This window comes from Streptomyces sp. NPDC002676 (assembly GCF_053592455.1).
The window spans coordinates 456,347-510,444 of the sequence record NZ_JBSFVT010000004.1 but is presented as its reverse complement, the minus strand read 5'-3'; the positions used below and the strand labels follow the sequence as shown (position 1 = coordinate 510,444).

Here is a 54,098-nt window from a genome sequence, read left to right as displayed (position 1 = left end):
CGGGCAACGACGGCATCGGCGACATCCTCACCCTCAACTCCTCGGGCACCCTCACCATCCAGCGCGGCACCGGTACGGGCACGCTGAGCGGCAAGGTCTCCGGAGCCAGCTGGCTGACGAGCGTGACTTTCGTGCCGTACGGCGATCTCGACGGCGACCGGTGCAACGACGTCCTGGTTCGGCCGGCCAGCGGCGCCCTGCGCGCCTACCACCCGGCCTGCGGGAAAGCAGTGACGCCCACGACGACGTCCACCACGCTCGGCACCTCCGGCTGGAACCAGTACGACGTGCTCACCTCGCCGGGCGACGTGAGTGGTGACGGCCGCCCGGACCTGATCGCCCGCAACGCCACCACCGGCACCGTCTACCTCTACAAAGGCACCAGCACAGGCAAGCTGTCGGCGTGCGTGAAGCTGTACGACAACTGGAAGACGTACAAGAAGGTCGTCGGGGCCGGTGACCTGAACGGCGACGGCATCGGCGACCTCCTCGCCCAGGACAAGTCGAACAACCTGTACCGCTACTACGGCACCGGCAAGGGCACGTTCGGCGCCCGCGCGCTGGTGTTCGCCGGCTGGGGCGCGTCGTACAACGCGATCGTCGGGGCCGGAGACATCACCGGCGACGGGAGGTCGGACCTCGTCGTGCGCGACACGAGCGGCAACCTCTACCGCAACAACGGTGACGGCAAGGGCTCGTTCGGCAGCCGTACGAAGATCGCGACAGGCTGGCAGGTGTACAAGGCCGTCGTATGACGGCGGCCTTCTAGCTAGCGGGCCAGGCCCCCGCCCTTGACTCCGTCCACGAAGGCAGCCCAGGCGCTCGCCTCGAAAAGGAGGGAGCCGAGGGCGGGGGCCTTGCTGTCGCGGACGGGGACGGCGGGGAGGTTGTCGGCGACCTCCAGGCATTGGCCGCCGTCCTGGTTGCTGTAGGAACTCTTGCGCCATTCGGCAGCGCTCAGGAGGTCGTCGGAGACTTCGACACAGGCGCCGCCGTCCTGGTTGCTGTAGCTGCTCTTGCGCCACGTGATGTTGCTCAGGTCAATGGGTCGCATGGCGCTTCCTCCAACATCCGACGAATGAACTCCCGCGATTCGTCCGGAGATAGGGCCAAATCGCGTACCCGATCGTATCGGAGCTGGAGCTGCTCAACGGCGGTAGTTTCCTGGACCAGTTCGCCCGAGTACCCGGTCTCGACCCAGGCGACGACTCGGCCGGCACCCTGCAGGAACATGGTGTCGGTATTCGACAGCCCATGTAGCCCCTTCGCCAATGGCAGCACCTGGATAGTGATGTTGGGGCGCTCCGCCATCGCGAGAAGATGGCGCAATTGCGCGCGCCACGCGGTCGGGTCGCGGAGCGGGCTGCGCAGCACAGCTTCAGAGAGGATCGTGCGGAACTGCGGTCCGTTGTCCGCAAGTAGCAGTTCACGACGCCCCATACGGGCCGCTACCTGCTTGTCCAGCTCCTCCCCGGTCAGCCCGCCCTGCGCGAGCAACTCCGCCGCGTACTCGGGAGTCTGGAGCACACCAGGGAGGTTCGAGGTGGCGTAGTGCCACATACTCACCGCCTCGGCCTCCAGCAACATGTACTGCCGATACCGCTCCTTGAACTGCGTCGGGTCGGCCATGGCCAGCTCCCACAGCGTGAGCAGCAGCTCGCCCGTGCCGTAGTACTGGTCCAGCGCCTCGACCACCTCCGGGCCGCCCAGCGTCTGGCCCTTCTCCAACTTCCCGAACAGGGACGCGTCCCAGCCCACCGCGTCCGCCAGCGCCCGCAGGGACACGCCCCGCTCGGCCCGTCGTAGCCGCAGCTCTTCGGCAAAGCGCGCCCTCGGCTCCTGGCTCCGTCCCGTGATCGCCCTCCGCTGCGGCACGGCACCCCTCCCTGGCTGTGGAATTTGTGGAATTTAGGCCGCCAGGTGTGGAACTACCAGCGGTTCTGGGTGTGTTGGCCTCCGCGCTGGGCCATCCTCGTATCACCCAGGAATACGCAGAGTATGGCAACTGCCACATTCCGTATAGATGGTGAGCAAAGGAGCAAAGCCCATGCGAACGGAATCGGCCACCTACGACGAGCTGAGCCGGCCGCCCCAGCCCGTCCCCGGCTGTGCCGCGTGCGCGGAGCTGGTGGCGCGGCGGGAGAAGGCGCACGCCGAGTACGACCGCAGCGCGGAGACCGACGCGAACGTCCTGATGCGGCAGCACCTGCGGCGGGAGCACCGCGCATGACGCGCGGCGGCGGTCTGCCGTACGAGGAGTGCGCGCGGGAGCAGGAACGGCGGGAGGATCAGGGGGTGCCGCGCGACCGGGAGCCCCTGTGTCCCGCCTACGCGCTGCCGCCCTTCCACCCCGGCCCCCGCCCCCGGCACCGGCGGAAGCGGAAGGTGGACGGTGACCTCGTGAGCGGCGTGCTCACGGTGCTGTCTGTCGCCACGCTCCTCGTGACCGTCGTCCTCGCGGCTACGCTTCCAGCATGACCAAGAAGCTCGTGATCAAGGTGACGGCCGGGGCGGACGCCCCCGAGCGCTGCTCGCAGGCGTTCACGGTCGCGGCGGTGGCCGTGGCCAGCGGGGTCGAGGTGTCGCTGTGGCTGACCGGGGAGTCGTCCTGGTTCGCGCTGCCGGGACGGGCCGCCGAGTTCGAGCTGCCGCATGCCGCGCCGCTGCCGGACCTGATCGAGTCCATCCTCGCGGGCGGCGGGATCACCCTGTGCACGCAGTGCGCCGCCCGTAGGGAGATCACGGAGAAGGACGTCATCGAGGGCGTACGGATCGCGGGCGCGCAGGTCTTCGTACAGGAAGCCCTCGGGGACGGCACCCAGGCGCTCGTGTACTGAGCGCCCCCGCCTCACCCGCACCGCTTACACCTTGGGCGGCTTCTTTCCGTCCAGCTCGTCCCACCACTCGTCGGACTGCGGGTCGCCGGAGGGGTCGTCCCACCAGCGGTCCTCCGGCCCCCGCCGGTTCGCGATCACCGCGGCGACCGGCGGGATGATCATGGCGACGACGCACATGCCGACGGCCACGGGGATCGACCAGAAACGCACGAATCCCCAGGCCATGACGAAGAGCACGATGCACGTGCCCATCATGGCGAAGTAGATGTGGCGCCGCCGCGCGTACATGCTTCCAGGGTAGATCCGGCGACGCCTGTCACAACTGATCCATAAACGCCCGGCCGCCGACGTTCGCAGGGTTACCGTGGCGTAGCGCAACGACCACCGACCCGGGGGAACACCACATGCCTCGCGCCCTGCGAATAACACTGATCGTCGTCGTGATCCTGGGCGGGCTCTTCGTGGCCGCGGACCGGCTCGCCGTGCACTTCGCCGAGGGCGAGGCCGCCGACAAGCTGAAGTCGACGGAGAACCTGGCCTCGACCCCGGACGTGAGCATCAAGGGCTTCCCGTTCCTCACCCAGGCCGCCTCCGGCTCCCTGGACGACGTCGAGGTCGGCATCAAGGACTACGAGGCGGCGACCGGCACCCCCGGCAAGACCATCAGGGTCGACAACCTGAAGGCCGACATGAAGGACGTCGAGTTCTCCGGCGACTACAGCTCGGCCACCGCGGCCACGGCCACCGGTACCGCGACGATCTCGTACGACGAACTCCTCAAGACCGCCAAGTCCGAGCCGACCGAGGTCGCCCCGGGCATCCTGGCCCGCGTCGTCGGCCTCTCCGACGGCGGCAACGGCAAGATCAAGGTCGCGGTGGAGGGGACGGTCTCGTCCCTCGGGATCAAGCAGACGGTGTACGTCCTGTCCTCGGTGACCGTCGAGGACAACCATGTGCGGGTGCACGCGGACAGCCTGCCCAAGCTGGGCGCCGCCGCGGTCGCCGAGGGCCGTATCCGGCAGATCACCGACTTCCAGCAGGCCGTCGACCGGCTGCCGGGCGGCATCAAGCTGGACAAGGTGCAGGCTGCTCCGGACGGTGTGGAGATCAGCGTGAAGGGTGCGGACGTCAAGCTGGCGGGGTAGCCGTGAAGCATCGACGGGACAGCGGCGGGCAAAAGCGGAGGAAACACCTCGAATGAACGCGGGGTGTCCGACTGGCGAGACGACCGTGTCCGTACCGCAGATGCGCTGACCCATACGAGCGTCCGGGGATCGGGTCAAGACCCCCGGGCGCTTTTTCGGTCCCGCGATGCGGACGATCGTGTCTCGCCATATGACACACCGGTGACACGCCCGCCCGGACGTCCCTACGATCGAGCGCATGAAGCGACAGGCGGATCTCACAAAGCGGCGGGCAGTGGACCTGTGCCGCGTTGCCGCCATGCTCTGTCGCACCTTCTGAGCGGAACCGTCCCCCGGCCTCCGCGTTCCCCAGCCGCCCTGCTCGAAGGGCACCCGTGCACTTCCTCCGGACCGAACCGGAGCCCGCACTCGTACGCATTCGCACCCCCCCGCCGTAACTGCCCCGGAGGAGAAACAGCATGAGCCGCAGCGACGTCCTCGTAGACGCCGACTGGGTCCAGGAGCACCTGGACGACCCGTCCATCGCCCTGGTCGAGGTGGACGAGGACACGTCCGCCTACGAGAAGAACCACATCCGGAACGCGATCCGCATCGACTGGACCAAGGACCTCCAGGACCCGGTCCGCCGTGACTTCGTCGACCAGGAGGGCTTCGAGAAGCTCCTGTCGGACAAGGGCATCGCCAACGACCACACGGTGATCCTCTACGGCGGCAACAACAACTGGTTCGCCTCGTACGCCTACTGGTACTTCAAGCTGTACGGCCACGAGAACGTCAAGCTCCTCGACGGCGGCCGTAAGAAGTGGGAGCTGGACGCCCGCGAGCTGGTCGCCGGCGACGAGGTCCCGGAGCGCCCGAAGACGGACTACAAGGCCAAGGCGCAGGACACCTCCATCCGTGCCTTCCGCGACGACGTCGTGGCCGCCATCGGCTCGCAGAACCTGGTCGACGTCCGCTCGCCCGACGAGTTCTCCGGCAAGCTGCTCGCCCCGGCCCACCTGCCGCAGGAGCAGTCGCAGCGTCCGGGCCACGTGCCGACCGCCCGCAACATCCCGTGGTCGAAGAACGCCAACGACGACGGCACGTTCAAGTCGGACGAGGAGCTGCAGGCCCTCTACGCCGACGAGAAGGTCGACCTGGCCAAGGACACGATCGCCTACTGCCGCATCGGTGAGCGCTCGGCCCTGACCTGGTTCGTGCTGCACGAGCTGCTGGGCGTGGAGAACGTCAGGAACTACGACGGCTCCTGGACCGAGTACGGCTCCCTCGTCGGCGTGCCGATCGAGCTCGGCGCCAACAAGTAAGACCTTCGACCTTTACCCCTCAAGGAGTTCAACATGTGCGGAGCGAAGGCCGGCGGCCCCGACGCCTCGACGATCAAGCCCGGTGAGACCACGATCCAGGGCCAGGTGACCCGCGGCGGCGAGCCGGTGACCGGGTACGTCCGTCTGCTCGACTCGACCGGTGAGTTCACCGCGGAGGTCCCCACCTCCGCCACGGGCCAGTTCCGCTTCTACGCGGCCGAGGGCACGTGGACCGTGCGCGCGCTGGTGCCCGGCGGCACCGCCGACCGCACCGTGGTCGCCCAGAAGGGCGGCCTGGCGGAGGTCGCCATCGCGGTCTGAGTAGCTTCTCGGGCTCACTGTGACGGCTGAAGGGCCGCATCCCCTGGGTTGGACGCCGGCGGGGGTGCGGCCCTTCGGCATGCGCTTCCTGGGTCTTGTCGGGTCTTGATCGACTCGTAACCGGTTTCTTTACAACTCCATGCCCATGTCATGAGTCTCCTGTGAAGCACGGATCACGGAATCCGTGCTTCCCGTTCATGGGGGGACTTCATGGAAGTACCAGAAAGACCTGTGCCGGAGAACCCTGCGGCGCCGGTGCGGCGGCGGGGGCGTACCGCCTGGCTGGTGGCCGGGGCCGCCGTGCTCGGGCTGGTCGCCGGCACCTGCGCCGGCTACCTCGTCCAGGCCGACCGCGAGCCCACCAAGCTGCCACCGCTCTCCCAGCCGACGCTCCCGCAGGCCAAGGGCAAGGGCCCCGCACCCCTGGCCGCCGCACAGGACCGCAAGGTCAAGATGGACGGCGACCTGCGGAAACTGCTGCTGAAGAAGCCGAGTGGCGCCCGTGCGGGCAATTTCAGCGAGGGCGAGGACGGCTGGATGAGCATGTCCGGCTACGCCGAACGATTCAGCAGGTCGGGCGAGGTCTTCAGGGGCCTCATCGCCTCGGAGTTCCGTCGTGGGGCCGTCGCCGACTGGCGCGAGAGCGGCACTCGAATAGTCGAGATCCGCCTGATGCAGTACCGCCAGGATGAGAAGCGGGCCGCCGCCGACGCGGCCGAGGCCAACAACAACTGGGCCACCGAGGACGAGTTCGACACCCAGAGCTGGCCGATCCCGGGCACGGGCGACGGCATGGCGTACCTCCACAAGCGGCCCACGACTGTCTTCGGGGTGAGTTTCCACACCGCGGAGGCACACGCCTGGCGCGGGGACGTCTACATGGAGATCTTGATCTACGACAGGAAGCCGATCCCGTCCGGGAGGATCCGGGACCTGGCGAAGCGGCAGATGGAGCGGCTGTGACCAGCGAGAACACGGAGAACCCCGTGAACACCGAGGTGGCCGACCCCGCTCCCGAGGTGCCCGCACCCCGGCGCCGCCTTCGGCCCCGTCGGCTCGCCGCCGTCGCCGGGGGTGCCGCGCTGGTCCTCGTCACCGTCGCGGGTGTCGGCTACACCGCCGTCACCGTGAACGGTGCCGACCGGTCCCCGGGCGCGCCCGGCTGGCGGCTGCCCAAGGCCGCGAAGGGCAAGCCGGTGGCGGAGAAGGCCACCGGTCTGCGCGCGATGCTGCTGCCCTACGGTGAGGACCAGTACGGCCGCGGCCCGGACATCGCCGAGTTCGGCTCGGACGCCGAGCTTTCCGGTCGGCAGGCCACCGACCTGCGCAAGCAGTCGCTGCGGAACCTGCCCCGGTCCCAGCGGCGCCTCATGGAGAGGGAGATCGACAAGAACCCGGTCAGGGGCTTGGCGATGCGCAGTTACGTGAGCACCGCCCATGCGGCCGGCTCCATCCTCTATGCCGAGGAAGCGTTCACCGTGGAGATCGCGCTGTCGCAGATGGCGAACGAGCGGACCCTGCACTCGTCGGTCGCCGCCCAGCATCGGCTCTTCGACGCCATGAAGGGCGTCCGCAAGGGGCCGGAGATCGAGGGCCACAAGAACGCCGCGTGCTTCCTGCCGCCGGCCGAGTCGGGCCAGAGCCTCGACACGATGACGTGCTCCGGGTACGTCGGTGACGTCCTGGTCGTGGCCACGGTTGCCGCGGCCAAGCCGCTCGACAAGAAGGGCGCGGCGGAGATGATCCGCGCCCAGTTCGACCGCATCAAGGACCCGGGGAAGGCCGTATGACCGACCACCAGACCCACATCGAGCCTCCGGCGGTCACGGAGCCCCCGGCCGCCGTGGAGCCCCCGGCGGTCACCGAGCCGCCCACTGCGGTCACCGAGCCGCTCGCGGCGGCACCCCGCCCCAAGAAGGACCGCCGTACTCTCCGCGCGGCCCTGCGCTGGACCGCTGCCGTCGCCGTCTTCGCGGTGGTCGGGGCCGGGACGGCGTACGGGATCACCCGGATGGACCGCACGGACGTGCCGGGGCTCGCCACCGCCTCCGACGGGCGCTGGGACTACCCGGAGCTGGTGAAGCCGCCGTTGCCGGCGGGCAGCCCGGGGCCCTTCGCCGCCGGGAACAAGGCCGGCGCGCACTACGCCGACCTGCGCGCCCTGCTGTTGCCCGCACCCAAGGGCGCCGCGGAGGACCGGACGCTGCGCGGCGCCGACGGCTGGCTGGCGACGAAGGACTTCCTGGCGCAGTACCGCAAGGAGGACCGCCGGGAACTGGGACAGAAGCTCACCGACAACGGCCTGCGGCACATCGCGGCCCGCGGCTGGACCACCCAGGACGGCACCCGCACCCGGATCTACCTGCTCCAGTTCGACACGGCCACCGTGGCCGAGAACCTGATGAACGCCGACCTCACCAACTACTCGGCCCCCACCTATCTGGTGCGCGGCGCCGACCTGTACGAACGTGACGAGAAGTTCCCGGACGCGGCCCGGATCGCCGACGTCTCGCTCGCGCCGTACGCCGAGACCGAGCCGTACGGCCGCGAGCAGATCCGGCAGGCGTACCTGACCGCCGGGGACACCCTGGCGGTGATCACGCAGTCCCGCGAGGGCTCCGCGAAGGCCGTGCCGTTCCGGCAGACCGTGACCCTGCAGAGCGAACTGCTCGGCTGAGGCCCACCTCGCCAAGAGGGCGGGGCCCAGGCCGCGTAAGCTGGGCCCCAGCTCTGCCGTACGCCCGCCCCCGCTCAAGGAGCACCCGTGGAGACCTTCTTCGAAATCCTGCTGTCCCTGGCCGTCGTCGGCGTGCTCGCCTTCACCGGGCTGGCCGTGAAGAAGCTGTACCAGGGCCAGCGCTGACCCCCACCCTAGGAAATACTGCCGCTCATGATCGAGATCCCGTCCGACCTGCACAAGGACCTCGTCCCGCTCGTCTTCCTGCTCGGTGACTGGGCCGGTGCGGGCGTATTCGACTTCCCCGGCGCGGAGAAGTGCAACTTCGGGCAGGAAGTCAGCTTCAGCCACGACGGCCGGGACTTCCTGGAGTACCACTCGCACACCTGGGTCCTGGACAAGGACGGCAACAAGGTGCGCCCGCTGGAGTCGGAGTCCGGCTTCTGGCGGATCGACGCCAACCGCAAGGTCGAGGTCACGATGACCCGCGACGACGGCACGGTGGAGATCTGGTACGGCGAGCTGGCCGACAAGAAGCCGCAGATCGACCTGGTGACGGACGCCGTCGCCCGGACGGCGGCCTCCCAGCCCTACACCGGCGGCAAGCGCCTGTACGGCTACGTCAAGAGCGACCTCATGTGGGTCGGCGAGAAGCAGACCCCCGAGGTCGAGCTGCGCCCCTACATGTCGGCCCACCTGAAGAAGGTCGTCACCCCGGAGGACGTCGAGCGCTGGGCCAAGGCCCTCCCGGACGACCTGCCGGACGGCATCTCGTTCTTCAAGTAGGCCCAAGCAGACGAGCGGGGCAGCAAGGAGGGCGCCGGATCCACGGAGACCGGCGCCCTACACCGCGTCGCCGGTGATGGCGAGGGCGAGCCGCCACATGCGTGTCGAGGGATTGCTGTCGGGCAGGTGCTCCGTTCCCTCCTCCGCGAGTGCGCGGGCCCGCCGCACCGCGTCCTTCCACAGCTCCCCGCCGTAGTCGCGTACGAAGTCGACGGACTTGCCGGCGGGCACGTCGGCGAACTTGCGTAAGAGTGCCTTGAGCGCGTCGTAGTCGCGGATCCACCCGCGGTGCTCGGTGTGGTGCAGTAACAGCCACAGTTCGAAGCACGGATTGGACACGGCGAGTTCGATGCGCTCCCGCCGGGCGCACCGCACGGCCTGCTCCAGGTCCTGGAAGTCGTCGACGTCGACGACGCACCAGACCTGGTCGAACTCCTCCCCGGCGCCGCCCCAGCACTCGGCCGCGTGCTGCACCACCTGGAGCGGTGAGCCGGGCTTCCGGGTGACCTTGACGGACAGGTTCCGGCGCTTGAAGTGCGCCTTGAAGCCGTTGAGGTAGTCGTACTCCGTCGTCTCGGCGCCGCAGACGACCATGAGCTGGTCGGCGCTGTCCCTGACGTTCGTGTGGCGCGTCAGGTCAGTGTCGCGACTCGGCCGCTTCGGGGAGCATGTCGGCTTGGGCCTGCCGCTGGGTTTCGGTGTCCTGGCCAGTGGTCCCCCCACCCCTCCTCAGCAGTGCATCGGCGAAGCTCTCGTCGATGAACGGGATGCCACCGTAACTGCCCCCCAGATAGCGGCGCTCCCGGTTCTCGTCCTTGCGCGGCTTGAAGTCCGCGAGTGAGTAGAGGGAGGTCTCACCGAAGGAGTCCTTCTCCACGAACCAGACCTGGTCACGCTTGAGGATGTCCTCGCCGTCGCGTCGGCCGAGCAGGCTCGGGTCATGGCTGGTGAACAGCAGCTGGGCGCCGTGCGGATTCGTGTCCTGGTTCTGGAAGAGTCCGATGAGGCGGGCGGTGAGCAGGGAGTGCAGGCTGGCGTCGATCTCGTCCACGACGAAGGTGCCACCCCTGCGCAGTACGGAGAGAAAGCGCGGAGCCTGCTCCAACAAGGCCTGCGTACCGGCCGACTCCTCGTAGAGGTCCATCTGGACGACGCCGTTGCGACCGCGGTGCCCGACCCAGGGCCGGACCATCTCCCGTGGGCCCTCGTCCTCCAGTTCGCGCAGCAGCCGGGAGGGGATCCGCCTCCCGTACTGCCGGCGCAGGCTCTCCTCGTCCATCAGGACCCGTTCCATGCCGCATCCCTCGATGCCCAGGTCCGCGGCCTGGAGGAGGTGCATGATCTCCGGGTACCGGTCGGCGTTCTCCAGCGCGCGCACGGCGGACAGACCGTACGGCCGCGTCTCGTTCGCGCGGCGGAACTGGAGCTCTCGCGCGAACCAGTCGTACACCGGCCGGAAGTCCCGCTGGCGTGAGCGCGCGGCCAGGGAGAGGAAGAGGACGTTGGGCTCCGTGATGCTCTCGACCAGCTCCAGTTCCCGGGCCTCCTGAGAGGCTCCGGGCTTGACGCTGTCGCCTTCGCGGGAGAAGAGCTGGCGTTTCTTGCCCAGGGGGTAGCTGTCCAGCCACTCCTCGGTGACCCGGTCGTCGTCCACGGCGAAGCCGTACGTGTAGCGCACCCCGTCCAGCAGGAGGTCGGCGACGTACCAGGAGGGTTCGTCCTTGGCCTCGTCGTCGAGGAGGAACGGGTGGCGGAGGATGCCGCCGTCCGGTTCGGCGTCCCGGTGCGAGGACACCACCATGCGGGCCATGTACTGGAGGGCGTCCAGCAGGTTCGTCTTGCCGGACGCGTTGGCACCGAAGACGCCCGCGACCGGTACAGCCTGCCATTCAGTGCCGGCGGGGCGGTCGTCCTCGTAGACCGGATGAAGGTTGAGCTGTTGCTCCTGCCGGATGGAACGGTGGTTCGCCACACGGAAGCTGAGCAGCACGATCACACACCTCCGGCTTCGCTCTCATAGCTGTACTCTTTCCATTACCTGCCAGTAAATCTCGCAGATGCCTATCTGGCAACGCGGATGGCGGCCACTCCAGCCCTTTCGTGTGAAAAGTTCACGCCGGGTTGCCGTGCTGTTGGCGCCCGTAGACTTGGGTCCGTGGTGAGCACCGACTGGAAGAGCGACCTCAGGCAGCGTGGCTACCGGCTGACGCCGCAGCGGCAGCTTGTCCTCGAAGCCGTCGACACCCTTGAGCACGCGACCCCCGACGACATCCTCGTGGAAGTGAGGAAGACGGCGTCGGGGGTCAACATCTCCACCGTCTACCGCACGCTGGAGCTGCTGGAGGAGCTGGGCCTGGTCAGCCACGCCCACCTCGGGCACGGCGCGCCCACCTACCACCTCGCCGACCGCCACCGGCATCTGCACCTGGTGTGCCGGGACTGCGAGAACGTCATCGAGGCCGATGTGGCGGTGGCCGCGGAGTTCACGGCCAAGCTGCGCGAACAGTTCGGCTTCGAGACCGACATGAAGCACTTCGCGATCTTCGGCCGCTGCAAGGACTGTTCGCTGAAGGGCTCAAGTAGCACGTCGTAGGCTTGCCCGTATGAAGAGCCCCCTGCTGTCCCTGCCTGGCGCCGTCCCCGCCGAGGGCGTGGACGAAGGCGTCGCCGCCCACTACGGCGACCTGTTCCGCGAGCAGCGCGCCCTCGCCGAGGGCACCGGTTTCGTCGACCTCTCCCACCGCGGCGTCGTCGCCGTCACCGGCGAGGACCGGCTGAGCTGGCTGCACCTGCTGCTCACCCAGCACGTCAGCGAACTGCCCGTCGGCGAAGCCACCGAGGCGCTGATCCTCTCCGCCCACGGACACATCGAACACGCCCTGTACCTGGTGGACGACGGTACGACCGTCTGGGCGCACATCGAGCCCGGCACCCAGGACGCGCTGATCGCGTACCTGGAGTCGATGAAGTTCTTCTACCGGGTCGAGGTCGCCGACCGGACCGCCGATTTCGCCGTGGTGCACCTGCCCGCCGGTTCCATCGTCGAGGTGCCGGACGGCGTCGTCGTACGCGAGACGGCCTACGGCCGTGATCTGTTCCTGCCGCGCGCGGACCTGGAGGACTTCGCCGCCGCGCACGGCCCGGCCGCCGGTCTCCTCGCCCACGAGGCGCTGCGCGTCGAGCAGCACCGGCCCCGCCTCGGCTTCGAGACCGACCACCGGACCATCCCGCACGAGCTGGGCTGGATCGGCACCGCCGTCCATCTCCAGAAGGGCTGCTACCGGGGGCAGGAGACCGTCGCCCGCGTGCAGAACCTGGGCAAGCCGCCCCGGCGGCTCGTCTTCCTGCACCTCGACGGCAGCGAGGTGCACCTGCCGGTGCACGGCACCGAGATCCGGCTCGCGGACGAGGGCCCCGACGGCCGCAAGATCGGCTTCGTGACGACGTCCGTGCGCCACCACGAGCTGGGCCCGATCGCCCTCGCCCTGGTGAAGCGGAACGTTCCCGTCGACGCCCGGCTGATCGCCGGGGACACGGCCGCAGCCCAGGAGACGATCGTCGAGCCCTGAGGCACCTTGGAGTGCCTAGATCTCCAACAGCACCGTGAACGGGCCGTCGTTCGTCAGCGACACCCGCATCTGCGCGCCGAACCGGCCGGTCGCCACCGTCGCGCCCAGCGCCCGCAGCTGTGCGACCACCTCGTCCACCAGCGGCTCGGCGACTTCGCCGGGCGCGGCGGCGTTCCAGGTGGGGCGGCGGCCCTTGCGCGCGTCGCCGTACAGGGTGAACTGGCTGATGACGAGCAGCGGGGCGTCGATGTCGCTGCACGACCTCTCGTCGTGCAGCATCCGGATCGACCAGAGTTTGCGGGCCAGTTGGGCCGCCTTCTCCTTGGTGTCCTCATGGGTCACGCCGACGAGGACGCAGAGCCCCTCGCCCTCGATCGCGCCCACCGTCTCGCCGTCCACGACGACGCTCGCGCCGTCCACTCTCTGCACCACCGCACGCATGCGGACCATCATGCCGGGTGCTCCGGGCGCGGCCGGCGGGGGCCCACTATTGATCCTTAACACCCTATCTGGGGCCGTTCGGGGGCACTCGGTCACATAGTGGCCAGTTGGGGTGGCACGATGCTGTCACACGCCGGGTCGAGGGGACGTCACACGCACATGAGCACACCGAGTACCGGGCAGCCGTTGCATGGGATCTACCGGACGCCCGCGCAGCGCGGCGACAGCCTGCCGGCTCCGTCGGCTCCGCCGGCGCCGGCGCTGCCCGCCGAGTCTCCCGAGCCCCAGCTGGCCCCGCTGAGCCTGCCCGAGCTGCGCGCCCTGCGCCGTGACGCCCAGCGCGACGAGGCCGACCTCAGCTATGTGCGGCGGCTGCTGCAGGGCCGGATCGACATCCTGCGCGCGGAGCTGGCCCGGCGCGGCCGGGCGTCCGTGCCGGCCCCGGCGGACGGCTCGGTCGTGGACCGGCTCCCGGAGATCCTCAAGGACGCCCCGGCCCGGCACCGCTCCTCGGCCCGCCATGTCACCCTCGGCACCCCGCACAACGAGGAGTACCGGCAGCTGGCCGCCGAGATGCTCGCCGAGGTCGAGCTGTCCGACCTCCAGGCGCGCACCGATCTCGAACTCACCACCGCCATGGGCCGGCTCGTCCGCTACGAGCAGGAGGTCTCCCAGCGCCGCCAGCGCCTGCAGCGCACGACCGACGACTGCAGCGGGGAGATCGCACGCCGGTACCGGGTGGGCGAGGCGCAGGTGGACGATCTGCTGGAGTGAGGCCTGCCGGACGGGTGCGAAGTGCGCCGGGTGAAATTGAGGCGACACCCGGCGTCCCGCGTGCCTACGGTGTGCCCATGATCGAAGTCCGAGCCGTGAATCCCGCCGACGAGGCCGATTTCGCGAACTGGCGGCGCGCCATGAGTACCGGTTTCACGCGCTCCGCGGGGCTGACCCCGGAGCAGGCGGAGGCCCGGCGGCGGCAGTGCCTCGGTGACCGGCTGCTCGGCGCCTTCGACGGCGACCGCTGTGTGGCGACGTATCGTTCCTTCGCCCAGGAACTGACCGCGGTGGGCGGCGGGCTCGTCCCCTCGAACGCGATCTCGCACGTCAGTGTCAGCCCCACCCACCGCCGGCAGGGCCTGCTGACCCGGATGATGAGCCGGGACCTGGCGGCGGCGCGGGAGCGTGGCGACGTCGTCGCCGGCCTTGTTGCGGCGGAGTACCCGATCTACGGCCGGTTCGGCTTCGGCCCGGCGGTCTCGGCGGCCGAGTGGACCGTCGACGTCCTGCGGTCCGGGCTCGATCCGCGCTCGTCGGGCCCGGCGGACGGCGCCCGGATCGACCTGGTGGACGGCGCGGAGGTCCGCAAGCTGGGCCCCGGGCTGTTCGAGCGCTTCCGCCGCGCGCAGCACGGCGTGGTCAGCCGTGACGAGCTGTGGTGGCAGGCGTACACCGGCACCTTCGACCTGGGGTACCAGCCGTGGACCGAGCCGTTCCACGCGGTGTACCGGTCGGCCGCCGGGACGGTCGAGGGCCTGGTGACGTACGAGATCGACGGCAACTGGAACGGCCGGCAGCCGGACCAGGCCGCCGAGGTCAGGGGGCTGATCGCCACGACTCCGGCGGCCGAGCGCGCCTTGTGGCAGTTCGTGTGCTCGATCGACTGGGTCACCAAGGTCAAGAGCGGCCGGCGCGGCCCGGACGACCTGCTTCCCCTCTACCTGCCCGACCCGCGCGCCGCCCGGATCACCGGCCACGGCGACTGGCTGTGGCTGCGCGTCCTGGACGTCGTACGGGCCCTGGAGGCGCGGACGTACGAGGGGACGGGCGCGCTGGTGCTGGAGGTCGTGGACCCCGGCGGGCTCACGGGCGGGCGGTTCCGGCTGGAGGTGTCCCCGGAGGGGGCGTCCTGCACGCCCACGTCCACCGAGGGTGCCGATCTCACGCTGGGGGTGGGCGAGTTGGCGCGGGTGTGGCTGGGGGACGAGTCCCTGGTCCGGCTCGCGGCGCTGGGGCGGGTGCAGGAAGAACGAGAGGGCGCCGCCCGGAAGGCCGACGCCCTGTTGCGCGTGTCCGGGCGGCCGTACTGCCCGGACATGTTCTGACGCTCTGGCGCTCTTGCCGGCGCTCCTCTCCTGCGACGACGGGTGCCTGATCACTCGTTTTCATCCGTAGCGAGCTGTTCAGTTGTGGCTGTGCTCCGTGCTGCGCGTCTGCGCTGCACGTGTTCAGTTGTGGCTGTGCGCGCTGGTGTTCAGTTGTGACTGTGCGTTCCGGTGGCCGTCCCCTGTCCGGGCTCCCGGCTCCCCTCCGGAAGGGAGCCCGGTCGGCCAACCACTGGGAAGTTCAACCATGTTGTGCGAGTTGGCTACCAACTCACTGTGCTTATCTCCGCTTGAGAGCGGCTCATAACCACCTTTCACTGAACTGCCGCAAGATGGCGGGAAGTTGTACCGTGGAACCGTGGAGCCGGAACACGCTTCCGCCAGTGGACCGACGAGGTCCCAGCCGCCCCGCACGTCACATCACGAGGTGGCCGACGAACTGCGCGCCCGGATCCGGTCCGGTGAGCTGCGCCCGGGCCAGCGCATGCCGACGCAGGCCAAGCTGGCCGACGAGTTCGGGGTCGAGCGCGGGGCCGTACGGCTGGCGCTGCGCATACTGCAGTCGGAGCGGCTGCTGACCAACAACTCCAAGGGTGCCCCGGCCACGGTGGCCGACGCTCCTGTGCTGGTCGGGCCCGCGGCCGGGCCCGCCGTGCCGCCGCAGCCGACCATGGTGGCCCTCGCGCCGCGCATCGCGAGCGCCTTCGCGGTCCCGCAGGTCGAGATCGACGCGCTCTGTCTGACCTCGGTCTCGCTCACGATGGCGATCGGCGAGCCGCTGCAGCAGATCCACGCGGGGCGGCTGAAACCGGCCAAGATCGACGTCCGGGTACTGCTGCCCAGCCGGGACATCGACCTCGCCTTCCCGGCGCCGGTGGACCCCGCCGACGGCGAGCTGCTGCACCGGCGCTGGCTGGCCCAGCGCAACGCGCAGGGCCTCGTGCTGCGGCAGAACCTGCTGGCGCTGCGCACCACCCACGGCATCGACGTGCACGTCTCGTTCCGCGCGCTGCCGTTCACCCCGCCGGTCAAGCTGTACCTGCTCAACGCGGCCGAGGCGCTGTTCGCGTACTACACGCTCCGGCGTCGCGAGCGGGAGATCGAGCACGAGCACGTGCAGACGTACGACACGGACGGCACGCGCTCGATGCTGTTCTCCTTCGCGCAGGGGGCCGACCAGCGGGACACCACGTTCGTGGAGCAGTCCCACCTGTGGTTCAACGCGCTGTGGGAGACGATCAGTTCGGAACTGGTGCTGACGTCGTAGAGAGCGCCGGCGTCATGGCGCGGGGCCCGCGAGGGCGGGCATGGTGGTTCCCTCTTTCAGCCTGCCAACCGGAGGAAGTTGGCAACCAACTCCCGCTAGATGGAGCAGAGTTGTAGCGTTTGGTCGTGACCCAGGAAAGCGTGGCGGTGAACGTGTCGGAGAACATGACAGTGAACGGGGGCAGAAGACTCACGCCCCAGGAGATCGCCGACACCCTGCGCGCGCGCATCCGTACCGGCGACCTCAAGGCGGGCGACCGGCTGCCCACCCAGGCCGAGCTGGCCGGGGAGTTCGGCGTGGAGCGCGGTGCCGTACGCCAGGCCCTGCGGGTCCTGCAGGCGGACGGTCTGCTCGCCGGCGTCAGCAAGGGCAGCCCGCCGCGCGTCGCCGGACCGCGGCCGGTCCGGGACGAGCCGCAGCCGACCATGGTGGGCCTCGCCCCCCGGCTGACCCAGGCGTTCTCCGCGCCGCACGTGCGCATCGACGCGGTCTGCCTGACCGCGCAGAGCCTGCTGCCCGCCCTCGGCGAACCGCTGCGCCTGATCCACGAGGGCCGCATCCGCCCCGAACGCATCGACGCCCGCATCCTGCTGCCGTCCCAGGACATCAACCTCGCCTTCCCGGTGCCGGTCGACCGGCACGGCGACGACGAGGCCGTCCACGAGCGCTGGCTGGGCATGCGCAACGCACAGGGCCAGGTACTCCAGTACAACCTGTGGGCCCTGCGCGGCACCCATGACATCGACGTGCACGTCACCTTCCGCGCCCTGCCCTTCACCCCGCCGGCCAAGCTGTACCTGCTCAACGGCGCGGAGGCGCTGTACGCGTACTACATGGTCGCGCGCCGCGAGGAGCCGACGGACAGCGGAACGCTGGAGATGTACGACACCCTCGGTTCGGAATCCCTCCTGTTCTGCTTCGAGAAGCGGGCCGGTCAGCGGGACGCGGCGTTTGTGGAGCAATCGCAGAAGTGGTTCGACGCCCTCTGGGAAACCATCTCGACGGACCTGACACTCTCCTAGTGACTTCTGAGACGACGACACAGACCGATTCGCTGCTGGAACTGATCACTTCCGCCCGGGTCGTCCTGTGGGACTTCGACGGGCCGATCTGCCGCCTGTTCGCCGGGCACACGGCGGAACGGGTGGCGACCGAGCTGGTGGAGTGGCTGGCCGGACGCGGCCTGCACGGCCTGCTGACCGACTCCGAGCGCGACTCCCTGGACCCGCACGTGGTGCTCCGCGCGGTGGACCGCCGGCACCCCGGCAGCGACCTGGTCGCGGAACTGGAGGAACGCCTCACCCAGGAGGAGCTGCGGGCCGCGTACTCCGCGCTGCCCACCGAATACGCCGACCCCCTGATACGCACCTGGACCGCCGTCGGCTCCCGCCTGGCCATCACCACCAACAACTCCCCCCGGGTGGTCCGCGCCTACCTCGACGACCGCGGCCTCACCCCCTGCTTCGCCCCCCACATCTACGGCCGCACCCCCGACCTGCACCTCCTCAAGCCCGACCCGCACTGCCTCAACCGCGCCCTGAACGCGATGGGCGCCGCCCCCTCGGCCGCCCTGATGATCGGCGACTCCCCCTCGGACCTCGCCGCCGCACAACGCGCCGGCGTCCCGTTCCTCGGCTACGCGCGTAACGAAGAGAAGGCAGAGCTTTTGCGGGAGGCCGGAGCCGGGGTCGTGGTCGCGTCGTTGGAGCCGTTGCTGAAGACGCTGCGCGGCTGACCGAAGTGGGTCGCGCTGCGCGGGTGCAGGGCGTGGCGTGCGGTAGCATCCGCCCAACCGGCTGAGCGACCGCTCGGATCCGTGCGTGAGGGATGGCGAACCAGCCGGTCCCGGCCGACCGTCACATGAGTGGCCGACCACCTGTTGGGCGACTCCACTGGCCTCGGGTCCTCCCTTCCGTTCCACCCTTTCCCCTTTTCCATTTCCCCTTCCATGCGAGAACCCCGGAGCGGCCAGTGGGCGCACCACCCGTCCCCCGCCGCGCGGCCGGACCGCACGCCGTTCTCCAGGCGTTCGTGGGACATGCCGTCAGGGCCGGGCAGGCGAGCCGGGGTTACCACAACCAGAACCACGTGCTCCCGCTGTCCGAACCGGTGGCCCGGCTGCTCGGCCGTGAGCCCGGTACCGCCGTGATCGTGCGGGTGCCGCGCCGGGGCGCGCTGCCCGTGGTGATCCGTACCTGGCCGAACGAGGCCGAGATCCTGCGGGCCCTCAAGGGCGTCCTCGGCAACGTGCCCGAGTGCCTTGCCGAGGGGGACGGCTTCGCCATCCACAGCTATGTGGAAGGTGTTCCGCTCTCCAGCGTCTGCGGCAACGGCAAACCGGTGGACGCCCTGCTGATAACGGCACTGGCAGGCCAGCTCGCCGAGAGCGCCCAGGTGCGCAGCAGCGCCGCGCTGCCGCCCCTGCCCGCCCTGTGGCCCCGGAACTTCACCGACAGCCAGGGCTTCCTCCAGGCCCTGGCCCGCATGGCCGACGTACAGATCAGACAGCCCAACTGGGCTTGTTTCGGAGGCCTGTTCACCGCGCTCGGCGTGCCCGAGGACGCTCTCGTGCGGCTGGCCGAACGGGTCCCGGCGATGTCCCGCCGGCCCTACAGCCTGCTCCACGCCGACCTGCACCGCGACAACCTGATCATGTCGTACGGCGGTGACCCGCCCCTGGTCTGCGTCGACTGGGAGCTGGCCAGTTACGGCGACCCGCTGCACGACCTGGCCACCCACCTGGTCCGGATGCACTACCCCGACCACCAGTGGGACGAGGTCGTCGAGGCGTGGGTGCGCGCCATGCGCGAGGTCCGGCCGGAGGCCGTGAACGGTGTGGCGCGGGACCTGCGGCACTACGTCTCCTTCGAGCGAGCCCAGTCGGTGTATCCCGACGTGATGCGGGCGGCGAAGTCCCTGGAGGAGTCCTTCGACCAGAGCAGCCTGGACGAGGCGACGGCCCGGGTGCGCCGCGCCCTGGAGGCGGCGGCGGAGCCCTTGCGGCTGCCCCAGGTGCCGGGGGAGCGGGAGATCGGGCGGATCCTCTTCCGCTGGGCGACCGCCCGGCCGGGCGGCCCGGTGTGGCGCGGCGGCGGAGCGCGGCGCGGCCCGCAGTCCCGGGCGATCGACTGGAAGCCGGACCGGCGCGTCCCGGAACGACGCGACTTCCCGCACGCCGCCGTCCATGACGCCCTGATCCTGGAGGGGGCGGCCCCCGCCGACCGGGTGTTCAAGGGCACCGCGCACCTCAACTCGGTGCTGTGGGTGCCCGGTACCCCCTTCCCGGTGGTGGTCCGCCGCAAGGTCGCGGGTGTCACCCGGCGCGAGCGCAGCTTCCTCAGCGAGCACGCCGTGCTCGGGGCGATCGAGCGGTCCGGGGTGCCGGTGGCCGCGCCCCGCGTGCTGGCACTGGGCGAGAGCCACGCCAGGGATGTCGGCCACACGTACTCCGGCGACCGCTTCGCCATCCACACCTACGAGGGCCCGCGAGACCCCGGCAGCAGGCCCGACCACCCGGTGGGCGGCCTGCTCCCGCACGAGGCGGACGGCCTGGTCGACCAGCTGGCCGCGCTCACCGGGGTCGACTACATCGAGGTCGATCCGGTCGCCGGCCGGCTCGGCTTCTACGGCTGGCTCAGCGAACAGCTGGTGACGCTGGTGGCCGAACTGCCGAAGGAGTCCCAGCAGCTGGCCCGCTTCCTCGGCCTGCCCGACGCCCACCGGCTGCGCGAGATCCTCGCCCGGCACCAGGTCACCCACCGCACCCTCACCCTGCTCCACGGCGACCTCAACCCCTGGAACCTGGTGCGCCGGGACGACCGCCGGGCGCTGACCCTGATCGACTGGGAGATGGCCCTGGTCGGCGACCCGCTCTACGACCTGGTCCGGCACATGCACCTCACGCCGACCCGGCCGGAGATCCGGGACCGCATGTTCCGCCGCTGGGAGGGCCGCCTGCCCGTGGAGTACACCCGGGACTGGCGGCAGGACTGGCGCGTGTACCGGAGCGTCGAGCTCGTGCGCTCCGCCTACGTCGACCTCGACCGCCTGGTCACCGGGGCGAGCCTGGACGCCCCCAATGTGCGCCGGGCCCTGGACTCGTACGCGATGACCCTGGCGGCGGCCACCGGTTCGCTGGGCCTGACGGCGCCGCGCCGGGCGAACCCGTACCTGGCCCGGGCCCTGGCCTGGCTCATCCGTTCCGGTGGCGCTGCGTAGGCTCGCCCCATGGGAGAGATGGGCCTGCGTGAGCGCAAGAAGCTGCGGATGTACCAGGAGGTGTCGGACACCGCCGTGCGGCTGTTCCTGGAGCGGGGGTTCGACGCGGTGTCCGTGGCGGAGATCGCCGCCGCGGCCGGGATCTCCAAGCCGACGCTCTTCCGGTACTTCCCGGCCAAGGAGGACCTGGTCCTGCACCGGATCGCCGACCACGAGACGGAGGCCGCGCGCATCGTCGCCGGGGCCGCTGATCCGGTGGACGCGCTGCGGCGGCACTTCCTCGACGGGCTGGAGCGGCGCGATCCGGTCACCGGGCTGAACGACCATCCCCAGGTGCTCGCCTTCCACACCCTGCTCTACGGAACCCCGTCCCTGGTGGCGCGGGCGTACGCCCATCAGGAGCGGTCGGAGGCGGCGCTCGCCGAGGCGCTCGGGGGCGGCCTGGACGCGCGGCTGGCCGCCGGGCAGATCATCGCCGTCCAGCGGATCCTCGCGCTGGAGAACTGGCGGCGGATCGCGGCCGGGGAGCCGGTCGAGGAGGTCGCGCCGGACGCCGTCCGGGCGGCCGAGCGGGCGTTTGGGCGGCTGGCGGAGGCGCTGCCGGAGCTGAAGTCCGGCGGGTGAGGGCCGGGCGGGACCCCGGCGAGACCTTCATGAGATGCAGTTAAAAACTTAACTCGGTAACGCTTTGCGGGTACGCTGTGCGTCATGACGCCACTCGACTCCGCCCTCACGGACACCCTCCACATCGAGCGCGCCTACCACGACACCTGCCGTGCCGCCCTCACCGCGATGGTCGAAGGCGCCGCCGAACAGGTCGTCATCGGCGAGGACGTCTCCGCCTCCGGAGCCGACGCCGAGGTGCTCGGCCACCTGCTGCGCAGCCAGGCCAAGGCGCTGCGCGAACTGCCGCCGGGGCCGCTGTTCTTCGGCCGCCTCGACTTCGCCCGCAGTGATCCCGAGCACGGCGGGCAGAACTACCACGTCGGCCGGATGCGGATCACCGAGGACCCGGCCGCCCCGCCCCTCGTGGTCGACTGGCGGGCCCCCGTCTCCCGCGCCTTCTACCAGGCGAGCGCCCGCGATCCACAGGGTGTGGACGTACGGCGCCGGTTCGGCTGGGCGCCGGGCAGCACCGGCGGCTCCGCCGACCTGACCGGCCTGGAGGACGAGCGGCTGGGCCGGGGCGAGTCGCGGACCAGCGACATCGTGGCCCGCGAGATCGAACGGCCCCGCGTCGGCCCCATGCGGGACATCGCCGCCACCATCCAGCCCGAGCAGGACGACCTGGTCCGCGCCGCCCTCACCGACTCGGTGTGCGTGCAGGGCGCGCCCGGCACCGGCAAGACCGCCGTCGGCCTGCACCGCGCCGCGTACCTGCTCTACACCCACCCCAGGCGGCTCCAGCGCTCCGGCCTGCTCATCCTCGGCCCCAACCGCACCTTCCTCCACTACATCGCCGAGGTGCTGCCCGCGCTCGGCGAGACCGGCGTACGCCAGGCCACCCTCCAGGACGAGATCGCCCAGGGCCGCCCGGTCACCGGCACCGACCCCACCCCCGCGGCCGGCGTCAAGCACGACGCCCGGATGGCCGAGGTGCTGCGCCGGGCGCTGTACGGGCGCGTGAGCGCTGCCGGGGTGACCGACCTCGCCGTACCGGACGGCTCCTACCGGTGGCGGGTGCCCGCCGCCGAACTCGCCGCGATCGTGGCGGAGGTGCGTGCCGAGGAACCGCCGTACGCCGTCGGCCGGGAGCGGGTGCGCGCCCGGGTGGTGCGGCGGCTGCACGAGCTGGCCGAACGGCGCGCGGGAGTACTGCCCGCCTCCTGGGTGCGCCGCATCGAACGGGCCCGGCCGCTCACCGCGCACCTCGACGCGGTCTGGCCCAAGGTCCGCCCCGAGGAGATCCTCGCCGAACTCCTCACCGACGGCGCGGCGCTGGCCCGGGCCGCCGACGGCCTGCTGGACCCCGACGAGCAGGCGGCGCTGCTGTGGCCCCGCCCGCCGCGCTCGTACAAGTCCGCCCGTTGGTCGGCCGCCGACCTCGTCCTCCTGGACGAACTCTCCGGGCTGATCGAACACCCCGAGGGGCACGGCCACATCGTCGTGGACGAGGCGCAGGACCTGTCGCCCATGGAGTGCCGGGCGATCGCCCGCCGGGCCGTCTTCGGCTCGCTGACCGTCCTCGGCGACCTGGCCCAGGGCACCACCCCGTGGGCCGCCCGCGACTGGTCCGTCCAACTGCGCCACCTCGGCAAGCCGGACGCGGCGGTGGTGGCGCTCACCACCGGGTTCCGGGTGCCGGCGGCGGTCCTGGAGCTGGCCAACCGCCTCCTGGACCGCCTCGCGGTGACCGTGCCCCCCGCCACCTCCCTCCGCTCCGACGGCGAACTGACCCTGCGGCCGACCGGTGACGTCCTCGGCACGACCGTGACGGCCGTACGGGAGGCGCTCGCCCGGGAGGGCTCGGTCGGGGTCGTCGCCGCGGACGCGGACACGGACTCGGTACGGCAGGCCCTCACCGCCGCCGGCCTTGAGCCGTCCGGCCCCGACGAACTCGGCGCCCGCCTCTCCGTCGTCCCCGCGAGCCGGGTCAAGGGCCTGGAGTACGACCACGTCGTCGCCGTCGAACCCGCCGCCGTCACGGAGGCGGAGCCCCGCGGCGCGAACCGCCTGTACGTGGTCCTGACCCGGGCGGTCTCCCGCCTGGACGTCGTACACGGCCGGCCACTGCCGTTCTAGTACTGGCCGCGCGGGGCCCGGATGCCCGACCCTGGACGGTGATGCTGCTCTTCCTCGACGTCGACGGCCCGATCATCCCTTTCGGAGCATCGGGCCACGCGTACCCGGTATATGAGGGCTCGCCGCTGAGCACCGCCGACCACCCGCTGCTCAGCCGGGTCGACCCGGCCCTCGGCCCGCGCCTCACGGCGCTGGGCTGCGAGCTGGTGTGGGCCACGACCTGGATGGACGACGCCAACGCCTGCCTGGCGCCCTGGCTGGGCCTGTCCGAGCGGCCGGTCGTGCGGTGGCCTGACGAGGACGAGCCGTCGGACCTGCTGCACTGGAAGACCCGGCCGCTGGTCGCATGGGCGGACGGCCGCCCCTTTCATCTGGGTGGACGACGAGATCACCGAGGCCGACCGCGCCTGGACCGCCGTCCACCACCCGGGCCCGGCCCTGCTCCACCGCGTGGACCACCGCTACGGCCTGACCGAGTCCGACTTCACGACCCTGGCCCGGTGGCTGCGCGTGGCGTGCGCCTCCTGAGCGACACGCGCGACACACTATTGCAAGCGGGTGCTTGCAATTGTTAGCGAGGCTGCGGCAAGGTGGGGGCATGGCATCGCTCAACGTCGGCAATCTCGGTGAGTACCTGCGCGAGCAGCGGCGCAACGCCCAGCTGTCGCTCAGGCAGCTCGCCGATGCCGCCGGGGTGTCCAACCCCTACCTGAGCCAGATCGAGCGCGGGCTGCGCAAGCCCAGCGCGGAGGTGCTCCAGCAGGTCGCCAAGGCGCTGCGCATCTCCGCCGAGACGCTGTACGTCCGCGCCGGGATCCTCGACGCCGAGCGGGACCGGGACGAGGTGGAGACCCGGGCGGTCATCCTCGCCGATCCCACGCTCAACGAGCGGCAGAAGCAGGTGCTGCTCCAGATCTACGAGTCCTTCCGGAAAGAGAACGGATTCGGGACCGGCGAGCCCGCGGCGGAAGAGGACGGCGACGGCGAGGGCGGTTCGGACGCGCAGCCCGACGGCACCGGCGACACGGGCGACACCGTCGTACGCGGCACCCGCACGGCCGGTGGCAGTGATGCCGGTCCGCCGCGGGCGGCCGGATAGAGCGGGACCTCGACAAGGCAGCCGCCGGCCGCCATACCGCGGACCACACCAACATCAGCCGAACGCGAATCCGGGAGGACAACCACCATGGCCATCACCGACGACCTGCGCAAGACCCTCAAGGACCCGACCCCCCTCTACTTCGCCGCCGGCACCGCCGACCTCGCCTACCAGCAGGCCAAGAAGGTGCCCGGGCTGGTCGAGCAGCTTCGCGCCGAGGCCCCGGCCCGGATCGAGGCCGTGCGCAACGCCGACCCGAAGGCCGTACAGGAGAAGGCAGCCACGCGGGCCAAGGAGGCGCAGGCCACCCTGCAGACCAAGGTCAACGAGTTCATGGGGACCCTCGACGTCGACCTGAAGAAGTTCGGCGAGACCGCCCAGGACCTCGCGCTGCGCGGTGTGGGCGTGGCCGCCGAGTACGCCGTCAAGGCCCGCGAGACCTACGAGAAGGTCGCCGAGCACGGCGAGCAGGCGGTCAAGAACTGGCGCGGTGAGGCCGCCGACGAGATCGAGGAACTCGCCGTCGTCGTCGAGGGCAAGCCCGTGCCCGCCCAGGCCAAGGAAGAGCCGAAGGCCGCCGAGAGGCAGGACGACGCCGCTCCGGCCAGGAAGCCCGTGGCCAAGAAGGCCCCCGCCGCCCCCGCCCGCAAGACCGCCACCGCGAAGAAGACGACCCCGCCGGCCAAGTGAGCCGAACGGGCGACCGCGCGCGGGCCGGGCACCTCTGGGGTGTCCGGCCCGTTGTATGGGTACCGTGGCCGTACTAGCGAGCCGAATCGGGTGGTGGACGTTGTGCTGATGCAGGGGTTCCAGGGGTTCATGTGGCTGCTCTCCCTCGCCATGCTGGCGATGGCAGTCGTGGCGTTCGTGATGGCCGCACTGTTCCGTGAGGACGCCTACCGCGCGGCCGACAAGCAGAACAAGGGCTTCTGGCTGATCATCCTCGGCATCGCGGTCGCGGTGAACCTGCTGGTGCCGATGCTCTTCCTGCAGATCGCGGGGCTCATCGCCTCGATCGTCTTCTTCGTGGACGTACGCCCGGCCCTCCACCAGGTCTCGGGCCGCCGCCGGGGCCGCGGCTCCAGCAGCGACGGCCCCTACGGCCCCTACAACGGGGGCCGCTGAACCCGCAGCGACGGGGGCCGCTGACCCGCGGACCGCTGCCGCTACGGCGTGCGGTCCAGCAGGACCACCGCCACGTCGTCGGTCAGCTCGCCCCCGTTGAGGCGGCGCACCTCGTGCACGGCAGCCCGCAGCAGCTCCTCGCCGCGCTTCCCCTCGGAGAGCTGGCGGCGGATCATCTCCACCATGCCCTCCTGGCCCAGGCGCTCCCTGCCCGCGCCGATGCGGCCCTCGATCAGGCCGTCGGTGTAGAGCATCAGGCTCCAGGCATCACCCAGCTCCACCTCCATCCGGGGCCAGCGGGCGCCGGGGAGCAGGCCGAGGGCGGGGCCGTTCTTGTCGTACGGCAGCAACTGGGCGGGCAGGCCGGGGCGGGCGACCAGCGGGGCCGGGTGACCGGCCAGGCACAGGCCCGCGCTCCGGCCGTCCGGGGCGATGTCCACCGTGCACAGCGTCGCGAAGATCTCCTCGTCCCCGCGCTCGTGCTCAAGGACCTGCTGGAGCGTGCCCAGCAGCTCGTCCCCGCACAGCCCGGCCAGGGTCAGCGCCCGCCAGGCGATGCGCAGCTCCACGCCGAGCGCGGCCTCGTCCGGGCCGTGGCCGCAGACGTCGCCGATCATGGCGTGCACGGTCCCGTCGGGAGTGCGCACGCAGTCGTAGAAGTCGCCGCCGAGCAGCGCGCGCGAGCGGCCGGGGCGGTAGCGGGCGGCGAAGCGCAGCGCGGAGCCGTCCAGCAGGGGCGTGGGCAGCAGGCCCCGCTCCAGCCGGCGGTTCTCCTGCGCGCGCAGCCGGCCCTCGGCCAGCTTCCGCTCGGCGGTGTCGGAACGTTTCCGCTCGACCGCGTACCGGATGGCACGGCCGAGCAGCCGGCCGTCCAGCTCGTCCCGGAAGAGGTAGTCCTGGGCGCCGACGCGCACGGCCTCGGCGCCGCCCTCGGAGTCGCCGGAGGCGGTCAGCGCGAGCACGGCGTGCCGCGGTGCGAGCTTCAGGACGTGCTTGAGCACGGCCAGCTCGTCGTCCTCGTCGCTGCCGCCCGGCGCCGGGAGCGCCAGGTCCAGCAGGATGCAGTGGACGTCGTCGGTCAGCAGCCGCTCGGCCTCGGTGAGGTTGCGGGCGGTGCGGACGCGGATCGGCTTGCCGGAGGAGTCCAGCAGTTCGGGCACGATCGGCGAACCCGCCGGATCGTCCTCGATCAGTAGCAGGGTGAGCGTGGCGCCGTTCGTGCCGGTGGGAGTGGCCGTGCGGTGAGCCTCTTCCTTGAGGGGGCCGCCGCTTGTGGTGGCAGCCTGCGCCTGACCACTCTCCACGACCGGGATCGCTCTCTGTCGCGGTACGGGTACGGGCATCTTCTTGGTTTCCTTCCCTCCCCCCGAGGGCACGGCAGGGCGAGGGACCTCGTCCTACCGACCGGTGACCATAGCGGTACTGCCCACCCGGATGGAATGGTGTGAGCCGCGTCGCCCGCACGCAGACCACTGTCATATGCCGCGTTCCGTAACGCAGTTGGACAGGCCGCCGGGGGCGCGGGGATGACGAAGCTCACGTACCGTCCGGGTTTGTGCGGAGGTTGGGCGTGCGGTGGGTCACACGGTGCAGGCCCTGTGAAGAAATGGCGCACGTCACAGCGGGACATGGGCCACATGACGTGGTTCACGCGCCATGATCCGGTTCACGCGTCCGGTCGTACGACGCCCAGGATCGGCATCGAACCGGCGCCCGCGACCGTCACCCACCGCCCCGGCCGCGGAGCGTGGATGATCGCGCCGTCGCCGACGTACATCGCGACATGGCTGGCGTCGCCGAAGTAGATGATGAGGTCGCCGGGACGCATGTCCGTGACGTCGACATGCTTGAGCTGTCTCCACTGCTCCTGCGAAGTGCGCGGGATGGGGTGGCCGGCCTTCGCCCAGGCCTGGGAGGTCAGGCCCGAGCAGTCGTACGACCTGGGGCCCTGGGCGCCCCAGACGTACGGCTTGCCGAGCTGGGCGGTGGCGAACTCCACCGCCTTTCTGCCCGGCGCGGACGCCTTGGTCTTGATGTCCTTGAGGATGCCAGTGTCCAGCCAGGCGGTCTGCGACTTGAGAGCGGCCTGCTGCTCCAGCTGGGCCAGCCGTTCCTGCTGCTTCTTCGCCAGCTTCGACTCGAGCTTCTTGGCGGCCGAGATCTGCTGCTCGATCTTCTTCTTGGCGGCGGCCTTGGCCTTGCGGCCCGCCTCCAGCTTCTGCCACTGCGCGGAGGCGTCGGCGGCGTACTGCTTCAAGTCCTTCTGGGTGCGGGCCATTTCGGTGATCAGGTTCTTCGTGGCCCGCTGGCCGTTGAGCAGCGACCCGGCCCCGTCCAGCACCTGACCGGGGTCGTCGCTGAGCAGGAACTGGGCCGCGGGCGGGATTCCGCCGGTGCGGTACTGGGCGCGGGCCGCCGCGCCCGCCTGGTCCTTCAGCTCGTCCAGCTTCTGCTGCCCCTGGACGATCTTCTTGGCCAGCTCGACGATCTGGGCGGACTGCGTCTTCGCCTTCTCCTCGGCCGCGTTGTAGGCGTCGGTGGCCACGGCCGCGTCGTGGTAGAGCTTGTCGAGTTTCTCGCGGACCTGCTCAAGGTCCTTGTCGGCCGGGGGAGTCGAGGCGGCCGGGGAGCCGCTCGCGCCGGGCGCGGGTGTGCGCTTGCCGGCCTTGGGGGTGGGCGTGCGTACCGCCGAGTTGGCGAAAGCCGTGCCGGGTGCCGCGAGCGCGGTCACCGTCACCGCGCAGACCACGGTCATGGCGGCCCTGAGCAGGCCCCGCTTGCCCGTACCCATAGCTGTCCCCCAAGCTGATTTACCGTCAGTAACTTATGGTCGTCGGAGGGATCGTGCCACGGTGACACGCAAAACGACAGAGGCCATCCGTGGGCTGAGTGGAGATCACCCCGCCGATGGGACGAACGGCCCCCAAGGATCGTTCCTCGCAGGTCACCCGTTGGGAGGAGGCGTCTTCAGAGGGCGCGCGGCGCCAACGCCTCCCACGCCACCGTCACTTCCCCCTGCCGCCAGCGCGCCGCCGAGTCCGTCACCGGCCAGTCGGCCGTGAGGTCCCGCACCGCGCGGATCCAGCGCTGGCGGGCGCCGTAGGAGGCGTAGGGCGCGGCGGCGGCCCAGGCGCGGTCGAAGTCGCGCAGGAAAGCGTGCACGGGCTCGCCCGGGACGTTCCGGTGGATCAGCGCCTTCGGCAGCCGCTCGGCGAGGTCGGACGGCCGCTCCAACGAGCCGAGCCGGGCCGCGAAGGTGACGGTCCGGGGCCCCTCCGGGCCGAGCGCCACCCACACGTGCCGCCGCCCGATCTCGTCGCACGTCCCCTCGACCAGCAGCCCCCCGCGCGAGGCGCCGTCCGCCGGGGCGAGCCGCGCGCACAGCCGTTCCCAGACGGCGGCGACCTGGTCCTCGTCGTACTGCCGCAGCACGTTCGCGGCCCGGACGAGCACCGGGCGCCCCGGGACCGGGATCTCGAACCCGCCGTGCCGGAAGGTCAGCCCCTCCCGCTCGTACGGCTTGGCCGCCGCGACCCGCTCCGGCTCGATCTCGACGCCGACCACGCGCGCGCGGGGCGCGGCGGTGCGCAGCCGGCCGAGCAGTTCGACGGCGGTCCAGGGTGCGGCGCCGTAGCCCAGGTCGATGGCCACCGGATCCTGGGCGCGCCGCAGCTCCGCGCCGTGTGTGGCCGCGATCCAGCGGTCCATGCGGCGCAGCCGGTTGGGATTGGTGGTCCCGCGCGTCACCGTTCCCACGATGGGGGTCCCCCCGCTCGAGCGAAGCCGAGAGTGGGGGAGGGACGTCGTGCGGGTTGCCATACGTACGAGGGTATGGGCGCCGGGACACCACCGTCACCTCGAACGGTTGATCGATTCAAGGGGTAATGATTCGGCAAAGAGCCCCACCGGAGACCCGCCGGGGAATGGTGTCCGCCCCCGGCACTGTTGCACCCCGTTGGAGGGCGAGCCGGGTCCTCCGGCAGGCATGCCGCAGCGAGGAGGACGCCACGTGAGCAAGTACGCCAGCAGGCTCGGGCGTCGCTCGGCGGCCCCGTCCCCACGGCTCAGGCTGCACCGCAGGCCCCGCCGCGTCGCCATGCTCTCCGTGCACACCTCACCGCTCCACCAGCCCGGCACCGGCGACGCCGGCGGCATGAACGTCTACATCGTGGAGCTGGCCCAGCGCCTCGCGGCCATCAACATCGAGGTCGAGATCTTCACCCGGGCCACGGCCGGCGGACTCCCGCCCAGCGTGGAGCTGGCCCCCGGCGTCCTCGTCCGGCACGTCGACGCGGGGCCGTACGAGGGCCTGGCCAAGGAGGAGCTGCCCGCCCAGCTCTGCGCCTTCACGCACGGCGTGATGCAGGCCTGGGCCGGCCACCGTCCCGGCCACTACGACCTCGTCCACTCCCACTACTGGCTCTCCGGCCACGTCGGCTGGCTCGCCGCCCAGCGCTGGGGCGTGCCGCTGGTGCACGCGATGCACACCATGGCCAAGGTCAAGAACGCCAACCTGGCCGACGGCGACACCCCCGAGCCCGCCGCCCGGGTCATCGGCGAGACCCAGATCGTCGCCGCGGCCGACCGGCTCATCGCCAACACCGCCGAGGAGGCCGGCGAACTCGTCCGGCACTACGCGGCCGACCGCGCCAAGGTCGCCGTCGTCCACCCCGGCGTCAACCTGGACCGCTTCCGCCCCGCCGACGGCCGCGCCGCCGCCCGCGCCCGCCTCGGCCTCCCGCAGGACGCCCTGATCCCGCTCTTCGCGGGCCGCATACAGCCCCTGAAGGCCCCGGACGTGCTGCTGCGCGCGGTGGCCGTCCTGCTGGACGAGCACCCGGAGCTGCGCTCCCGCATCGTCGTACCGGTCGTCGGCGGCCCCAGCGGCAGTGGGCTGGCGAAGCCCGAGGGCCTGCAGAAGCTCGCCGCCCGGCTCGGCGTCGCCGACGTCGTACGGTTCTGCCCGCCGGTCGGCCAGGAGCAGCTGGCGGACTGGTTCCGGGCGGCCTCCGTCCTCGTCATGCCCTCCTACAGCGAGTCCTTCGGCCTGGTCGCGATAGAGGCGCAGGCGGCCGGCACCCCGGTGCTCGCGGCCTCGGTCGGCGGGCTCCCGGTGGCCGTACAGGACGGCGCCACCGGCTTCCTCGTCCAGGGTCACGACCCGGCCGCCTACGCGCGCGTGCTGCGCCGTTTCGCCGACGACCCGGCCCTCACACCGGCCATGGGCGAGGCCGCCGCCCGGCACGCGCGGTCCTTCGGCTGGGACGCCGCGGCGACCGCCACGGCCGACGTGTACACGGCCGCGACCCAGTCGCACCGCCGTCGCGTACGCTCCCACCATGGGTGACGTGGAGAAGGCGGGGCAGATCCTCGAAGGTGTCTTCAAGGACGCCGAACTGGAGTGGGAGAGCCCCGAGCCCGGGAACTACGTGGTCAAGCTCCCCGGCACGCGCAAGCTCTCCACGACGGTGTCGTTCCTCGTCGGCCGCCACTCCCTCTCCGTCAACGCCTTCGTCGTCCGCCACCCCGACGAGAACGAGGCGGGCGTCCACCGCTGGCTCCTGGAGCGCAACCTCAAGCTGTTCGGCGTGAGTTACGCCGTCGACCGGCTCGGCGACATCTACGTCACCGCCCGCCTCCCCCTCGTGTCCGTCACCCCCGACGACATCGACCGCCTCCTCGGCCAGATCCTCGACGCGGCGGACGGCGCCTTCAACACCCTCCTGGAACTGGGCTTCGCCTCCTCGATCCGCAAGGAGTACGCCTGGCGGGTCTCCCGCGGGGAGTCGACGCGGAACCTGGAGGCATTCATGCACCTGATCGAGCGCCCGGCGGACTGACGGTACGACATCCGTGAGGCAGAGACCGGCCCGTCTACGCGCGCCCACACAACTGCCACGCGTATAGCGTCACTACCTGGCTGCTGTTGTTCCTGCCTCCCCAACGCCACGCCCTGGGCTGGGCGTTGCTGTCGTAATCGGAGGGGATGCCGTACCGGAACAGGTTCTAGGCCGTACGGACCTCAGCCCCCGCGTCGGCCCGGTTCGTGGACGCAGTGGGCCGCTCCGGGGGAAGGCGCCGCATGAGCACGGCGTACCCGGCCCCCGCCGCCGTCCCCACCACGGCGCACATCCCCCACAGCCACTCCGCGCCGAAACCGTCGATGACCGCGCCGGACATCAGCGGGGCGACCAGGGCGGCGACGGACCAGGACAGGGTGTACATGCCCTGGTAGCGCCCGCGTCCATGGACCGGCGAGAGCCGGACGACGAGCCCGGTCTGCGTGGGCGCGTTGACGATCTCCGCGAGGGTCCACACGCACACGGTGAGCGCGAAGACGCCGACCGACCCGGCGAAGGCGGTGAGCCCGAAGCCGTAGCCCGCGAGGAGCGAGGAGGCGACCAGCAGGGTGCGCGGATCGCGGTGCTCGATGAAGCGGGTGACGGGGATCTGGAGCGCGACGATCAGGATGCCGTTGACGGCGATGGCGAGGCCGTAGTCGGCGGGCGAGAAGCCGGCCCGGCCCATGGCCACCGGTAGTCCGACGGACCCCTGCTGGAAGACGACCGCGACGAGGAAGGACAGCCCGACGACGGCCATGTACCGCCCGTCGCGCAGCACGGTGCCGAGGCTGACCTCGGCCTCCGCCTGCCTGGCGCCGTCCGTGGGCGCGGGCCGCGACTCGGGCAGCTTGAGGAAGACGACGACCGCGCAGGCCAGCGTCATCCCGGCCTCGATCAGGAACCCGGCGAGATAGCTGAACTCGGCGATGAAGCCGGCGGCGGCGGAGGAGACGGCGAACCCGAGGTTGATGGCCCAGTAGTTGAGCGAGAAGGCCCGCACCCGGTCCTCCGGGCGCACGATGTCGGCCAGCATCGCCTGCACGGCCGGCCGGGAGGCGTTGGAGGCCATGCCGACGAGGAAGGCGACGGCGGCGATGGCGACGGGGCCGGTCATGAACCCGAGCAGCGCGACCGAGCCGGCGGTGGCGGTCTGCGCGATGAGCAGCGTCGGCCGCCGCCCGATCCGGTCGGCCATCACCCCGGCCCCCAGCGAGGAGACGACCCCGCCGAGCCCATGGAGGGAGGCGACGAGACCGGCGTACGAGGCCGAGTATCCGCGGTCGATGGTGAGGTACAGCGCCATGAAGGTGGCGACGAAGGCGCCGAGCCGGTTGACGAGGGTGCTGGTCCACAGCCACCAGAACTCGCGGGGAAGCCCGGAGACGCTCTCCCGGGCGGCACGTCTGAGACTGGCTACGGACACGAAGGGACCCCCCGGAGATACGGCTTAGTAAGCGGCTCAACCCGCATACGCAACTTACAAGCGCGCGCCTCGCCGGGGCCACCCAATTAACAGATGCCGTCAACTGTCCGCCTGCCGGGCAGGGCGCCCGGGGGTCCGAATGCGTGGATTACGCTCTGAGGCATGGCCGACGCACCGTACAAGCTGATCCTCCTCCGCCACGGCGAGAGCGAGTGGAACGCGAAGAACCTGTTCACCGGCTGGGTGGACGTCAACCTCAACGAGAAGGGCGAGAAGGAGGCAGTCCGCGGCGGCGAGCTTCTGAAGGACGCCGATCTCCTCCCCGACGTGGTCCACACGTCCCTCCAGAAGCGTGCGATCCGCACGGCCCAGCTCGCGCTGGAGGCCGCGGACCGCCACTGGATCCCGGTCCACCGCACCTGGCGCCTGAACGAGCGCCACTACGGCGCCCTGCAGGGCAAGGACAAGGCGGCGACGCTGGCCGAGTTCGGCGAGGAGCAGTTCATGCTCTGGCGCCGCTCGTACGACACCCCGCCGCCCCCGCTCCCGGACGACTCCGAGTTCTCCCAGGCGAACGACGCCCGCTACGCCTCCATCCCGCCGGAGCTGCGCCCGAACACGGAGTGCCTCAAGGACGTCGTCGTCCGCATGCTCCCGTACTGGTACGACGGCATCGTCCCCGACCTCCTGGCAGGCCGCACGGTCCTGGTCGCCGCCCACGGCAACAGCCTGCGCGCCCTGGTCAAGCACCTGGACGGCATCTCGGACGCCGACATCGCGGGCCTGAACATCCCGACGGGCATCCCGCTCTACTACGAGCTGGACGCCGACTTCAAGCCGGTCACCCCCGGCGGCAAGTACCTCGACCCCGAGGCGGCAGCGGCAGCCATCGAGGCGGTCAAGAACCAGGGCAAGAAGAAGTAGTTTTTACGATCATGCTCCTGACCTGCGCTTTCGGCGCAAGTCAGGAGCATTTTCACGGCCTGGGCCAGGGACGGCTTTTCATTGAGGGCGGGATCGCGGTGGGCACAGCCGTCTGCCTCGCCTGAAAAGCCGTGGGAAACCTCCAGAACGGATGAGGCCCGGCGGCGCCTGCCCGCGTCTGCCGCCTGCCCCTTGGAAGGCCCGCCGAACGGCAATCCAGGGTCGGCGTCCCCGGCAGGTACAGGCTCCTTCTCGTAGCCCGGAGGATTTGCTCACTCCTGGGTCTTGAGGTCCTCCAATCCGGCCGCGACCAGCAGCGGGGTGAACTCCACAACGCTGTGCGTGGCGACGCCGTTGAGGACGTACGGATCGGTGGCGAGAAGGCGGTCAAGTTCTTCGGCGGGCATCCGGGGGGCGAGGTAGACACCACCGACCAGAGGCACCTGGCGCCCGGCAACCAGAAGCAATTTCCGGGATATGAGCTGATTCAGCCAGTCGCCGTGGGCCGGCCTCCATCGGTCCACTTCATCCAGCGGTGCCGTGTAGGTCACTGTGACAACGAACATGCCCGGACCGTAGCGGAACACCAAGGACTGCAGCCATCACATTCCATGACCCGGGAGACAGGCTCTGGGTTGCGTGGCAAAAGCGGCTGTGTCGATGAACGTGTGCAGGTCGCGCCGACCAGGGAAGTTCGGTCTCAGCGTGGTGTGAGTCGGGCGACCGTTCCGATCTCCAGGGCTGTCCAGATTGCGCCGTCCGGTCCCAGGGTGATGCCGTGTGGTTCGGAGGATGGGCTGGGGAGGTCGTGTTCGTCGATTCGGCCGTCGGGGGTGATCCGGCCGATGCGGTTGGCTCCCCATTCGGTGAACCAGCAGTTTCCGTCGGCGTCGGCTGCGATGGCGTGCGGGCGTGACGCAGGGTCGGGCAGGGCGAATTCGTCGATCTTCCCGTCGGGCGTGATCCGTCCGATCTGACCGGCGCCGATCTCGACGAACCATATGGCTCCGTCGGCACCGGCGGCGATACCGACTGGGGCGGCGGCCGGTGTGGGTACCGGGTGGATGCTGGTGTGACCGTCGAGTCCGATGGCGCCGATAGCGTTCGCCTGGTTCATCGTGAACCACAGCCGGCCGTCCGGGCCGTTGGCGATGGCTGACGGGAAGGCTTCCGAGAGCGGGAGAGGGAACTCGGTGACGTCACCGTCGGGTGTGATGCGGCCGATGCGGTCGGCGCTTGCTTCGGTGAACCACAGTGCTCCGTCGGGGCCGGCGGTGATGCCGAACGGCCCGGCATCCGGCGTCGGCAGCGGGAACGAGGTGATGTTTCCGGTCGTGGTGATGCGGCCGATCCGGTGGCTGCGGAATTCGGTGAACCACAGAGCGCCGTCGGGTCCTGTGGTGATGATCGACGGTCCGCTGGAGGCGGGTTCGAGCTGGTAGGAGGTGACGTCGCCGTCGGTGGTGACCCGGCCGATCCGTCCGTGGTGGACCATGGTGAACCACAGTGCGCTGTCGGGGCCGCAGGTGATTCCGTAGGGCCCGGCGTCGCTGCCGGACACGGGGAATTCTGTGATCGGAGCGGTCGGACGGCGCGGCATAGGGCGGGTTCCTTCATCGGTGGGTGGTGGAGTTCAGCGACTGCGGATGCTATCCAGAGCGCTCCGTGACCGCCTCTGGTTAATCCTGTTGCGCGATACGGTCTCGGCTCAGACGGCAAGGGCCTCGACGTAAGGACGCGCGCCCGTAGGCCGCTCCTTTACCGCCTCAGGGGGCCTACGCCGGGCCCTCTCTGGGCCCTCCGAAGCAGGTTTGGTGATCATGCCTCTGAGCTGCGCATACGGCGCGGCTCAGGGGCATTTTCATGCTGTGGAACCTCCCTGGAACCTCAGCCCTGGCGATCTTGCGGCCGGAGGGCCTGCCCGAGAGCCTTCCGGGCCCGGTCCCGACTGCTCGGAGCGGGTTCAGGGTTCGATGGCGAGGTGTTCGATGAGGTCGTCGCGCAGTGTGAACCGATAGCGGAGATCGATGGTGCCGCCGGGGAAGTTGCCTTCGAGGTGGTGTGTGGCGATGTAGTGGGCCGTGTCGGTCTGCTGGGCGTTCGTGAGGTGGATGGTGTAGGTGAATTCGGTGGCGGATCGGTCCAGCCACCGCTCGATCGCGGCGCGTCCCTGGTAGGTGTTGCCGTCGTCGATCACTGTGGCGTCGTCGGTGAACGTCGTGACCGCGGTGGCGGTGTCGTGGACGCGGTGCGCTGTGAGGTAGCGGGTGATCACCTCGGGCAGGTCGTCCGGGGTGATGGTCCGGGGCTGGTTGTCGTGCATGACGCTCCCGATGGTGGTGGCGGGTTCAGACGGTGGGGGTGGTGCCGCCGTCGATGACGTGTTCGGCGCCGACGATGGCCGAGGCGCGGTCGGAGACGAGGAAGGCGACGAGCTCGGCGACCTCCTCGGGCCGGTTGGGACGGCCGAGCGGGATGCCTCCCAGGGAGTCCATGAGCCGGCCCAGCGCCGCCTCCTGGCTGATGCCGGCGTCGTGGGCGATCCGGGTGACGAGGTTGTCGGCGGCCGAGGTCTGGACGAAGCCGGGCGAGACGGTGTTGACGCGGACGCCGTGCGGGGCGACCTGGTTGGCCAGGCCCTTGCTGTAGGTGGTCAGGGCGGCCTTGGCGGCGGCGTAGGCCAGGGTGCCGTTCCACAGCGGCATGCGGCGCTGGATCGAGGTGACGTGCACGACCGCGCCTTTGCCCGTGGCGATCATGTGCGGGAGGAGTGCGCGGTCCAGGCGGACGGCGGCCAGCAGGTTCGTGTTCAGCTCCCTTGCCCAGTCGTCCTCGCCGAGCGCGGCGAATCCTCCTGCTGGTGCCTCGGAGCCGCCGAGGGTGTTGACCAGGATGTCGACGCCTCCCATGCGGGCGTCCACCTCGGAGGCGACGTGGGCGGCGCCCTGGGCGGTGGACAGGTCGGCGGCGATGAACGTCTTCTCCTCGACGTCGTCGGGGCGGCTGCGGGCGGTGACCAGCACGGTCGCGCCGGCCTCGGCGAGCCGTCGGGCGATCGCGGCTCCGGTGCCCTTGGTGCCGCCGGTGACCAGAGCGCGTCGGCCTTCGAGGGATTCGCTGATGGATGTGGTCACGTTGTGCTCCGTTCCCGGGCGCGGGTATACGAGGCGCCGCTCCCGTCGTGACTGCTAAAATAGAAGCTACTAACTTCGACATTAGCAGTAACTGAGGGGATGGTCGCCGTGGCGAGCCGCATCAGGCTGGAGGACCGGGAGTGCCCGCTGTCCACGACGGTGGAACACGTCGGCGAGTGGTGGACACTGCTGATCCTCCACGACGCCTTCGACGGCTACACCCGCTTCGACCAGTTCCAGGAGAGCCTGGGCATCTCCTCCAGCATGCTCACCACCCGGCTGAAGACCCTGGTCGCCGACGGTCTGCTGGAGCGCCGGCCCTACCAGACCAGCCCCGTCCGGCACGAGTACGTCCTGACCGAACTCGGGCGCTCCCTGCGCCCGGTGATCGTCGCCCTCGCCGCGTGGGGCAACTCCCGCCTCACGCCACCGGAGCGCAGCATGATCCTCGTCGACGCGCACACCGGCGAGGAAGTCGAGCCCGTCGTCGTCGACGCCAAAACCGGCCGCCGACTCGACGACAGCGCCGCCTACGTCTTCACCGCAGGCCCCGCAGCCAGCGACGCGATGCGCACCCGCTACGAGGCACGGCGGGCCATTCCCGCGGAAGAGGCGTAAGTCCGAGCATGACGCGGTTGATCGTCGCAGCAGGAGGAGGGGGCGACGCAGTCGCCGCCGCAATGCTTGACGCCGCTCTGTACGGCGACGAGGACCAGGCGGTGATCCTCACTTACGCATGGGATCGACTGCTCGTGGACCCGCTACCGGGCCCGCGAGGAGCCCGTGACTTCACCAGCCTCACCCAGATCACCTCGGCCGTCTCGGCAGTGTCGGCCGAGGCCCGCCCGATCGCTCCGGCAGGCTCCACCCTGCCCCGACTCGCGGCGGAGCTTCCGCACACGTTCGCGCTGATCGACCCCCACCACGGCGCCGAAGGCGTTACGCGCCAACTCGAAGAGCTGGTGAATCACTTGGAGCCCGAGTCGATCGACCTCCTGGACGTCGGCGGCGACATCCTGGCCAGAGGCGACGAGCCGACGCTCAAGAGCCCACTTGCCGACGCCCTCACCTTGGCCGCGCTCGCGGCGACGGCACGAGGAGTACGAGGCACCTGCGAAGTGCGCGACGCCGGGCTTCCCGTACCGCTCACGGACGAGGGGCCGACGAGCCCGCGCCATCATGACCACGGCGCACCTCGACGAGGTGGAGGCACACAGCCGCGAAATCTGCGGCTACTCGGAGATCGACTACGAGCGCAACAAGGCCGCGTGGCTCAGCGAGCAGCCGCCGTTGAAGCTGGACCCGGAGGCGGTCTTGGCCCAGCTGGACCACTTCGAGGCCGAAGCCCGAAACCGCGGGGTCACCCACACGACGTTCCTCCACATCACCGAGGCCCTGAACTTCAGCGGCAACCAGCGCCAAGACCTGCGCGAGCTGCTCATCAACAGCCGTCCGGAGCAGTACGACGCGCCCCTGTGGCGCATCACGACGCAACCTGAGTCGCTCCGCCCGCGCTGCGCCGACGCGCGCCCACATGTGGATAGGGCCGACGGCCATGAGTCGAGTACCGCACAGTGCGGCGTGTCGGCCGCGACGAGGCTGATGCGCCGGCTCGGGACGCCATCGTGCGCGTCGTCGCGCTGCTGAGGGCCATGGGAATGGCATGGTGAGGACAGTCGGTTCCACGGCTCCCGCAAATCACGTGGTCGGGTTCTCGCCCGCCACGTCCCTCTGAAGGACGGTCACATCATGCGTCCTCCGCCCGCACCTGATACGACCCTTGGGAGTCGGTGTGCCCACCCTGACGGGGATACGCAGCCCGCTCGGCTGCCGGCCGTGTCGGGGGCTGAAGCGGACGCTGGTGCCCACCCATCGGGTGAGGTTGCGCGGAGGGTCCGAGGCGGCCGGAACAAGGACTTGAACAGGCCGCGGCAGCGGGCTTGAGGGCCTCCGGTCACCGCTGCGGCTCGGCGGAGGCTCGCGGCGCCGCAGCGCAGATCGCAGGCGGTCTGACCGAACCGGCCATCAGCTGGTGGAACCGGCCTGCTGTATCGGGAGGGGAGAAGATTCTGGGGGTCCTGGAAGGAATTCAACCGTGAGAACACAGTTCTCATTCACCCGCGTCTTTCCCGCCGTCGGTCTTGTCCTGCTGAGCTTCCTGTCCCCTGGACTGGCGGCGGCCGGCACCAAGGCGGCTCAGCCCGACAACATCGCGCTTCAGTGGAACGCAGCCGTCCTACAGGCGGTGCGAAACTCCGCGCTGGGACCGCCCATGGTGTCCCGGGCCCTGGCCATCGTGCACACGTGCATGTATGACGCGTGGGCCGCCTACGATCGCACGGCTGTGGGCACTCGACTCGGCGGAACTCTGCGGCGCCCTCCCGGGCAGCGCACGCTGGCGAACAAGAACGAGGCGGTCAGCTTCGCCGCCTACCGCGCCGCCGCCGACCTGTTTCCCGGCCGAGTCGCCGCAGACTTCGACCCGCTGATCAAAAGCCTCGGCTACGATCCGGCGGACACCACGACGAACCTCAACTCACCCGCCGGAGTGGGCAACGTGGCCTGCAAGGCCGTGCTGGACTTCCGGCACACGGACGGGTCCAACCAACTCGGCAACGAGCCCGGCGGGAACGGCAAGCCCTACTCCGACTACACCGGCTACCGTCCGGTCAACGACGCACTGGACCTGACCCCGGGTGGATCGTTCGACCCTGCGACGGTGCACGATCCCGACCGCTGGCAGCCCCTGCGCTACGTCAACACCGCAGGAGCCACCGTCACACCGTCCTTCCTCGCCCCGTTCTGGGGGATGGTGACGCCGTTCGCATTGAAGAGCGGCGATGCCCTGCGCTCACGCACCGGGCCCGTGCGCTACGCCAGTGACCCGGCCGCCTACCGTGCCCAGGCCCAGGCTGTGCTCGACATCAGCGCGAACCTGACCGACAGGCAGAAGGTCATTGCCGAGTACTGGGCCGACGGGCCGAACTCGGAAACGCCGCCCGGACACTGGAACCTCTTCGCTGAGGGAGTCTCGCGCCGGGAGCACCACGGCCCCGACGCCGCAGGGCTGGGAGCCGATGTCAAGATGTTCTTCGCCCTCAACAACGCCCTCCTCGATGCCAGCATCGTCGCCTGGGACAACAAACGGGCTTTCGACTCGGTGCGCCCTGTCACTGCCATCCGCTACCTCTTCCACGGCCAGCCGGTACGAGCCTGGGGCGGCCCTGGCCAGGGCACGAAGATCATCGACGGCGGCACGTGGCGGCCGTACCAGCCCTCGGCCTTCCCGACCCCGCCGTTCGCCGAGTACTCCTCCGGACACAGCAACTTCAGCGCCGCCGGCGCCACAATCCTGCGCCTGGCCACTGGCAGCGACAAGTTCGGCGCCTCGGCGACGATCGCGGCCGGCTCCTCGAAGGTCGAACCCGGGCTGGTACCGGCCCGGAACATCACTCTTACCTGGCCGACGTTCACCGACGCCGCCAACCAGGCGGGCATCTCCCGCCGGTACGGTGGCATCCACTTCAAGCAGGGTGACCTCGATGCGCGGGAAACGGGGCGCACTGTTGGCGAACTCACCTGGCGTCTCGCCCAGCGTTACTTCCACGACACTGTGTAGGTCCACCTGCTCCTCGCCGCCCACTGGCATCGCCACGAGGGCGGCGAGGAGCAGGTCGCCAAATCGGACGGCGCCGCGAACGCAGCAGGCCAGCCCGGCAACGAGCCCTAGATACGCGTGCGTGGTAGGGCGACGCGCCCGCGTAAGCCACATCGATCAAGCCCCCTGCCTGCGGGTTCTCCGCCGGGAGGGGGCTTTTCGCTGTCTCTGGGCCGTCAGGTGTTGGACGGGTCCGACCGGGCCGTGTCGAAGACGGCGGCCACGGCCTTGCGGGTGCGCTCCCTGGCAGAGCGGCGCCCGTTGATCCTGGCGCCCGAGCACGACGACCCGACCCTGGGAGCGGACGACCAGCGCAACAACGACTTCCGCTACGAGTCCGATCTGCACGGCGCGATCTGCCCCCACGGCGCCCACGCCAGGCGAGCCAACCCGCGCGACTCAGAGATCGTCGGCGACGTCCGCCTGCACCACATGATTCGACGGGGCACCAACTACGGCCCCCCGCTGCCGGCCGGCGTTCACCGGCCTCGACCAGGAGAAGGACCTGCTCACGGGCAACAACGACGGCACGGGCATCTTCACGATCCCGCAGCACCCCATCCGGCGCCGCCTGCATGGCGTGTACTTCTTCCTGCCGAGCCTCAGCGCGCTGCGTTGGCCGGCCGACGCCCAGTGAACAGCGCCGAACCATCGCGGCAGGTCAGCTGCCCATGCACCCCGCACCACCAGGATCGGAGGACTCCCCCGGCTTCTCCTTACTGGTTTGCCGACGCCATAGCAGGAGTTGACTACTCACCTGCCGGGATCCAGCCGGTGGGCGAGGTCGTGGGCGGTGGCGCTGGTGAGGTCCCCGACGTAGGCCCCGACGATTTCGAAACGGCCGCCGGTGATCGAGGAGGTCACGTACGGCCTGCCCCAGAGCTTGCCGTCGATGACAATGGCGAATTCGTTGCGCGGGGCTGGGGCCGCCGCGATGGAGCTGGTGAGGGCGGCGAAACGGGTCCGGTCGGCGGGGCTGAGGCTCACCTCGACCTGCCAGGTGCCGTCGATGGTGCTTTTCTCAGCTTTCGCGGAGGTGACATGGACGTCGGTCATGCCCCTGACCCGGTCGGCGTGGACGCAGAACGCCGGTTGGGTCGCGGTCGCGTGCACGGTGTAGCCGCCGCTGTCATGGGTGCAGGCGTGCTCCATGGACGAGGTGACCGGCAGGAGGGAGACCGGGGCCGCCTTCCCGGTGTTCCCGGTGCCGCCCCCTGCGGGCTGAACCACGTGCGCGCGGGGGGTCGCGCCATCCGCGACGACCACCCAGGCCGTGGCGACCACGGCGGCTGCGACGACGCCGAGCCCGGTGCGGGCCAGCCGCTGCCGCCGCCGGGCGGCCCGCAACGCGCCGTCGGCCAGGCCGACCAGATGGGCACCGGCGGCGTCACCACCGCTCTCCCGGACATGGGCGTGCAAGGCATCGTGCAGCAACGTTTCGTGCAGCGGGTTTTCGGTCGAGTCGTTCATGCGATGACGCCCCTTCCGGAGGCAGTGGAGGAGGAGGCCGACGGCTCTGCCTCGGCCAGGGTGGTGCGGAGAGAGGCGAGGGCCTTGTGGGTCTGGCTGCGGACTGTCCCCTGAGCGACGCCCAGAATCGCGGCGATCTCGTTGTCCGGCCGGTCCTCGAAGTAACGCAGCACGATCACCGCACGCTGGCGCTTGGGCAGCCGCCGCAGCGCGGCCATGATGTCCTGCCGCTGGACCACGGTGTCGGCCCAGTCGGCGACCGGCCCGGACGGCTGGTCCGGCAGGGTGTCCGTGACCGTCTCCCGCCCCCAACTGAGGAGCCTGAAGCGATCCACCTGGGCGTGGTAGAGGGCCCGGCGCACATAGCTCTCCGGCTGCTCCCGGTCACGCAGCTTCGACCAACGCCGAGCGGTGGAGGCAAGCGCGGTCTGGAGCAGGTCCCGGCCCTGCTCCCAGTCCCCGGTCAGCAAGTAGGCCGTGTGCAGCAGCGATCTCGACCGCGCCGCCACGAACTCGCGGAACTGGCGTTCCTCGTCGGCGTTCAATGTGCCCTCCCTCGTTCCCCCGTAAAGACGGGTACGGAAGAGGGTTCGACTGCCCTGCCAGTCAGACTTTCTCGACCAGGCGCCAGGCTTCTCGTGGGGAGCGGCGGGGGCATGCGGCGACCCAGCCCTCGCCCGTGCGGCTGCAGAAGCGCGTCACGCGCAAGATGAGTTACACGACCAGGTGTTGGGGATGAACAGCAGCCCAGCTTCTCGGGCTCACGTGACACACGTCGGCATCCTGGACACCATGACGAACCCCGAAGGCCCGTACGTGAAGGTGCACTTCCGGCTTGAGATCGTGGACGGCTGGCCTCCGGCATCGGTGGAGAGCCTGTGGACTGTCGATCAGGGCGACGGCACCGTGCGGCTCGACAACATCCCCTGGTTCGTCCGAGGCATCGCCTGCGGGGACATCGTTACCACCGAGCCCGACGAGGAAGGCGTGCGATGGGCCGGCGAGGTGGTTGGGCGTTCGGAGAACTGGGAGCGGTTCGGCATGGTCGCTCTGGACGTCCCGCCCACCGCCGATCTCGCCAAGGTCCAGAAGCTGCTCAACCATGGCGTCGTCAAGGAGTGGTGGCATATGGAAGAGGGGTGCATCACTGCGCAATGGCGGGCCGCTTCCGCCGGCTGGGAGTAGCCGGCCCCAGAAAGTCACGACGGCGTTGTGCTCGGTCACTGGGACGCGGGCGGGATGCTCTGGTCGTACTGGAAGACGTTGTGCGGGTCGTACTTCGCCTTGATCCTGCGCAGTCGGTCGAAGTTGGATCCCCAGTAGGCGCTCTCCCAGTCCTGCATGCCGATGTTCGGCACGTTGGCGTAGGCGCCGTCCACGTAGGGGCGCAGGGCCTGGCTGAATTCGGCGATCCAGGCCTGGGCCTCGGGGGTGTGCGGGTCGCAGATGCCCGGCTGGTCGGAACGGGTCCCCCAGCCGGCGCCGGGCTCGGAGTAGAAGAGCGCGTCGCGGTGCGGGAACGCCGTGCCGCCGCGGGGGCTCCTCCTGACCGCCCCGCCGAACGCCTGAGTGAAGAAGTTGCTGTCGTCGGTGGGCGCGTCCCGCATGAACGAGGAGACCACGTCGATCGCCTTGACCGGGAACGGCTTCCTGGTGAACTGCGAGTAGAACTTCCAGTTCGCGGGTTCGTCCTTGGTCGGTATCTGGAATCCCGAGTACACGTCGCCCCAGTTGCCTTCCTGCACCGAGACCTGGGGGCTGCCGATCGACAGGATCGGGGCCAGCAGCTTCTTCGCCTCCGTGGGTGTTCCTTCCGCGAGGACCGCGAACAGCAGGGTCTTCTTCCGGTGAATTTCGAGCTGGGTGCCGAGGCGGTCGTCTGCGTACGGCGCAGAGCGCTGCCAGGCGTCGAAGACCCTGCGCAGGTCGCCGATTCCGCCCCAGGTGGCCTGCACATACGTGACGCTCTTCAGCGGGGCCACTTTGTAGGTGAGGGAGGTGACGGCCCCGAAGTTGCCGTTGCCCGCTCCGCGCAGCGCCCAGAGCAGATCGGGGTTGTGGTTGAGATCGGCCTTGATCACCTTGGCGCACTCGGAGCCTTCCGCGACGACGACCTCGGCGCCGATCAGGGTGTCGCAGGCCATGCCGAGCCAGCGGGTGAGGAAGCCGAAGCCGCCGCCGAGCGTGGCGCCGGCCAGACCCACGCTGCCTTCGGTCCCTGTCGTCACCGCGAAGTTCTGCTTAGCGAGCGTGGTCACCGCTTCCAGCTGGTTGAGTCCGGAGCCGACCGTCGCGACGCGAGCGGCGCTGTCGACGTGGACCGACTTCAGTTCACTGATGTCGATCACGAGGCCGCTGTCGACGTTCGACCAGCCCTCAAGACCGTGGCGTCCGCTCCGGATCCGCAGCGCGACGTCGTTCTGCCGCGCCCACGTCAGGGCGTTGACCACGTCCTGGGTGTTCTGGGCGAAGACGATCACCAGCGGATAGTGAGAGAAGAGCTGGTCCCAGCCGAGGCGCGCGTCCGTGTACCCGGGGTCGTCGGGGCGGACGATTCGGCCGGTCAGTTTCGCCGGCGCGCACCCCGCCCCGGACGCCTCGCTCCCGGACGTCTCGGTCGCGGCGCTCGCACCGGGGGCTGCGTCGACCGTGACGCCCGGCACGACGACCGCACCGGCTCCGGCGATCGCCGTCGCTTTGAGCAGTCCCCGACGGGAAAAGTCGTTCATGGTCCGTGTCCTCTCGGCCATCAGGGGACGCAAATCTCTCTTTTATGGATAATTTGCGCGACATGGGCGGTAGCTGGGACGATCACGGTGGATATGAACCCAGGTGAACAGCCCCGGACGCAGTCGGCAACTCGGCGTCGGCGGCGAGGGCATGGAGTTCGCCAAGGTGCGAAGACTGCTCAACCATGGCGTAGCTGAGGAGTGGCGGGTTCTGTTGCGTGCCGGGTGGCCGTGCGAGGATGCCGGGCGTGGTCGGGTATGCGCTGAGTTTCCTGGTTGGCCTCGGGGTGGGCGGGCTGTACCCGTTGTGGCGTCGTCGCCGAGGTGCTGCAGCCGGGCTGCATGGCGTGGCGGAGGCGCCGCCCGGGGGGATTCCAGAGGAACTGCCTGCGGCCGTGGTGGAGTCGGTGACCTCCTTCGGGGAGGAGGTGGCCGGCCTGGAGTTCGATGTCGACGGGACCGATGCCACCTCCGCCGTACTGAAGGAGTACCGGGCGGCGTTGGCGGCGTACGACCGGGCCAGTGCGGCCCGTACGGAGCCCGATGCGCTGGCCGCTCTGCGGGACGGCCGTGCCGCCGTGATCCGGCTCGACGCCCGGCGCCGTGGGCGGCCCGTTCCGATCGACGCGCTGCCGCCGGCCGCCGGGCCGGTCCGCCCCCAGCCGCTCACCGGTACCGGCGAACGGCATGTGTCCACCGGCGACGGCGACGGCAGGACCGAGGTGCTCATCGACCGTCCCGAGCCCGGCCGCCCGGCCCTCGTTGAGGCCGATGTCACCGGCGACGGCAACTTCCATCTGCAGACCGTGATCCGCACGGAGGACCTGACCGACACGGGGGAGAGCCTGGCTCTGGTCATCGGTGAGTACCACGGGCGTCGATACCTGACCGCGGACGCCACCCATCTGCGCGTCATCACCGCCAACAGCGGGAACGGCCACCGTTGGTCGATCCGCGTCGCTCCGCTGTCGGCCGCGACCGCGCTCGCCCCCGAGCACCAGGGCCACGGCGACGAGGTGCTGCGCTACACCGGCGGCCCGGCGCTGCTCACCGTCCAGTTCCAGACCGACCGCAGCTGGAAGGTCAGCTACGTGTGCCAGTGCGGTCGGTCCGGTTCCGCCTGCCTGTGCCGTCGGCCCGCATGGCCCAAGGGCACCCCCGGCGACGACTTCTCCCTCGTGCACGGCTGGGGCGACGGGCGCCGCACGCTGCGTCTGCCCCGCCCCGGCTTCCTGATCGTCCACGACGGCGACGGCGGGGGCTCCTGGTACCTGACCACCCAGCCGGTGGACTTTCCGCAGCGGGCTAGCGCACGTCCACGTAGTCGCCGGTCGCACTGACCGCCGAGGTGGTGGAGTTGCCCGCGAAGCTCCAGCGCCAGTAGCCGTCCACGGAGGCGGGGACCGTGGTCGTCAGGGTGCCCGTGCTGGAGGTGTTCACGGTCTTGACGGTGGTGTACGTCGTCGTACCGGCCTTGCGGAACTGGAGTCTGACCGGCTGGCCGGTGTAGGCCCGGTAGTCGAGCGTGTCCCAGTTGGCCCGGGTGAGCTTGCCGGTGACCGTCAGGGTGCCGCCCTGGGCGACCGGCTCCGGACCGGCGTCGACCGTCAGCTTGGCCTGCCGCTGGAGGCGGGTGGTGGTGTAGGCCCACCGGTCGGTCTGGCTGTCGTCGTTGGCGCCCACCTGGACCTGGACCTTCCATGTGCCGGCGTGGGCGTTCGTGAGCCACCAGTCCGGTTCGAAGGTGAAGGTCTTCGAGCAGGTGGACGTCGTACTGCTGGAGGCGACACAGTCCGCCGGGGTGTCGGTCTGGTCCGGCACGATCTTGTCCTCGATGTAGTACGGGTCGGAGCCGTCCGGGCCCCGCCACAGGGAGAAGTCCGCGTCCCAGATGCCCGACGGGTCGGTGGCCGTCACCGAGACCGTGATCGTCTTGTCGGCCGTGTCGACCACGATGCTCTTGCCGCCGTTGACGACGACGCTGTCCACCTGGATGTCGCCGACGTTGTCGTCCGCGTAGGCACCGGGGACGGCGAGGCCGGCCAGCGCGGTGACGGTGGTGAGCAGGGCAAAGGCAGCGCGCTTGCGCATGTATCTCCTTCACGGAGCGATGAAGCCCACGAGGGGAACCCGCCGAACGGCGGCATCGCTTTACCCAGCGCGCCTGCGTGATCAAACGTCACCGCGGCCTCAGACGTCACCGCGGCCTCAGACGTCACCGCGGCCTCAGACGTCACCGCGCCTCAGCCGAGGGAGCCGGACCAAGTCGGATCGGGTCAGACCGAGAGCGGGACAGGGTGCACCTCGTCCGCGCGGTGCCCGGCACGTTCGTGGATGCGCTGGACCGCGTCGGCCGAAGGGGCCTCGGAGAGGCAGTAGACGGTGCCGGACTTCGGGTCCGCCCAGGCGTGCTCGAAGGTGACGCCCTCGTCCCTCTCTATGGCTTGGTCGGCCCGGTGGACCTGCCTGAGTTGCTCAGCCGTGATGCCCTGCATCCCGTGGTGGACGTCCATGAACTTGGGCATGGCCTCACACCTCCTTCTCCTCCTTCTCACTTCCATGCTGCGCCCCGGCTCCCGGACGGGCATCCGGTACGACGAAGGGGCGGCGGGTGTCGTACCCACCGCCCCTCGGTGTCGTTCGGTGCTGGGCGTCGCTCAGCCGCACTGGCAGGGCGCGCCCGACTGGCAGCCGCAGCCGCAGCCGGAGCTGCAGCCGCATGCGCCGATGAGCGGGAGGCTCCTGATCTCGGCGGGCTGTTCGGTCTCGCGGTCCTGCGTGGGAGCGGGCGTGGTGCTGGGGGATTCGGCCATGGACCCTCCTAGACGCTGGGGCATGAGTGCCCTGTTCATTGCATGCCCGTCCCACTGGGCGCATCAACGGCGCATGGAGGCGGAGCGCCCCCGCGCGGCTACGCCCCCTCGCCCCCCGTCACCTGCTGGATGTCCTGCTGCAGCTCGTCCGCGTACTCGCCCGTGACCAGGTAGACGACGCGCTTGGCGACGGCCACGGCGTGGTCGGCGTACCGCTCGTAGTAGCGGCCGAGCAGGGTGACGTCCACCGCCGTCTCGATGCCGTGCTTCCAGCGCTCGTCGATCAGGTGCTGGAAGAGGGTGCGGTGCAGGAGGTCCATCTCGTCGTCGTCCTGCTCCAGCTGGAGTGCGAGGTCGACGTCCTTCGTGATGATGACCTCGGCGGCCTTCGCCATCAGGCGCTGCGCGAGCTGGCCCATCTCCAGGATCGTCGCGTGCAGGTCCTGGGGGACCGCGCGCGCCGGGAAGCGCAGCCGGGCCAGCTTCGCCACGTGCTGGGCGAGGTCGCCGGAGCGCTCCAGGTCGGCGGACATGCGCAGGGACGTGACGACGATACGGAGGTCCGTCGCCACCGGCTGCTGGCGCGCGAGCAGGGCTATAGCCCGCGCCTCCAGGTCGTGCTGGAGCTCGTCGACCTTCGCGTCGGCCTCGATCACGCTCTCGGCCAGCTTCAGGTCGGCGTCGAGCATGGCGGTCGTCGCGCGCCCGATCGCCGACCCGACCAGCCGGGCCATCTCGACCAGACTGTCGCTGATCGAGTCAAGTTCCTCGTGGTACGCGTCCCGCATCAGGGTTCCCTCTCCTACGTTGTGCCTGGGGGTTCCGGGGGCCGTGCCAGCACGTGCCCGTGGTGAAACCGACGTGCGAACCCCACGCTCCCACGTTCTGCCTCGTACGCGTCCGTTTCTTCCACCCCAAATGAACCAGTACTGGCTCCTGGGTGAACTCTGGGCGACGAGTGTTCGAGGTCATCCCTTGACGGCTGTGGGTATGTCGGAGGGCATGCCTAACCTGGAGGCATGGACGTGAACGCGGCGGTCGCCGCAGCGGCAGCGATCGCCGGGGTGCTCACCGGTGTCATCGCCATGCTGGCGTTCCGCTGGAGCGAACGCGACCAGAAGCGACCGACCAGGACCTCATTGCACACCGATCCCGTACTCCCGCCCGGCGTGGACACCGTGTTGTCCGTGCTCCGCTCCTCGGCCGTCGTCCTAGACGAGGCCGACGCCGTCGTCAAGGCCAGCTCCGCCGCCTACGCCCTCGGGCTGGTCCGCGGCGGCAAGCTCTCCATCGAGCCCATGCTCCAGATGGCCCGGGACACCAGACGGGACGGCGAGATACGCCAGGTCGAGCTGGACCTTCCCAGGCGTGGAACCGGACGGGGCGACGCCCTCGCCGTCTCCGCGCGAGTGGCCCCCCTCGGCTCCCGCCTGGTCCTGCTGCTGGTCGAGGACCTCACCGAGGCCCGACGGATCGAGGCCGTACGGCGTGACTTCGTGGCCAACGTGAGCCACGAGCTGAAGACACCCGTCGGCGCGCTCTCCCTGCTCTCCGAGGCCGTCATGGACGCCTCCGACGACCCCGAGGCCGTGCAGCGCTTCGCGGGCCGCATGCAGATCGAGGCGACCCGGCTGACCAACCTGGTCCAGGAACTGATCGACCTGTCGAGGGTCCAGAACGACGACCCGCTGGAGGACGCCGAGCCCGTCCGCGTGGACGAGCTGGTCGCCGAGGCCATCGACCGCTGCCGCCACCAGGCGGGCACGAAGCAGATCACCATGGCCGCCGGCGGCACCGCCGACCTGCACGTCTGGGGCAACCGCGGCCAGCTCGCCGCCGCCCTCGGCAACCTGGTCGAGAACGCGGTCAACTACTCGCCCGCCCGTACTCGGGTCGGCATCGCCGCCCGCCGGGTGTCCGCACCCGGCGGCGACCTGATCGAGCTTGCCGTGACCGACCAGGGCATCGGCATCTCAGAGAAGGACAAGGAGCGCGTCTTCGAGCGCTTCTACCGCGTCGACCCCGCCCGCTCCCGGGCCACCGGAGGCACCGGTCTGGGTCTGGCGATCGTCAAGCACGTGGCCGCCTCGCACGGCGGGGAGGTCACGGTGTGGAGTGCCGAGGGTCAGGGCTCCACGTTCACTCTCAGGCTGCCGGAGGCGGGTGCGGCCCGTGACCGCGCTCAGCAGCACCCCGACCTCGACAACGAGGCCGAGGCCGGTGGCTCCTCCGACTCATCCCCGTACGAACCGCTTCCCGCCCCGGAGGTCCTTCCGTGACCCGAGTGCTCGTCGTCGAGGACGAGGAGTCCTTCTCCGACGCCCTGTCGTACATGCTCCGCAAGGAGGGCTTCGAGGTCGCCGTGGCGGCGACCGGCCCCGACGGACTCGACGAGTTCGAGCGCAACGGCGCCGACCTCGTCCTCCTCGACCTGATGCTGCCGGGGCTGCCCGGCACGGAGGTGTGCCGCCAGCTCCGTGGCCGCTCCAACGTTCCCGTGATCATGGTGACCGCCAAGGACAGCGAGATCGACAAGGTCGTGGGCCTCGAAATAGGAGCCGACGACTACGTCACCAAGCCCTTCTCCTCCCGCGAGCTGGTCGCCCGCATCCGCGCGGTGCTGCGCCGCCGCGGCGAGCCGGAGGAGGTCACCCCGGCCGCGCTGGAGGCCGGCCCGGTCCGCATGGACGTCGACCGCCACGTGGTCACCGTCAGCGGTTCCAAGGTCGACCTCCCGCTGAAGGAGTTCGACCTCCTGGAGATGCTCCTGCGCAACGCCGGGCGCGTCCTCACCCGCATGCAGCTCATCGACCGGGTCTGGGGCGCCGACTACGTGGGCGACACCAAGACCCTGGACGTCCACGTCAAGCGCCTCCGCGCCAAGATCGAGCCGGACCCGGGCGCGCCGCGGTACCTTGTGACGGTGCGGGGTCTGGGCTACAAGTTCGAGCCGTAAACCGTGGGCCGGGAGCCGTAGGTCCTACGACTCCGACGTGCGCTGTGACGAAGGGCGGCACCCCGTGTGGGGTGCCGCCCTTCGTCATGCGGGGTGCCCGCGGTGGCTCAGTTGCCCGCGGCCGACTGGGACGCCGAGTCGCCCGGGGTCGCGCCGGTGCCGGCCTTGTCGCTCGCGGTGGCCGAGGGGCTGTTCTTGCCGTTCTTCGCCGGCTTGCCGCTGGTGGAGGCGGTCGGGCCCGGAGCCCCGGTGGCCGAGGCGGTGGCGGAGGCGGAGGCGGAGGTGGAGGCCGGGGCGGACGGGATGTTGCTCGGGCCCCACGTGCTGAAGTAGCTGGTGGCGGGCACGACGAAGGCCTGCAGGCTCACCGCGCCCGAGGTGCTCAGGGTGAAGGTGACCTTCTGGACGTTGCCGTCCTGGACCGCCTCGCGCCCGCTGGCCAGCACCGCGGAGGAGTTGCCCTGGCCGCCGATGATCAGGGAGCCGTGCGCCGGGATGCTCAGGCTCTGGCCCTTGGCGGCCTTGAGCTCGGCGTTCGCGGAGCCGACGCTGATCGACTGGAGGGTCTCGGGGTCCTTGCCGGAGTTGAAGATCGTCGCGGAGATCACGGCCGGGCCGGTCGACTTCAGGTCCGGCTGGGTGATGACCAGGGCGTTCTGGATCTTGATGTTCCCGATGCTGACCGCCGCGTTGTCCGGCTTGATCTCCAGCGTCTGGGAGTCGGAACCGGCGCCGCAGGCGGCGAGCGAGGCGATCGAGAAGACGATGGCGGAGGCGGCGAGGGCGCCGCGTCGAAGGCTGCTGCTCACGGCGGCGGCAACTCCTTGAACGCAGGGGCGGCTCCGGATAAAGCCGCTCTAAGTGTCTGTCAGCGGCCTTAGGTTACCGAGCCGTTCTCTCGGGGCCGCACCCGACCCTCCCCCAAGGCTCACGCTTCCCTCCGGCTGGGGGTACCCCAGGCGTCACAAGTGACTCATCGGCCACATTGGCAGCGCAGTCGTCGGCCATTCCCATAGGTCCCATAGCGCACTCGCAACACCACTGTCGGCATCCCCGCAACACGTCTCGCAAATTTCAGGTGAAGGAATGCGGGATCACCTCGGATATTGATCAGCCGCCGCCCTTCCGGCCGCCTGTGATCAATTCCGGAATCGTCTCGTACCCGACTCATGTCACCGAACGGAGTAGCGGAAGTCGTACGCTTGGAAGTGGACAAATCGGGATGTTCATCCACTTGGAGACAGCGCCGGGAGTGTGTAACGTACGCGTTTCACCCCGCCCGAAGAGCCCCTCCGACCTGCGAATTCCCGCCTCCGCAGGGCCCTCGCAGCACGTTCCGGTTGCTGTTGTCAAGCCCCGAGATATGCCCTGACCTGCGAAAACGCCATTCAGAAGACGCCGTATCCGTGTTACCCTGGATAGCCACGGAAGGGGTACCTGTCACATGACGTTCAAGGTTGGCGACACCGTGGTCTATCCCCATCACGGGGCCGCGCTGATCGAGGCCATCGAAACTCGCCAGATCAAAGGCGTGGACAAGACCTACTTGGTGCTGAAGGTCGCCCAGGGTGACCTGACGGTGCGTGTGCCAGCGGACAATGCAGAGTTCGTCGGTGTGCGTGACGTGGTCGGTCAGGACGGGCTGGACCGGGTCTTCGAGGTGCTGCGCGCGCCGTACGCCGAGGAGCCCACGAACTGGTCTCGTCGTTACAAGGCAAACCTGGAGAAGCTCGCCTCCGGCGATGTCATCAAGGTCGCCGAAGTAGTGCGTGACCTGTGGCGTCGAGAGCGCGAGCGCGGTCTCTCCGCCGGTGAGAAGCGCATGCTGGCCAAGGCCCGCCAGATCCTGGTGAGCGAGCTGGCTCTCGCGGAGAACACGAACGAGGACAAGGCCGAGGCCCTGCTCGACGAGGTGCTCGCCTCCTGACGCGCTGTCGCTGACGCGCGCCCAGCACTGTGAAATGCCGCGGTGCCCGATGACACTGAACCTGTCGCCGGGCGCTGCGGCATCTTCGTCCCCGGACACTCCCCCCGGTTTTGCTCCTGAACGCCTGCCGTACCTCTCGGGGGAAGGAACCCCCCGATACTCGACGTGCCGGGCCCGGGCGGATGGCTCGACCAGGGTCACGGAAGGGTCCGGTCAAGGCGTCGCGCCCGGCACTCCTCCAGGCCATACCCACCTAGGTCGAGCACACAAACCTGACAGGAACCGATGTCTGACGTTTCGCGCCCCACGCCCGCCCCGGCTCGTACGCCAGCGGGCGTCGCCGCCGTGATTCCCGCCGCCGGCCGGGGTGTACGCCTCGGCCCGGGCGCCCCCAAGGCGCTCCGGCCGCTGAACGGCACGCCCATGCTCATCCACGCGGTCCGCGCGCTGGCCGCGTCCCGCCATGTCTCCCTGGTCGTCGTCGTGGCCCCGTCCGACGGCGCCGCCGAGGTCAAGTCGCTGCTCGACGCGCATGCCCTGCCCGAGCGGACCGACTTCCTTGTCGTCCCCGGCGGGGACAGCCGGCAGGAATCGGTCAGGCTCGGCCTGGACGCCCTGCCGCCCGAGTACGGCATCGTCCTCGTCCATGACGCGGCCCGCCCGCTCGTCCCCGTGGACACCGTCGACGCGGTCATCGACGCCGTACGCGAGGGCGCTCCCGCCGTCGTGCCCGCGCTGCCGCTCGCCGACACCGTCAAGGAGGTCGAGCCCGCGGCCGAGGCCGGGGCCCCCGAACCGGTCGTCGCCACACCCGAGCGGGCGCGGCTGCGCGCGGTGCAGACGCCGCAGGGCTTCGACCGGGAGATCCTGGTCCGCGCCCACGAGACCGTCACCGACAACGTCACGGACGACGCGAGCATGGTCGAGCAGCTGGGGCTCACGGTCGTCGCCGTCCCCGGGCACGAGGAGGCCTTCAAGGTCACCCGGCCCCTCGACCTGGTCCTGGCCGAGGCGGTCCTGGCACGCCGGAGGCTGAACGATGGCTTCTGACCGCTTCCCCCTGCTGCCCCAGGTCGGGATCGGCACCGACATCCACGCCTTCGAAGAGGGCCGCGAGCTGTGGTGCGCCGGCCTGAAGTGGGAGGGTGAGGGGCCGGGCCTGGCCGGGCACTCCGACGCGGACGTCGTCGCCCACGCGGCCTGCAACGCGCTGTTCTCCGCGGCCGGGCTCGGCGACCTCGGACAGCACTTCGGCACCGGCCGCCCCGAGTGGTCCGGCGCCTCCGGCGTCACCTTGCTGACGGAGGCCGCCCGCATCGTCCGCGAGGCCGGCTTCACCATCGGCAACATCGCCGTCCAGGTGATCGGCCCCCGTCCGAAGATCGGCAAACGCCGCGACGAGGCCCAGAACCTCCTCTCCGAAGCAGCCGGCGCCCCCGTCTCGGTCTCCGGAGCCACGACGGACGGCCTGGGCTTCCCGGGCCGCGAGGAGGGCCTGATGGCAGTTGCTACAGCCCTGGTGGTGCGAACGGGCTGACCTTGGGTGGAAGAGGGGGCGGGGCCTCTCGTGGGGCGGGCTGACCGGGGC

The 54,098-nt window shown here is 70.2% G+C and carries 59 protein-coding genes and 2 pseudogenes (1 of these 61 cut by a window edge); 39 read left to right on the top strand and 22 right to left on the bottom strand.

Annotated features, from left to right (window positions below; all coding sequences use genetic code 11):
• A protein-coding gene (locus ACWD3E_RS15690; protein ID WP_451388079.1) for an FG-GAP-like repeat-containing protein crosses the window boundary here: on the top strand, positions 1 to 755 show its end. 2,452 nt of this gene lie to the left of the window's left edge; 755 of the gene's 3,207 nt are visible here — the last part of the coding sequence; its start codon lies beyond the left edge, outside the window; it ends in the stop codon at positions 753 to 755.
• A 14-nt stretch (positions 756 to 769) separates the two neighbouring features.
• Here the strand turns inward: ACWD3E_RS15690 and ACWD3E_RS15685 are convergent, their stop codons facing one another.
• Together ACWD3E_RS15685 and ACWD3E_RS15680 are read right to left on the bottom strand one after the other, a co-directional pair.
• Complete coding sequence (locus ACWD3E_RS15685) at positions 770 to 1,054, bottom strand: DUF397 domain-containing protein (RefSeq protein WP_451388078.1); 285 nt, start codon at positions 1,052 to 1,054, stop codon at positions 770 to 772.
• Positions 1,036 to 1,875, bottom strand: coding sequence for a helix-turn-helix domain-containing protein (locus ACWD3E_RS15680; protein ID WP_451388077.1), 840 nt, complete (start codon positions 1,873 to 1,875; stop codon positions 1,036 to 1,038). The genes ACWD3E_RS15685 and ACWD3E_RS15680 overlap by 19 nt, the downstream gene beginning before the upstream one ends.
• Before the next feature lie 172 nt (positions 1,876 to 2,047).
• On the opposite strand from ACWD3E_RS15680, the gene ACWD3E_RS15675 reads away from it, so the two are divergent.
• Genes ACWD3E_RS15675 through ACWD3E_RS15665 form a run of 3 tightly spaced genes read left to right on the top strand, consistent with a single transcriptional unit; the run spans position 2,048 to position 2,837 of the window.
• Entirely contained in the window at positions 2,048 to 2,230 is a 183-nt protein-coding gene (locus ACWD3E_RS15675) for a hypothetical protein (RefSeq protein ID WP_451388076.1), read from the top strand.
• The gene (locus ACWD3E_RS15670; protein WP_451388075.1) at positions 2,227 to 2,478 is read left to right on the top strand and encodes a hypothetical protein; all 252 of its coding nucleotides are present in this window, start codon (positions 2,227 to 2,229) and stop codon (positions 2,476 to 2,478) included. The genes ACWD3E_RS15675 and ACWD3E_RS15670 overlap by 4 nt, the downstream gene beginning before the upstream one ends.
• Positions 2,475 to 2,837, top strand: coding sequence for a DsrE family protein (locus ACWD3E_RS15665; RefSeq protein ID WP_451350482.1), 363 nt, complete (start codon positions 2,475 to 2,477; stop codon positions 2,835 to 2,837). The genes ACWD3E_RS15670 and ACWD3E_RS15665 overlap by 4 nt, the downstream gene beginning before the upstream one ends.
• A gap of 24 nt (positions 2,838 to 2,861) precedes the next feature.
• On the opposite strand, the gene ACWD3E_RS15660 is transcribed toward ACWD3E_RS15665, so the two are convergent.
• Positions 2,862 to 3,125, bottom strand: coding sequence for a DUF3099 domain-containing protein (locus ACWD3E_RS15660; RefSeq protein ID WP_451388074.1), 264 nt, complete (start codon positions 3,123 to 3,125; stop codon positions 2,862 to 2,864).
• A gap of 116 nt (positions 3,126 to 3,241) precedes the next feature.
• Here ACWD3E_RS15660 and ACWD3E_RS15655 point away from each other — a divergent pair, with 116 nt between their 5' ends.
• The 8 genes from ACWD3E_RS15655 (at position 3,242) to ACWD3E_RS15620 (ending at position 9,070) form a co-directional block, all read left to right on the top strand.
• Entirely contained in the window at positions 3,242 to 3,982 is a 741-nt protein-coding gene (locus tag ACWD3E_RS15655; RefSeq protein WP_451388073.1) for an LmeA family phospholipid-binding protein, read from the top strand.
• 238 nt (positions 3,983 to 4,220) lie between these two features.
• Complete coding sequence (locus tag ACWD3E_RS15650; protein WP_350310325.1) at positions 4,221 to 4,301, top strand: putative leader peptide; 81 nt, start codon at positions 4,221 to 4,223, stop codon at positions 4,299 to 4,301.
• A 139-nt stretch (positions 4,302 to 4,440) separates the two neighbouring features.
• A complete protein-coding gene (locus tag ACWD3E_RS15645) occupies positions 4,441 to 5,286 on the top strand; it encodes a sulfurtransferase (RefSeq protein WP_451388072.1) in 846 nt (281 codons plus the stop codon).
• Positions 5,287 to 5,319: 33 nt separating this feature from the next.
• Positions 5,320 to 5,607 carry a DUF1416 domain-containing protein gene (locus ACWD3E_RS15640; RefSeq protein WP_451350486.1) on the top strand — a complete coding sequence of 96 codons (288 nt, stop codon included), beginning with the start codon at positions 5,320 to 5,322 and terminating at the stop codon, positions 5,605 to 5,607.
• Positions 5,608 to 5,817: 210 nt separating this feature from the next.
• Positions 5,818 to 6,570: a hypothetical protein gene (locus ACWD3E_RS15635; protein WP_451388071.1), complete on the top strand. Its 753-nt coding sequence runs from the start codon at positions 5,818 to 5,820 to the stop codon at positions 6,568 to 6,570.
• Entirely contained in the window at positions 6,567 to 7,397 is an 831-nt protein-coding gene (locus tag ACWD3E_RS15630) for a hypothetical protein (RefSeq protein ID WP_451388070.1), read from the top strand. The genes ACWD3E_RS15635 and ACWD3E_RS15630 overlap by 4 nt, the downstream gene beginning before the upstream one ends.
• Positions 7,394 to 8,284: a hypothetical protein gene (locus ACWD3E_RS15625; RefSeq protein ID WP_451388069.1), complete on the top strand. Its 891-nt coding sequence runs from the start codon at positions 7,394 to 7,396 to the stop codon at positions 8,282 to 8,284. The genes ACWD3E_RS15630 and ACWD3E_RS15625 overlap by 4 nt, the downstream gene beginning before the upstream one ends.
• Before the next feature lie 213 nt (positions 8,285 to 8,497).
• Positions 8,498 to 9,070 (top strand): FABP family protein, encoded by a 573-nt coding sequence (locus ACWD3E_RS15620; RefSeq protein ID WP_451350490.1) that lies wholly within the window; start codon positions 8,498 to 8,500, stop codon positions 9,068 to 9,070.
• A gap of 57 nt (positions 9,071 to 9,127) precedes the next feature.
• Here the strand turns inward: ACWD3E_RS15620 and ACWD3E_RS15615 are convergent, their stop codons facing one another.
• On the bottom strand, positions 9,128 to 9,664 hold the full coding sequence (locus tag ACWD3E_RS15615; protein ID WP_451388068.1) for an RloB family protein: 537 nt from the start codon (positions 9,662 to 9,664) through the stop codon (positions 9,128 to 9,130).
• Between the two features lie 43 nt (positions 9,665 to 9,707).
• The gene (locus tag ACWD3E_RS15610; protein ID WP_451388067.1) at positions 9,708 to 11,060 is read right to left on the bottom strand and encodes an AAA family ATPase; all 1,353 of its coding nucleotides are present in this window, start codon (positions 11,058 to 11,060) and stop codon (positions 9,708 to 9,710) included.
• Between the two features lie 165 nt (positions 11,061 to 11,225).
• On the opposite strand from ACWD3E_RS15610, the gene ACWD3E_RS15605 reads away from it, so the two are divergent.
• On the top strand, positions 11,226 to 11,663 hold the full coding sequence (locus ACWD3E_RS15605) for a Fur family transcriptional regulator (RefSeq protein ID WP_451388066.1): 438 nt from the start codon (positions 11,226 to 11,228) through the stop codon (positions 11,661 to 11,663).
• A gap of 10 nt (positions 11,664 to 11,673) precedes the next feature.
• On the top strand, positions 11,674 to 12,639 hold the full coding sequence (gene ygfZ / locus ACWD3E_RS15600; RefSeq protein ID WP_451388065.1) for a CAF17-like 4Fe-4S cluster assembly/insertion protein YgfZ: 966 nt from the start codon (positions 11,674 to 11,676) through the stop codon (positions 12,637 to 12,639).
• A 15-nt stretch (positions 12,640 to 12,654) separates the two neighbouring features.
• Here ygfZ and dtd read toward each other — a convergent pair whose 3' ends face one another.
• A complete protein-coding gene (gene dtd, locus ACWD3E_RS15595) occupies positions 12,655 to 13,080 on the bottom strand; it encodes a D-aminoacyl-tRNA deacylase (protein ID WP_451388064.1) in 426 nt (141 codons plus the stop codon).
• A gap of 159 nt (positions 13,081 to 13,239) precedes the next feature.
• Between dtd and ACWD3E_RS15590 the strand changes: the two genes are divergently transcribed.
• The 12 genes and pseudogenes from ACWD3E_RS15590 (at position 13,240) to ACWD3E_RS15535 (ending at position 25,633) form a co-directional block, all read left to right on the top strand.
• On the top strand, positions 13,240 to 13,854 hold the full coding sequence (locus ACWD3E_RS15590; RefSeq protein WP_451388063.1) for an RsiG family protein: 615 nt from the start codon (positions 13,240 to 13,242) through the stop codon (positions 13,852 to 13,854).
• Between the two features lie 77 nt (positions 13,855 to 13,931).
• Positions 13,932 to 15,182, top strand: coding sequence for a GNAT family N-acetyltransferase (locus ACWD3E_RS15585; RefSeq protein ID WP_451388062.1), 1,251 nt, complete (start codon positions 13,932 to 13,934; stop codon positions 15,180 to 15,182).
• Between the two features lie 358 nt (positions 15,183 to 15,540).
• The gene (locus ACWD3E_RS15580; protein ID WP_451388061.1) at positions 15,541 to 16,449 is read left to right on the top strand and encodes a winged helix-turn-helix domain-containing protein; all 909 of its coding nucleotides are present in this window, start codon (positions 15,541 to 15,543) and stop codon (positions 16,447 to 16,449) included.
• 119 nt (positions 16,450 to 16,568) lie between these two features.
• Positions 16,569 to 17,471: a GntR family transcriptional regulator gene (locus ACWD3E_RS15575; RefSeq protein WP_451388060.1), complete on the top strand. Its 903-nt coding sequence runs from the start codon at positions 16,569 to 16,571 to the stop codon at positions 17,469 to 17,471.
• Positions 17,471 to 18,184 carry an HAD family hydrolase gene (locus ACWD3E_RS15570; RefSeq protein WP_451388059.1) on the top strand — a complete coding sequence of 238 codons (714 nt, stop codon included), beginning with the start codon at positions 17,471 to 17,473 and terminating at the stop codon, positions 18,182 to 18,184. Before ACWD3E_RS15575 ends, ACWD3E_RS15570 begins: the two co-directional genes overlap by 1 nt.
• Before the next feature lie 236 nt (positions 18,185 to 18,420).
• Positions 18,421 to 20,667 carry an aminoglycoside phosphotransferase family protein gene (locus ACWD3E_RS15565; protein WP_451388058.1) on the top strand — a complete coding sequence of 749 codons (2,247 nt, stop codon included), beginning with the start codon at positions 18,421 to 18,423 and terminating at the stop codon, positions 20,665 to 20,667.
• A gap of 9 nt (positions 20,668 to 20,676) precedes the next feature.
• Positions 20,677 to 21,291 carry a TetR family transcriptional regulator gene (locus tag ACWD3E_RS15560; protein WP_451388057.1) on the top strand — a complete coding sequence of 205 codons (615 nt, stop codon included), beginning with the start codon at positions 20,677 to 20,679 and terminating at the stop codon, positions 21,289 to 21,291.
• 84 nt (positions 21,292 to 21,375) lie between these two features.
• Entirely contained in the window at positions 21,376 to 23,409 is a 2,034-nt protein-coding gene (locus tag ACWD3E_RS15555) for a HelD family protein (RefSeq protein WP_451388056.1), read from the top strand.
• 41 nt (positions 23,410 to 23,450) lie between these two features.
• A pseudogene (locus ACWD3E_RS15550) lies at positions 23,451 to 23,937 on the top strand (HAD domain-containing protein).
• Positions 23,938 to 24,007: 70 nt separating this feature from the next.
• On the top strand, positions 24,008 to 24,508 hold the full coding sequence (locus tag ACWD3E_RS15545) for a helix-turn-helix domain-containing protein (protein ID WP_451388055.1): 501 nt from the start codon (positions 24,008 to 24,010) through the stop codon (positions 24,506 to 24,508).
• A gap of 87 nt (positions 24,509 to 24,595) precedes the next feature.
• Entirely contained in the window at positions 24,596 to 25,198 is a 603-nt protein-coding gene (locus ACWD3E_RS15540; protein ID WP_451388054.1) for a hypothetical protein, read from the top strand.
• Positions 25,199 to 25,306: 108 nt separating this feature from the next.
• Positions 25,307 to 25,633: a DUF2516 family protein gene (locus tag ACWD3E_RS15535; RefSeq protein WP_451388053.1), complete on the top strand. Its 327-nt coding sequence runs from the start codon at positions 25,307 to 25,309 to the stop codon at positions 25,631 to 25,633.
• Positions 25,634 to 25,674: 41 nt separating this feature from the next.
• On the opposite strand, the gene ACWD3E_RS15530 is transcribed toward ACWD3E_RS15535, so the two are convergent.
• From ACWD3E_RS15530 to ACWD3E_RS15520, 3 genes are all read right to left on the bottom strand, one after another.
• The gene (locus tag ACWD3E_RS15530) at positions 25,675 to 26,976 is read right to left on the bottom strand and encodes a SpoIIE family protein phosphatase (RefSeq protein ID WP_451388052.1); all 1,302 of its coding nucleotides are present in this window, start codon (positions 26,974 to 26,976) and stop codon (positions 25,675 to 25,677) included.
• A 323-nt stretch (positions 26,977 to 27,299) separates the two neighbouring features.
• Entirely contained in the window at positions 27,300 to 28,424 is a 1,125-nt protein-coding gene (locus ACWD3E_RS15525; protein ID WP_451388051.1) for an NlpC/P60 family protein, read from the bottom strand.
• 176 nt (positions 28,425 to 28,600) lie between these two features.
• The gene (locus tag ACWD3E_RS15520; protein ID WP_451388050.1) at positions 28,601 to 29,389 is read right to left on the bottom strand and encodes a class I SAM-dependent methyltransferase; all 789 of its coding nucleotides are present in this window, start codon (positions 29,387 to 29,389) and stop codon (positions 28,601 to 28,603) included.
• A gap of 253 nt (positions 29,390 to 29,642) precedes the next feature.
• Here ACWD3E_RS15520 and mshA point away from each other — a divergent pair, with 253 nt between their 5' ends.
• Together mshA and ACWD3E_RS15510 are read left to right on the top strand one after the other, a co-directional pair.
• The gene (gene mshA / locus ACWD3E_RS15515; RefSeq protein WP_451388049.1) at positions 29,643 to 30,980 is read left to right on the top strand and encodes a D-inositol-3-phosphate glycosyltransferase; all 1,338 of its coding nucleotides are present in this window, start codon (positions 29,643 to 29,645) and stop codon (positions 30,978 to 30,980) included.
• A complete protein-coding gene (locus ACWD3E_RS15510) occupies positions 30,973 to 31,473 on the top strand; it encodes a YbjN domain-containing protein (RefSeq protein ID WP_451388048.1) in 501 nt (166 codons plus the stop codon). The genes mshA and ACWD3E_RS15510 overlap by 8 nt, the downstream gene beginning before the upstream one ends.
• A 166-nt stretch (positions 31,474 to 31,639) precedes the next feature.
• Here the strand turns inward: ACWD3E_RS15510 and ACWD3E_RS15505 are convergent, their stop codons facing one another.
• Positions 31,640 to 32,899 (bottom strand): MDR family MFS transporter, encoded by a 1,260-nt coding sequence (locus ACWD3E_RS15505; RefSeq protein WP_451388047.1) that lies wholly within the window; start codon positions 32,897 to 32,899, stop codon positions 31,640 to 31,642.
• 162 nt (positions 32,900 to 33,061) lie between these two features.
• Between ACWD3E_RS15505 and ACWD3E_RS15500 the strand changes: the two genes are divergently transcribed.
• Positions 33,062 to 33,823 (top strand): phosphoglyceromutase, encoded by a 762-nt coding sequence (locus ACWD3E_RS15500; RefSeq protein ID WP_451350513.1) that lies wholly within the window; start codon positions 33,062 to 33,064, stop codon positions 33,821 to 33,823.
• Between the two features lie 272 nt (positions 33,824 to 34,095).
• Here ACWD3E_RS15500 and ACWD3E_RS15495 read toward each other — a convergent pair whose 3' ends face one another.
• The 4 genes from ACWD3E_RS15495 to ACWD3E_RS15480 form a co-directional block, all read right to left on the bottom strand.
• The gene (locus ACWD3E_RS15495; protein ID WP_451350514.1) at positions 34,096 to 34,389 is read right to left on the bottom strand and encodes a YciI family protein; all 294 of its coding nucleotides are present in this window, start codon (positions 34,387 to 34,389) and stop codon (positions 34,096 to 34,098) included.
• Positions 34,390 to 34,523: 134 nt separating this feature from the next.
• On the bottom strand, positions 34,524 to 35,423 hold the full coding sequence (locus tag ACWD3E_RS15490; protein ID WP_451388046.1) for a Vgb family protein: 900 nt from the start codon (positions 35,421 to 35,423) through the stop codon (positions 34,524 to 34,526).
• Positions 35,424 to 35,786: 363 nt separating this feature from the next.
• On the bottom strand, positions 35,787 to 36,146 hold the full coding sequence (locus tag ACWD3E_RS15485; protein ID WP_451388045.1) for a nuclear transport factor 2 family protein: 360 nt from the start codon (positions 36,144 to 36,146) through the stop codon (positions 35,787 to 35,789).
• A gap of 25 nt (positions 36,147 to 36,171) precedes the next feature.
• The gene (locus ACWD3E_RS15480; RefSeq protein WP_451388044.1) at positions 36,172 to 36,957 is read right to left on the bottom strand and encodes an SDR family oxidoreductase; all 786 of its coding nucleotides are present in this window, start codon (positions 36,955 to 36,957) and stop codon (positions 36,172 to 36,174) included.
• Between the two features lie 99 nt (positions 36,958 to 37,056).
• On the opposite strand from ACWD3E_RS15480, the gene ACWD3E_RS15475 reads away from it, so the two are divergent.
• The 3 genes and pseudogenes from ACWD3E_RS15475 (at position 37,057) to ACWD3E_RS15465 (ending at position 40,576) form a co-directional block, all read left to right on the top strand.
• Entirely contained in the window at positions 37,057 to 37,575 is a 519-nt protein-coding gene (locus ACWD3E_RS15475; RefSeq protein ID WP_451388043.1) for a winged helix-turn-helix transcriptional regulator, read from the top strand.
• 62 nt (positions 37,576 to 37,637) lie between these two features.
• Positions 37,638 to 38,448, top strand: a pseudogene (locus ACWD3E_RS15470) (DUF1152 domain-containing protein); the annotation flags it as partial.
• Between the two features lie 604 nt (positions 38,449 to 39,052).
• Positions 39,053 to 40,576, top strand: a complete 1,524-nt coding sequence (locus tag ACWD3E_RS15465) for a vanadium-dependent haloperoxidase (RefSeq protein ID WP_451388042.1) — start codon at positions 39,053 to 39,055, stop codon at positions 40,574 to 40,576.
• A gap of 792 nt (positions 40,577 to 41,368) precedes the next feature.
• On the opposite strand, the gene ACWD3E_RS15460 is transcribed toward ACWD3E_RS15465, so the two are convergent.
• Entirely contained in the window at positions 41,369 to 42,085 is a 717-nt protein-coding gene (locus tag ACWD3E_RS15460) for a SecDF P1 head subdomain-containing protein (RefSeq protein ID WP_451388041.1), read from the bottom strand.
• Positions 42,082 to 42,630, bottom strand: a complete 549-nt coding sequence (locus ACWD3E_RS15455) for a SigE family RNA polymerase sigma factor (protein WP_451388040.1) — start codon at positions 42,628 to 42,630, stop codon at positions 42,082 to 42,084. Before ACWD3E_RS15455 ends, ACWD3E_RS15460 begins: the two co-directional genes overlap by 4 nt.
• A gap of 247 nt (positions 42,631 to 42,877) precedes the next feature.
• On the opposite strand from ACWD3E_RS15455, the gene ACWD3E_RS15450 reads away from it, so the two are divergent.
• Positions 42,878 to 43,270: a DUF4265 domain-containing protein gene (locus ACWD3E_RS15450; protein ID WP_451388039.1), complete on the top strand. Its 393-nt coding sequence runs from the start codon at positions 42,878 to 42,880 to the stop codon at positions 43,268 to 43,270.
• Between the two features lie 35 nt (positions 43,271 to 43,305).
• On the opposite strand, the gene ACWD3E_RS15445 is transcribed toward ACWD3E_RS15450, so the two are convergent.
• Complete coding sequence (locus ACWD3E_RS15445) at positions 43,306 to 44,814, bottom strand: FAD-binding oxidoreductase (protein ID WP_451388038.1); 1,509 nt, start codon at positions 44,812 to 44,814, stop codon at positions 43,306 to 43,308.
• 395 nt (positions 44,815 to 45,209) lie between these two features.
• Between ACWD3E_RS15445 and ACWD3E_RS15440 the strand changes: the two genes are divergently transcribed.
• Positions 45,210 to 46,154, top strand: a complete 945-nt coding sequence (locus tag ACWD3E_RS15440; protein ID WP_451388037.1) for a hypothetical protein — start codon at positions 45,210 to 45,212, stop codon at positions 46,152 to 46,154.
• Here ACWD3E_RS15440 and ACWD3E_RS15435 read toward each other — a convergent pair.
• The 4 genes from ACWD3E_RS15435 to phoU all read right to left on the bottom strand — a co-directional run bounded on the left by ACWD3E_RS15435 (position 46,120) and on the right by phoU (position 48,415).
• Entirely contained in the window at positions 46,120 to 46,905 is a 786-nt protein-coding gene (locus tag ACWD3E_RS15435) for a calcium-binding protein (RefSeq protein ID WP_451388036.1), read from the bottom strand. The two genes, ACWD3E_RS15440 and ACWD3E_RS15435, sit on opposite strands and share 35 nt — an antisense overlap.
• Positions 46,906 to 47,090: 185 nt before the next feature.
• A complete protein-coding gene (locus tag ACWD3E_RS15430) occupies positions 47,091 to 47,339 on the bottom strand; it encodes an SCO4226 family nickel-binding protein (RefSeq protein WP_451350520.1) in 249 nt (82 codons plus the stop codon).
• A gap of 132 nt (positions 47,340 to 47,471) precedes the next feature.
• Entirely contained in the window at positions 47,472 to 47,627 is a 156-nt protein-coding gene (locus tag ACWD3E_RS15425; RefSeq protein ID WP_451388035.1) for a hypothetical protein, read from the bottom strand.
• A 98-nt stretch (positions 47,628 to 47,725) separates the two neighbouring features.
• Positions 47,726 to 48,415 (bottom strand): phosphate signaling complex protein PhoU, encoded by a 690-nt coding sequence (gene phoU, locus ACWD3E_RS15420; protein WP_451388034.1) that lies wholly within the window; start codon positions 48,413 to 48,415, stop codon positions 47,726 to 47,728.
• A 231-nt stretch (positions 48,416 to 48,646) separates the two neighbouring features.
• On the opposite strand from phoU, the gene ACWD3E_RS15415 reads away from it, so the two are divergent.
• Positions 48,647 to 49,906, top strand: coding sequence for a sensor histidine kinase (locus ACWD3E_RS15415; protein WP_451388033.1), 1,260 nt, complete (start codon positions 48,647 to 48,649; stop codon positions 49,904 to 49,906).
• Entirely contained in the window at positions 49,903 to 50,583 is a 681-nt protein-coding gene (locus tag ACWD3E_RS15410; protein WP_010358452.1) for a response regulator transcription factor, read from the top strand. The genes ACWD3E_RS15415 and ACWD3E_RS15410 overlap by 4 nt, the downstream gene beginning before the upstream one ends.
• 107 nt (positions 50,584 to 50,690) lie before the next feature.
• Here ACWD3E_RS15410 and ACWD3E_RS15405 read toward each other — a convergent pair whose 3' ends face one another.
• Positions 50,691 to 51,392: a DUF461 domain-containing protein gene (locus tag ACWD3E_RS15405; protein ID WP_451388032.1), complete on the bottom strand. Its 702-nt coding sequence runs from the start codon at positions 51,390 to 51,392 to the stop codon at positions 50,691 to 50,693.
• Positions 51,393 to 52,027: 635 nt separating this feature from the next.
• On the opposite strand from ACWD3E_RS15405, the gene ACWD3E_RS15400 reads away from it, so the two are divergent.
• The 3 genes from ACWD3E_RS15400 to ispF all read left to right on the top strand — a co-directional run bounded on the left by ACWD3E_RS15400 (position 52,028) and on the right by ispF (position 54,047).
• Positions 52,028 to 52,510, top strand: coding sequence for a CarD family transcriptional regulator (locus ACWD3E_RS15400; RefSeq protein ID WP_003953493.1), 483 nt, complete (start codon positions 52,028 to 52,030; stop codon positions 52,508 to 52,510).
• A 285-nt stretch (positions 52,511 to 52,795) separates the two neighbouring features.
• Positions 52,796 to 53,560, top strand: coding sequence for a 2-C-methyl-D-erythritol 4-phosphate cytidylyltransferase (gene ispD / locus ACWD3E_RS15395; protein WP_451388031.1), 765 nt, complete (start codon positions 52,796 to 52,798; stop codon positions 53,558 to 53,560).
• A complete protein-coding gene (gene ispF / locus ACWD3E_RS15390; RefSeq protein ID WP_451388030.1) occupies positions 53,550 to 54,047 on the top strand; it encodes a 2-C-methyl-D-erythritol 2,4-cyclodiphosphate synthase in 498 nt (165 codons plus the stop codon). Before ispD ends, ispF begins: the two co-directional genes overlap by 11 nt.
• Positions 54,048 to 54,098 lie beyond the last annotated feature (51 nt).

Excerpts from the sequence above, each read along its gene's own strand:
- ACWD3E_RS15685 (WP_451388078.1), bottom strand. The coding sequence starts at position 1,054 with ATGCGACCCATTGACCTGAGCAACATCACGTGGCGCAAGAGCAGCTAC.
- ACWD3E_RS15675 (WP_451388076.1), top strand. The coding sequence starts at position 2,048 with ATGCGAACGGAATCGGCCACCTACGACGAGCTGAGCCGGCCGCCCCAG.
- ACWD3E_RS15670 (WP_451388075.1), top strand. The coding sequence starts at position 2,227 with ATGACGCGCGGCGGCGGTCTGCCGTACGAGGAGTGCGCGCGGGAGCAG.
- ACWD3E_RS15665 (WP_451350482.1), top strand. The coding sequence starts at position 2,475 with ATGACCAAGAAGCTCGTGATCAAGGTGACGGCCGGGGCGGACGCCCCC.
- ACWD3E_RS15660 (WP_451388074.1), bottom strand. The coding sequence starts at position 3,125 with ATGTACGCGCGGCGGCGCCACATCTACTTCGCCATGATGGGCACGTGC.
- ACWD3E_RS15655 (WP_451388073.1), top strand. The coding sequence starts at position 3,242 with ATGCCTCGCGCCCTGCGAATAACACTGATCGTCGTCGTGATCCTGGGC.
- ACWD3E_RS15650 (WP_350310325.1), top strand. The coding sequence starts at position 4,221 with ATGAAGCGACAGGCGGATCTCACAAAGCGGCGGGCAGTGGACCTGTGC.
- ACWD3E_RS15645 (WP_451388072.1), top strand. The coding sequence starts at position 4,441 with ATGAGCCGCAGCGACGTCCTCGTAGACGCCGACTGGGTCCAGGAGCAC.
- ACWD3E_RS15640 (WP_451350486.1), top strand. The coding sequence starts at position 5,320 with ATGTGCGGAGCGAAGGCCGGCGGCCCCGACGCCTCGACGATCAAGCCC.
- ACWD3E_RS15635 (WP_451388071.1), top strand. The coding sequence starts at position 5,818 with ATGGAAGTACCAGAAAGACCTGTGCCGGAGAACCCTGCGGCGCCGGTG.
- ACWD3E_RS15625 (WP_451388069.1), top strand. The coding sequence starts at position 7,394 with ATGACCGACCACCAGACCCACATCGAGCCTCCGGCGGTCACGGAGCCC.
- ACWD3E_RS15620 (WP_451350490.1), top strand. The coding sequence starts at position 8,498 with ATGATCGAGATCCCGTCCGACCTGCACAAGGACCTCGTCCCGCTCGTC.
- ACWD3E_RS15615 (WP_451388068.1), bottom strand. The coding sequence starts at position 9,664 with ATGGTCGTCTGCGGCGCCGAGACGACGGAGTACGACTACCTCAACGGC.
- ygfZ (WP_451388065.1), top strand. The coding sequence starts at position 11,674 with ATGAAGAGCCCCCTGCTGTCCCTGCCTGGCGCCGTCCCCGCCGAGGGC.
- dtd (WP_451388064.1), bottom strand. The coding sequence starts at position 13,080 with ATGCGTGCGGTGGTGCAGAGAGTGGACGGCGCGAGCGTCGTCGTGGAC.
- ACWD3E_RS15590 (WP_451388063.1), top strand. The coding sequence starts at position 13,240 with ATGAGCACACCGAGTACCGGGCAGCCGTTGCATGGGATCTACCGGACG.
- ACWD3E_RS15585 (WP_451388062.1), top strand. The coding sequence starts at position 13,932 with ATGATCGAAGTCCGAGCCGTGAATCCCGCCGACGAGGCCGATTTCGCG.
- ACWD3E_RS15560 (WP_451388057.1), top strand. The coding sequence starts at position 20,677 with ATGGGAGAGATGGGCCTGCGTGAGCGCAAGAAGCTGCGGATGTACCAG.
- ACWD3E_RS15555 (WP_451388056.1), top strand. The coding sequence starts at position 21,376 with ATGACGCCACTCGACTCCGCCCTCACGGACACCCTCCACATCGAGCGC.
- ACWD3E_RS15545 (WP_451388055.1), top strand. The coding sequence starts at position 24,008 with ATGGCATCGCTCAACGTCGGCAATCTCGGTGAGTACCTGCGCGAGCAG.
- ACWD3E_RS15540 (WP_451388054.1), top strand. The coding sequence starts at position 24,596 with ATGGCCATCACCGACGACCTGCGCAAGACCCTCAAGGACCCGACCCCC.
- ACWD3E_RS15535 (WP_451388053.1), top strand. The coding sequence starts at position 25,307 with ATGCAGGGGTTCCAGGGGTTCATGTGGCTGCTCTCCCTCGCCATGCTG.
- ACWD3E_RS15530 (WP_451388052.1), bottom strand. The coding sequence starts at position 26,976 with ATGCCCGTACCCGTACCGCGACAGAGAGCGATCCCGGTCGTGGAGAGT.
- ACWD3E_RS15525 (WP_451388051.1), bottom strand. The coding sequence starts at position 28,424 with ATGGGTACGGGCAAGCGGGGCCTGCTCAGGGCCGCCATGACCGTGGTC.
- ACWD3E_RS15510 (WP_451388048.1), top strand. The coding sequence starts at position 30,973 with ATGGGTGACGTGGAGAAGGCGGGGCAGATCCTCGAAGGTGTCTTCAAG.
- ACWD3E_RS15500 (WP_451350513.1), top strand. The coding sequence starts at position 33,062 with ATGGCCGACGCACCGTACAAGCTGATCCTCCTCCGCCACGGCGAGAGC.
- ACWD3E_RS15495 (WP_451350514.1), bottom strand. The coding sequence starts at position 34,389 with ATGTTCGTTGTCACAGTGACCTACACGGCACCGCTGGATGAAGTGGAC.
- ACWD3E_RS15490 (WP_451388046.1), bottom strand. The coding sequence starts at position 35,423 with ATGCCGCGCCGTCCGACCGCTCCGATCACAGAATTCCCCGTGTCCGGC.
- ACWD3E_RS15485 (WP_451388045.1), bottom strand. The coding sequence starts at position 36,146 with ATGCACGACAACCAGCCCCGGACCATCACCCCGGACGACCTGCCCGAG.
- ACWD3E_RS15475 (WP_451388043.1), top strand. The coding sequence starts at position 37,057 with ATGGTCGCCGTGGCGAGCCGCATCAGGCTGGAGGACCGGGAGTGCCCG.
- ACWD3E_RS15460 (WP_451388041.1), bottom strand. The coding sequence starts at position 42,085 with ATGAACGACTCGACCGAAAACCCGCTGCACGAAACGTTGCTGCACGAT.
- ACWD3E_RS15450 (WP_451388039.1), top strand. The coding sequence starts at position 42,878 with ATGACGAACCCCGAAGGCCCGTACGTGAAGGTGCACTTCCGGCTTGAG.
- ACWD3E_RS15445 (WP_451388038.1), bottom strand. The coding sequence starts at position 44,814 with ATGAACGACTTTTCCCGTCGGGGACTGCTCAAAGCGACGGCGATCGCC.
- ACWD3E_RS15435 (WP_451388036.1), bottom strand. The coding sequence starts at position 46,905 with ATGCGCAAGCGCGCTGCCTTTGCCCTGCTCACCACCGTCACCGCGCTG.
- ACWD3E_RS15430 (WP_451350520.1), bottom strand. The coding sequence starts at position 47,339 with ATGCCCAAGTTCATGGACGTCCACCACGGGATGCAGGGCATCACGGCT.
- ACWD3E_RS15425 (WP_451388035.1), bottom strand. The coding sequence starts at position 47,627 with ATGGCCGAATCCCCCAGCACCACGCCCGCTCCCACGCAGGACCGCGAG.
- phoU (WP_451388034.1), bottom strand. The coding sequence starts at position 48,415 with ATGCGGGACGCGTACCACGAGGAACTTGACTCGATCAGCGACAGTCTG.
- ACWD3E_RS15415 (WP_451388033.1), top strand. The coding sequence starts at position 48,647 with ATGGACGTGAACGCGGCGGTCGCCGCAGCGGCAGCGATCGCCGGGGTG.
- ACWD3E_RS15400 (WP_003953493.1), top strand. The coding sequence starts at position 52,028 with ATGACGTTCAAGGTTGGCGACACCGTGGTCTATCCCCATCACGGGGCC.
- ispD (WP_451388031.1), top strand. The coding sequence starts at position 52,796 with ATGTCTGACGTTTCGCGCCCCACGCCCGCCCCGGCTCGTACGCCAGCG.
- ispF (WP_451388030.1), top strand. The coding sequence starts at position 53,550 with ATGGCTTCTGACCGCTTCCCCCTGCTGCCCCAGGTCGGGATCGGCACC.